At 76.2% G+C, this 55,976-nt stretch carries 51 protein-coding genes (1 of these 51 running past the window's edge); 25 read left to right on the forward strand and 26 right to left on the reverse strand.

Going from position 1 to position 55,976, the window contains the following annotated elements; genetic code table 11:
- Positions 1–138: 138 nt before the first annotated feature.
- The 5 genes from ACF1ED_RS35435 to ACF1ED_RS35455 form a co-directional block, all read right to left on the reverse strand.
- A complete protein-coding gene (locus ACF1ED_RS35435) occupies positions 139–405 on the reverse strand; it encodes a metal-sensitive transcriptional regulator (protein ID WP_391767472.1) in 267 nt (88 codons plus the stop codon).
- A gap of 43 nt (positions 406–448) precedes the next feature.
- Positions 449–1,345, reverse strand: coding sequence for a sulfite exporter TauE/SafE family protein (locus tag ACF1ED_RS35440; protein WP_391767473.1), 897 nt, complete (start codon positions 1,343–1,345; stop codon positions 449–451).
- Positions 1,342–1,917 (reverse strand): rhodanese-like domain-containing protein, encoded by a 576-nt coding sequence (locus tag ACF1ED_RS35445; RefSeq protein ID WP_391767474.1) that lies wholly within the window; start codon positions 1,915–1,917, stop codon positions 1,342–1,344. Before ACF1ED_RS35445 ends, ACF1ED_RS35440 begins: the two co-directional genes overlap by 4 nt.
- An 86-nt stretch (positions 1,918–2,003) precedes the next feature.
- Positions 2,004–3,395 (reverse strand): rhodanese-like domain-containing protein, encoded by a 1,392-nt coding sequence (locus tag ACF1ED_RS35450; RefSeq protein ID WP_391767475.1) that lies wholly within the window; start codon positions 3,393–3,395, stop codon positions 2,004–2,006.
- 257 nt (positions 3,396–3,652) lie between these two features.
- Positions 3,653–4,441: an IclR family transcriptional regulator gene (locus tag ACF1ED_RS35455; RefSeq protein ID WP_391767476.1), complete on the reverse strand. Its 789-nt coding sequence runs from the start codon at positions 4,439–4,441 to the stop codon at positions 3,653–3,655.
- Positions 4,442–4,597: 156 nt separating this feature from the next.
- Between ACF1ED_RS35455 and bla the strand changes: the two genes are divergently transcribed.
- Positions 4,598–5,527: a class A beta-lactamase gene (gene bla / locus ACF1ED_RS35460; RefSeq protein WP_391767477.1), complete on the forward strand. Its 930-nt coding sequence runs from the start codon at positions 4,598–4,600 to the stop codon at positions 5,525–5,527.
- 25 nt (positions 5,528–5,552) lie between these two features.
- Here bla and ACF1ED_RS35465 read toward each other — a convergent pair whose 3' ends face one another.
- On the reverse strand, positions 5,553–6,023 hold the full coding sequence (locus ACF1ED_RS35465; protein ID WP_391767478.1) for a GNAT family N-acetyltransferase: 471 nt from the start codon (positions 6,021–6,023) through the stop codon (positions 5,553–5,555).
- A 437-nt stretch (positions 6,024–6,460) separates the two neighbouring features.
- Between ACF1ED_RS35465 and ACF1ED_RS35470 the strand changes: the two genes are divergently transcribed.
- The 9 genes from ACF1ED_RS35470 to ACF1ED_RS35510 all read left to right on the forward strand — a co-directional run bounded on the left by ACF1ED_RS35470 (position 6,461) and on the right by ACF1ED_RS35510 (position 15,682).
- Positions 6,461–7,921 carry a tetratricopeptide repeat protein gene (locus tag ACF1ED_RS35470; RefSeq protein ID WP_391767479.1) on the forward strand — a complete coding sequence of 487 codons (1,461 nt, stop codon included), beginning with the start codon at positions 6,461–6,463 and terminating at the stop codon, positions 7,919–7,921.
- Positions 7,922–8,043: 122 nt separating this feature from the next.
- Positions 8,044–9,219: an NAD(P)/FAD-dependent oxidoreductase gene (locus tag ACF1ED_RS35475; RefSeq protein ID WP_391767480.1), complete on the forward strand. Its 1,176-nt coding sequence runs from the start codon at positions 8,044–8,046 to the stop codon at positions 9,217–9,219.
- Positions 9,216–9,533 carry a (2Fe-2S)-binding protein gene (locus ACF1ED_RS35480; RefSeq protein ID WP_391767481.1) on the forward strand — a complete coding sequence of 106 codons (318 nt, stop codon included), beginning with the start codon at positions 9,216–9,218 and terminating at the stop codon, positions 9,531–9,533. The genes ACF1ED_RS35475 and ACF1ED_RS35480 overlap by 4 nt, the downstream gene beginning before the upstream one ends.
- On the forward strand, positions 9,514–10,908 hold the full coding sequence (locus ACF1ED_RS35485) for an NAD(P)/FAD-dependent oxidoreductase (protein WP_391767482.1): 1,395 nt from the start codon (positions 9,514–9,516) through the stop codon (positions 10,906–10,908). The genes ACF1ED_RS35480 and ACF1ED_RS35485 overlap by 20 nt, the downstream gene beginning before the upstream one ends.
- A gap of 82 nt (positions 10,909–10,990) precedes the next feature.
- Positions 10,991–11,890 carry a dihydrodipicolinate synthase family protein gene (locus ACF1ED_RS35490; protein ID WP_391767483.1) on the forward strand — a complete coding sequence of 300 codons (900 nt, stop codon included), beginning with the start codon at positions 10,991–10,993 and terminating at the stop codon, positions 11,888–11,890.
- 22 nt (positions 11,891–11,912) lie between these two features.
- Complete coding sequence (locus ACF1ED_RS35495; RefSeq protein WP_391767484.1) at positions 11,913–12,917, forward strand: proline racemase family protein; 1,005 nt, start codon at positions 11,913–11,915, stop codon at positions 12,915–12,917.
- The gene (locus ACF1ED_RS35500) at positions 12,905–13,975 is read left to right on the forward strand and encodes a proline racemase family protein (RefSeq protein ID WP_391767533.1); all 1,071 of its coding nucleotides are present in this window, start codon (positions 12,905–12,907) and stop codon (positions 13,973–13,975) included. Before ACF1ED_RS35495 ends, ACF1ED_RS35500 begins: the two co-directional genes overlap by 13 nt.
- Positions 13,972–14,925, forward strand: coding sequence for an ornithine cyclodeaminase family protein (locus ACF1ED_RS35505; RefSeq protein ID WP_391767485.1), 954 nt, complete (start codon positions 13,972–13,974; stop codon positions 14,923–14,925). Before ACF1ED_RS35500 ends, ACF1ED_RS35505 begins: the two co-directional genes overlap by 4 nt.
- 40 nt (positions 14,926–14,965) lie before the next feature.
- Positions 14,966–15,682, forward strand: coding sequence for a GntR family transcriptional regulator (locus ACF1ED_RS35510; protein ID WP_391767486.1), 717 nt, complete (start codon positions 14,966–14,968; stop codon positions 15,680–15,682).
- An 84-nt stretch (positions 15,683–15,766) separates the two neighbouring features.
- Here ACF1ED_RS35510 and ACF1ED_RS35515 read toward each other — a convergent pair whose 3' ends face one another.
- Positions 15,767–17,212, reverse strand: coding sequence for a glyceraldehyde-3-phosphate dehydrogenase (locus ACF1ED_RS35515; protein WP_391767487.1), 1,446 nt, complete (start codon positions 17,210–17,212; stop codon positions 15,767–15,769).
- Positions 17,213–17,408: 196 nt separating this feature from the next.
- Here ACF1ED_RS35515 and ACF1ED_RS35520 point away from each other — a divergent pair, with 196 nt between their 5' ends.
- Complete coding sequence (locus ACF1ED_RS35520) at positions 17,409–18,644, forward strand: cytochrome P450 (protein ID WP_391767488.1); 1,236 nt, start codon at positions 17,409–17,411, stop codon at positions 18,642–18,644.
- 12 nt (positions 18,645–18,656) lie between these two features.
- Here the strand turns inward: ACF1ED_RS35520 and ACF1ED_RS35525 are convergent, their stop codons facing one another.
- Complete coding sequence (locus tag ACF1ED_RS35525; RefSeq protein ID WP_391767489.1) at positions 18,657–19,694, reverse strand: serine hydrolase domain-containing protein; 1,038 nt, start codon at positions 19,692–19,694, stop codon at positions 18,657–18,659.
- Between the two features lie 108 nt (positions 19,695–19,802).
- Positions 19,803–21,542: a VanW family protein gene (locus tag ACF1ED_RS35530; RefSeq protein WP_391767490.1), complete on the reverse strand. Its 1,740-nt coding sequence runs from the start codon at positions 21,540–21,542 to the stop codon at positions 19,803–19,805.
- Positions 21,543–21,830: 288 nt separating this feature from the next.
- On the opposite strand from ACF1ED_RS35530, the gene ACF1ED_RS35535 reads away from it, so the two are divergent.
- The 7 genes from ACF1ED_RS35535 (at position 21,831) to ACF1ED_RS35565 (ending at position 30,024) form a co-directional block, all read left to right on the forward strand.
- Positions 21,831–22,631 carry an IclR family transcriptional regulator gene (locus ACF1ED_RS35535; RefSeq protein WP_391767491.1) on the forward strand — a complete coding sequence of 267 codons (801 nt, stop codon included), beginning with the start codon at positions 21,831–21,833 and terminating at the stop codon, positions 22,629–22,631.
- A gap of 46 nt (positions 22,632–22,677) precedes the next feature.
- Positions 22,678–23,007, forward strand: a complete 330-nt coding sequence (locus ACF1ED_RS35540) for a putative quinol monooxygenase (protein WP_391767492.1) — start codon at positions 22,678–22,680, stop codon at positions 23,005–23,007.
- A gap of 86 nt (positions 23,008–23,093) precedes the next feature.
- Entirely contained in the window at positions 23,094–24,128 is a 1,035-nt protein-coding gene (locus ACF1ED_RS35545; protein ID WP_391767493.1) for a LacI family DNA-binding transcriptional regulator, read from the forward strand.
- A gap of 210 nt (positions 24,129–24,338) precedes the next feature.
- Positions 24,339–25,409 carry a phosphatase PAP2 family protein gene (locus ACF1ED_RS35550; RefSeq protein ID WP_391767494.1) on the forward strand — a complete coding sequence of 357 codons (1,071 nt, stop codon included), beginning with the start codon at positions 24,339–24,341 and terminating at the stop codon, positions 25,407–25,409.
- 43 nt (positions 25,410–25,452) lie between these two features.
- On the forward strand, positions 25,453–27,672 hold the full coding sequence (locus ACF1ED_RS35555; RefSeq protein ID WP_391767495.1) for an NADP-dependent isocitrate dehydrogenase: 2,220 nt from the start codon (positions 25,453–25,455) through the stop codon (positions 27,670–27,672).
- A 96-nt stretch (positions 27,673–27,768) separates the two neighbouring features.
- Positions 27,769–28,059 carry a hypothetical protein gene (locus tag ACF1ED_RS35560; protein WP_391767496.1) on the forward strand — a complete coding sequence of 97 codons (291 nt, stop codon included), beginning with the start codon at positions 27,769–27,771 and terminating at the stop codon, positions 28,057–28,059.
- Positions 28,060–28,362: 303 nt separating this feature from the next.
- On the forward strand, positions 28,363–30,024 hold the full coding sequence (locus ACF1ED_RS35565) for a sigma-70 family RNA polymerase sigma factor (protein WP_391767497.1): 1,662 nt from the start codon (positions 28,363–28,365) through the stop codon (positions 30,022–30,024).
- 24 nt (positions 30,025–30,048) lie between these two features.
- Here ACF1ED_RS35565 and ACF1ED_RS35570 read toward each other — a convergent pair whose 3' ends face one another.
- Positions 30,049–30,810, reverse strand: a complete 762-nt coding sequence (locus ACF1ED_RS35570; protein ID WP_391767498.1) for a CAP domain-containing protein — start codon at positions 30,808–30,810, stop codon at positions 30,049–30,051.
- A 189-nt stretch (positions 30,811–30,999) separates the two neighbouring features.
- Complete coding sequence (locus tag ACF1ED_RS35575) at positions 31,000–31,899, reverse strand: universal stress protein (protein ID WP_391767499.1); 900 nt, start codon at positions 31,897–31,899, stop codon at positions 31,000–31,002.
- Between the two features lie 176 nt (positions 31,900–32,075).
- Between ACF1ED_RS35575 and ACF1ED_RS35580 the strand changes: the two genes are divergently transcribed.
- Positions 32,076–32,993, forward strand: a complete 918-nt coding sequence (locus tag ACF1ED_RS35580; protein ID WP_391767500.1) for a hypothetical protein — start codon at positions 32,076–32,078, stop codon at positions 32,991–32,993.
- 7 nt (positions 32,994–33,000) lie between these two features.
- On the opposite strand, the gene ACF1ED_RS35585 is transcribed toward ACF1ED_RS35580, so the two are convergent.
- The 3 genes from ACF1ED_RS35585 to ACF1ED_RS35595 form a co-directional block, all read right to left on the reverse strand.
- The gene (locus ACF1ED_RS35585; protein ID WP_391767501.1) at positions 33,001–34,275 is read right to left on the reverse strand and encodes an acyl-CoA dehydrogenase; all 1,275 of its coding nucleotides are present in this window, start codon (positions 34,273–34,275) and stop codon (positions 33,001–33,003) included.
- A 182-nt stretch (positions 34,276–34,457) separates the two neighbouring features.
- Positions 34,458–34,913: an RrF2 family transcriptional regulator gene (locus ACF1ED_RS35590; protein WP_391767502.1), complete on the reverse strand. Its 456-nt coding sequence runs from the start codon at positions 34,911–34,913 to the stop codon at positions 34,458–34,460.
- A 243-nt stretch (positions 34,914–35,156) separates the two neighbouring features.
- Positions 35,157–36,194 carry an NAD-dependent epimerase/dehydratase family protein gene (locus tag ACF1ED_RS35595; RefSeq protein ID WP_391767503.1) on the reverse strand — a complete coding sequence of 346 codons (1,038 nt, stop codon included), beginning with the start codon at positions 36,192–36,194 and terminating at the stop codon, positions 35,157–35,159.
- 142 nt (positions 36,195–36,336) lie between these two features.
- Here ACF1ED_RS35595 and ACF1ED_RS35600 point away from each other — a divergent pair, with 142 nt between their 5' ends.
- Positions 36,337–36,546: a DUF5133 domain-containing protein gene (locus ACF1ED_RS35600; protein WP_391767504.1), complete on the forward strand. Its 210-nt coding sequence runs from the start codon at positions 36,337–36,339 to the stop codon at positions 36,544–36,546.
- A gap of 58 nt (positions 36,547–36,604) precedes the next feature.
- Here ACF1ED_RS35600 and ACF1ED_RS35605 read toward each other — a convergent pair whose 3' ends face one another.
- The gene (locus tag ACF1ED_RS35605; RefSeq protein ID WP_391767505.1) at positions 36,605–37,858 is read right to left on the reverse strand and encodes a D-alanyl-D-alanine carboxypeptidase family protein; all 1,254 of its coding nucleotides are present in this window, start codon (positions 37,856–37,858) and stop codon (positions 36,605–36,607) included.
- Positions 37,859–38,112: 254 nt separating this feature from the next.
- Here ACF1ED_RS35605 and ACF1ED_RS35610 point away from each other — a divergent pair, with 254 nt between their 5' ends.
- Positions 38,113–39,384, forward strand: coding sequence for a cytochrome P450 (locus ACF1ED_RS35610; RefSeq protein WP_391767506.1), 1,272 nt, complete (start codon positions 38,113–38,115; stop codon positions 39,382–39,384).
- 28 nt (positions 39,385–39,412) lie between these two features.
- Here the strand turns inward: ACF1ED_RS35610 and ACF1ED_RS35615 are convergent, their stop codons facing one another.
- The 5 genes from ACF1ED_RS35615 to ACF1ED_RS35635 form a co-directional block, all read right to left on the reverse strand.
- Positions 39,413–39,685, reverse strand: coding sequence for a hypothetical protein (locus tag ACF1ED_RS35615; RefSeq protein WP_391767507.1), 273 nt, complete (start codon positions 39,683–39,685; stop codon positions 39,413–39,415).
- Positions 39,686–39,747: 62 nt separating this feature from the next.
- Positions 39,748–40,224 (reverse strand): NUDIX domain-containing protein, encoded by a 477-nt coding sequence (locus tag ACF1ED_RS35620; RefSeq protein ID WP_391767508.1) that lies wholly within the window; start codon positions 40,222–40,224, stop codon positions 39,748–39,750.
- A gap of 37 nt (positions 40,225–40,261) precedes the next feature.
- Positions 40,262–41,260, reverse strand: coding sequence for an FAD-dependent oxidoreductase (locus ACF1ED_RS35625; RefSeq protein ID WP_391767509.1), 999 nt, complete (start codon positions 41,258–41,260; stop codon positions 40,262–40,264).
- A complete protein-coding gene (locus ACF1ED_RS35630) occupies positions 41,257–42,726 on the reverse strand; it encodes an NAD(P)/FAD-dependent oxidoreductase (RefSeq protein WP_391767510.1) in 1,470 nt (489 codons plus the stop codon). Before ACF1ED_RS35630 ends, ACF1ED_RS35625 begins: the two co-directional genes overlap by 4 nt.
- Positions 42,723–44,192, reverse strand: coding sequence for an FGGY family carbohydrate kinase (locus ACF1ED_RS35635; RefSeq protein WP_391767511.1), 1,470 nt, complete (start codon positions 44,190–44,192; stop codon positions 42,723–42,725). Before ACF1ED_RS35635 ends, ACF1ED_RS35630 begins: the two co-directional genes overlap by 4 nt.
- Positions 44,193–44,556: 364 nt before the next feature.
- On the opposite strand from ACF1ED_RS35635, the gene ACF1ED_RS35640 reads away from it, so the two are divergent.
- Together ACF1ED_RS35640 and ACF1ED_RS35645 are read left to right on the forward strand one after the other, a co-directional pair.
- A complete protein-coding gene (locus ACF1ED_RS35640; RefSeq protein ID WP_391767512.1) occupies positions 44,557–45,618 on the forward strand; it encodes a hypothetical protein in 1,062 nt (353 codons plus the stop codon).
- 77 nt (positions 45,619–45,695) lie between these two features.
- A complete protein-coding gene (locus ACF1ED_RS35645; protein ID WP_391767513.1) occupies positions 45,696–47,237 on the forward strand; it encodes an amino acid permease in 1,542 nt (513 codons plus the stop codon).
- Between the two features lie 45 nt (positions 47,238–47,282).
- On the opposite strand, the gene ACF1ED_RS35650 is transcribed toward ACF1ED_RS35645, so the two are convergent.
- Positions 47,283–48,089 (reverse strand): GntR family transcriptional regulator, encoded by an 807-nt coding sequence (locus ACF1ED_RS35650; RefSeq protein ID WP_391767514.1) that lies wholly within the window; start codon positions 48,087–48,089, stop codon positions 47,283–47,285.
- Positions 48,090–48,271: 182 nt separating this feature from the next.
- Here ACF1ED_RS35650 and ACF1ED_RS35655 point away from each other — a divergent pair, with 182 nt between their 5' ends.
- Complete coding sequence (locus ACF1ED_RS35655; protein WP_391767515.1) at positions 48,272–49,612, forward strand: DUF2252 domain-containing protein; 1,341 nt, start codon at positions 48,272–48,274, stop codon at positions 49,610–49,612.
- A 66-nt stretch (positions 49,613–49,678) separates the two neighbouring features.
- Here the strand turns inward: ACF1ED_RS35655 and ACF1ED_RS35660 are convergent, their stop codons facing one another.
- The 4 genes from ACF1ED_RS35660 to ACF1ED_RS35675 form a co-directional block, all read right to left on the reverse strand.
- Entirely contained in the window at positions 49,679–50,500 is an 822-nt protein-coding gene (locus ACF1ED_RS35660; protein ID WP_391767516.1) for an alpha/beta hydrolase, read from the reverse strand.
- Between the two features lie 83 nt (positions 50,501–50,583).
- Positions 50,584–51,975, reverse strand: coding sequence for an FAD-dependent oxidoreductase (locus tag ACF1ED_RS35665; protein ID WP_391767517.1), 1,392 nt, complete (start codon positions 51,973–51,975; stop codon positions 50,584–50,586).
- 176 nt (positions 51,976–52,151) lie between these two features.
- Positions 52,152–52,691: a PadR family transcriptional regulator gene (locus ACF1ED_RS35670; RefSeq protein ID WP_391767518.1), complete on the reverse strand. Its 540-nt coding sequence runs from the start codon at positions 52,689–52,691 to the stop codon at positions 52,152–52,154.
- 46 nt (positions 52,692–52,737) lie between these two features.
- Complete coding sequence (locus ACF1ED_RS35675; protein WP_391767519.1) at positions 52,738–54,762, reverse strand: FAD-dependent oxidoreductase; 2,025 nt, start codon at positions 54,760–54,762, stop codon at positions 52,738–52,740.
- A gap of 275 nt (positions 54,763–55,037) precedes the next feature.
- On the opposite strand from ACF1ED_RS35675, the gene ACF1ED_RS35680 reads away from it, so the two are divergent.
- Complete coding sequence (locus tag ACF1ED_RS35680) at positions 55,038–55,559, forward strand: hypothetical protein (protein ID WP_391767520.1); 522 nt, start codon at positions 55,038–55,040, stop codon at positions 55,557–55,559.
- A 96-nt stretch (positions 55,560–55,655) separates the two neighbouring features.
- Here the strand turns inward: ACF1ED_RS35680 and ACF1ED_RS35685 are convergent, their stop codons facing one another.
- A protein-coding gene (locus tag ACF1ED_RS35685) for an ATP-binding cassette domain-containing protein (protein WP_391767521.1) crosses the window boundary here: on the reverse strand, positions 55,656–55,976 show its final stretch. It continues 522 nt past the right edge of the window; 321 of the gene's 843 nt are visible here — the last part of the coding sequence; the start codon falls outside the window, past its right edge; it ends in the stop codon at positions 55,656–55,658.

A 55,976-nucleotide genomic window follows, 5' to 3' on the forward strand; every position in this document is an offset into this window, starting at 1 on the left:
CAATGCGGGGGGGGCGCCCTTGGGTGCGGGGGCCACCCGGGGCGTGGTGTTCCCGACCCGTCTCCCAATTGCGGGGGGGGCCGCCCCCGCCCCCCGCCGGGGGGCCCCGGGGCGCCCCGGGGCCCCCCGCGACGGGGCTCAGGCCAGGGCCAGGAACAGCTTCTCCAGCTCCGCCTCGGTCATCGGCGGGGTGTCGGCCGGGGCGTCGGACAGGCACTGCCGCATCCCACTGGCGACGATCTTGAACCCGGCCCGGTCCAGGGCCCGGGAGACGGCGGCCAGCTGGGTCACCACGTCCTTGCAGTCGCGGCCCGCCTCGACCATCGCGATCACCCCGGCCAGCTGGCCCTGGGCGCGCCGCAGCCGGTTGAGCACCGGCGCCACCGCCTCTTCGTCGACCCGCACGGCAGTCCTCCTTCATCTCTCGCCCCCCGCCCCAGGATACCCCCTAGGGTATTAAATCGGACGGCATCGGGAGCGACTGCTCGCGGGCGGCCACGGTACGGCCCCGGGCCCGCCGGGCGACCCCGACGGCCGCCCCCGCCGCTCCCGCCGCGCCCAGGACCGCCCAGGTGGCGGGGTGGGTCCAGAGGCCGGGATCGAGCTGCCGGGTGAGGACGAAGACCCCCATGACGACGACGAACCAGCCGAACGCCCTGCGCAGGACCCGCTGCGGGATCCGGCCGGCCAGGCGGGCGCCGGCCAGGCTGCCGAGGACGGCCGCCGCGGTGACGGTCAGGGCGAGGCCCCGGTCGGGGGAGGCGCCCGAGAGGTGTCCGGCGAGGCCGGCGAAGGAGTTCATGGCGATGACCAGCAGCGAGGTGCCGACGGCGGTGCCCAGGGGCAGGCCGCCCAGCAGGGCGAGCGCCGGGACGACGAGGAAGCCGCCGCCGGAGCCGACCAGGCCGGTCACCGCGCCCACCGCGAGACCTTCGGCCGCGATGCGCTTCACCGTCGGTTCGCCGTGACGGGCCTTCGGTTCGCGGGCGGCCCGGGGCCGGCGCAGCATCGCGAAGGCGGTGGCGAGCATCATCAGCGCGAAGGCGATGAGCAGGGCGGTGCCGGGGACGTGTGCGGCGAGGCGTCCGCCGCCGTAGGCGCCCGCCATGCTGAACGCGCCGAAGAGCAGGCCGGTCCGCCACCGGACCCGGTGGGCGCGGGCGTGCGGGATCAGGGCGGCGAGGCTGGTGACGCCCACGACGAACAGGGAGGTCGCGATCGCCTCCTTGGTGTCCTGCCCGGCGAGGTAGACCAGGATCGGCACGGTGAGGATGGAGCCCCCGCCGCCCAGGACGCCGAGGCTGACGCCGACGAGCAGGGAGGCCGCCACGACCAGGACGGTCACCGGGTGCTCCGCAGCTCCGCGAGGACGGCGCGGATGTCGGTGCGCGGGCCGCGGTTGTAGGGCAGCTTGGACAGCAGCACGCCCAGGGCGCAGGAGTTGCTGAGGGCGGCGTAGGTGAGGCCGGCGCCGACGGCCGTGCCGACGAGGTGGGCGCCGGGGACGGCGATGCCGACGAGCCCGGTGGCGAGGACGACCGAGCCGGCGACGAGGCGGACCTGGCGCTCCATGTCCCACCGCTCGGGACCCCGCTCGACCGGCGCCCCGGCCGTCTCCCAGGCGACCATGCCGCCGTCCAGGACGCGGAGGTTCGGCAGTCCGGCCTGGGCCAGGGCCTGCTCCGCCTCGCGGGCCCGCCGGCCCGAGCGGCAGACGAGCACGACCTCCTCGTCCAGGTGGGAGAGCAGTTCCGCGCGGTGCTCGCGCAGGGTGTTCAGGGGGACGTTGTACGAGCCCCGGATGTGCGCCGCGCGGAACTCGCCGGGCGTGCGCACGTCGAGGAGCCGCGGGGCCTCGCCCTCCTGGACGAGGCGGTGCAGGACGGCGGGGGAGAGGGAGGCGGGGGTGGCGCTCATGGGGGAGTGGCTCCGTTCGTGCGGGGTGCGGGGTGCGGGGTGAGGGATGAGAGGGGAGGGGCGGGGGCGGCGGGCGCGCGGTGCCGTCAGGCGGTGGCGGGTTCCGTCGCGGTCAGGGCCCAGGCCGCGTAGCCGCCGAGGAGGTCGGAGACGTCCTGGAAGCCGCGCCGGCGCAGCAGGCTGGCGGCGACGGAGGAGCGCCCGCCGCCGGCGCAGTGCAGCACGAGCGGCCGGTCGGCGGGGAGCTCGCCGCTGCGGGCGGGGAGTTCGTTGAGCGGGATGTGCAGGGCGGCGTCGATGAAGCCGTTCGCCTCGCGCTCGCCGCAGGTGCGCACGTCCACGACGAGCGGCGGCCGCTCGTCGGCGAGCGCGGCCCGCAGCCGGGCGGCGGTGACCCGGCTTGCCGGGGCGACCTCGTCGGCCAGCGCCTCCATGGCCGCCTCCGGCTCGGGGAGGTAGCCCTCGGCGCGGTCCAGGCCGACGCGGGCGAGACGGGTGACGATCTCCTCCTCGCGCCGCTCCGGCGCGATGACGACGAGCCGGTCGGCCGGGTCGAGGACCGTGCCCGCCTGCTCGGCGAACCGCCCGTCGGCCGGCACGTTCACCGCGCCGCGCAGGTGCCCGGCCGCGAACTCCTGCGGGTCGCGGGCGTCGACCACGACCGCCCCGGCGGCCCGCAGGTCCGCGAACTCGGCGGTCGTCAGGGGCCGGGCGGCGGTGGCGGAGTCGAAGAGCCGCCGGTCCTTGCGGTTGAGGTCGGCGTCGTAGGCGAAGTAACCGGGGGCGGGGGGCTGCCCGGCGGTCACCAGGGCGACGAAGGCGTCCCGGTCCATGGGCGCGCAGGCGTAGTTGGTGGCCCGCTGCTCCCCGATGGTGGAGGACTTCTCGGTGGAGAGGTTCCTGCCGCAGGAGGAGCCGGCGCCGTGGGCGGGGAGGACCCGGACCTCGTCCGGCAGGCCCATCAGCTTGTTCTGGACGCTGTCGTGCAGCATCGCGCCCAGCTCCTCGGCGGTCACGCCGACGGAGGCGAGGAGGTCGGGCCGTCCGACGTCGCCGATGAACAGCGCGTCGCCGGTCAGCACGCCGTACGGGACCTCGTCCCCGGCGTGCTCGTACACCAGCACGCTGACCGACTCCGGGGTGTGCCCCGGCGTCTCCATGACCTCCAGGACGACGTCGCCGAGGGCGATCCGCTCGCCTTCCCGGAGCGCGCGGATCGGGTACTCGGTCTTCGCCCGCCGGCCGTAGCCGATCCAGGCGCCGGTCCGGTCGGCCAGCTCCAGGTGGCCGGCGACGAAGTCGGCGTGGAAGTGGGTGTTGATCACCCCGACGACGGTGAAGCCGTGCGCGGAGGCGTCCGCGAGGTACTCGGAGACGTCCCGGCGCGGGTCGACCACCACGGCCTGCCCGGTGCCCTCGTCGGCGATCAGGTACGAGGCGTGGGACAGGCAGTCGAGGTAGTACTGGGCGAAGAACACGGCGAGCCTCCCATAAGGATTCGGATACCCCCCTAGGTATTCACGGCTCCGACCGTACGAGGTCGTGCCGCGCCTCGTCAAATACCCCCCTGGGTATCCGATGTCATAGGGGTCGAGCTCCGCTCCTTATACGGGTGGGGGTATGCTGACGTGCGGCGGGCACGCGAAAGGGGCCCCGCCGGTCTCTCGGCGACGCCCCTTCTCCCACTCCGCTCCGCTCCCCCTCCGCCGGGCCCCCGTGCCCCGCGGACGCCCGGTCAAGGCTCGTGACCGGCCGCGGCCACCGCGAAGGTCTGGGAGACGAGCACCTGCTCCGCGCGCCGCTGGAGCCGGTCCGCGAGGGTCCGCAGCCGCGCGCCCTCGGCGGCGGGGATCGACAGGGCCACCGCGGCCGTCTCCGTGCCCACGGTGATCGGCACCGCCGCGCAGGCCGTCCCGAGCGCGTACTCCTGGTGCTCCAGGACCGGCAGGCGCCGCGGCAGGACCGCGAGCCGCCGCTCGAAGTCGCGCCGCGTCGCGACCGTGTGCCCGGTGAGACCCGCCACCGGGTGGCGGCCCAGGTGTTCGACGCGCTGCTCCGGCTCCAGCTGGAGCAGCAGGCTCTGACCGGCGGCGTGGGCGTGGGCCGTGGCCCGGAAGTCGGCCCACTCCTGGACCGGCGGCCGTCCCGGGTTGTCCGACACGGCCCCGAGCTCCACCTCGCCGTCCCGGTACTGGACGAAGTAGACGGCCGCGTCCAGCTCCAGGCTCAGGGCGTCCACCCAGGCCTGGACCCCGAGCGCCGGCTCGTGGGCGACGCGGCCCGCGTCCCGGCGCAGCGGCGAGACCAGCCGGTAGACACCGTTGTCGTTGCGGACGAGTCCCTCGTGGACCAGCGTCCGCAGCAGGTGGTAGGCCGTGGGCAGCGGCAGCAGCGCCTCGCGGGCCAGTTGCTTGGCGCTGCCCGTGCCGCCGCGCCGTTCCAGCTCGTCCAGCAGCCGTACGGCCCGGCGCACCGACTGGATCAGGGTCGGGGCCGAGCCGCTTTCCCCCTCACGAAATCGCATCCGTGTCCTTTCGCAACGCGCGGAGCACTGTGCTCCGGGTCCATGATCGGACAGTGAACACCGAATCACGTACCGTCAGGTGGCCGGGGTGTCGGAACCGTCCGCCGGCACCCCGCGTGGTCCCCTGCGGAAACGATCACCTCCGAAAGGACGTTCGTGCACTTCCAGCATCCCGGCGCCTCCCGCCGGACCGCCCTCGCCCTCGGCGCCGGCACGGCGCTCACCACCGCCCTCGGCCTCGCCGCCGCCGGCCCCGCCTCGGCCGCGCCGGCCGGCCGCGCCGAGGACCGCGTCGCCGCCCGCCTCCGCGCCCTGGAGGAGCGGTACGACGCCCGCCTCGGCGTCCACGCCCACGACGTGCGCACCGGCCGCACGATCGCCCACCGGGACCGCGAACGCTTCCCGATGTGCTCGGTCTTCAAGACCCTCGCCGTCGCCGCCGTGCTGCGCGACCTCGACCACGACGGCACCTTCCTGGCCCGCCGCATCCCCTACACGGCCGCCTGCGTCGAGCGCTCCGGCTGGTCCCCGGTGACCGGGGACCCCGAGAACATCGCCCGGGGCATGACCGTCGCCGAACTCTGCGACGCGACCATCCGCTTCAGCGACAACACCGCCGCCAACCTGCTCCTGCGCGAGCTGGGCGGCCCCACCGCGGTCACCCGCTTCGCCCGCTCGACCGGGGACCCGGTCACCCGGCTCGACCGCTGGGAGCCCGAGCTGAACTCCGCCGAACCGTGGCGGACCACCGACACCACCACCCCGCGCGCCATCGCCCGGACCTACGGCCGGCTCGTCCTCGGCCGCGTCCTGGAACCGGCCGACCGCGCCCTCCTCACCGACTGGCTGCTCCGCAACACGACCAGCCCCACCCGCTTCCGCAAGGGCCTGCCGGCGGACTGGACCGTCGCCGACAAGACCGGCGGCGGCGAGTACGGCGGCAACAACGACGTCGGCGTCACCTGGCCGCCGGACGGCGGCCCGATCCTCCTCTCCGTCCTCACCACCCGCTTCGAACCGGACGCCGAGGGAGTGGACGAACTGGTGGCCGCCGCCGCGGCGGTCGTCGCGGAGGAACTCCGCTAGGTCCTGCCCGGCGAGGGGCGGCGGATCAGGCCTCGGGGGCCATGTCGTACGTGATCCACATCGTGCGCGCGGCCACCTGGTCGTACTTGGAGCGGGCGCGGTGGTTGTCGTCGGCCGTGATCCAGCGGACGACGCTCCAGCCGCGCTCCGCGCCGATCCCGCGCAGCGCGGCCAGCAGCAGGTCGGCCGCGCCGGTGCCCCGGCTCGCCGGGTCGACGAAGAGGTCGTCGAGCCAGCCGCCCACGGACGCGGACAGCGGGCGCGCGAAGGGCCGGAAGTGCGCCAGCCCGACGAGCCGCCCGCCGGCGCCCTCCGCCACCAGCCCCTCCACCTCGTGCGCCGGGTCGTGGATCCAGGACCAGACGAGCCGGGCGGCCTCCTCGGTCTGCTCGACCCGGTAGAACTCGGCGTAGCCCCGGTAGAGGGCACGCCACTGGTCGAAGTCCTCCTTCCGGACGGGACGGACCCGGACGGCGGTGGCGTCGGCGACGGACATCGGTGTTCACTCTCCTCCCGCACCGCGCCCTGCGGTGCGGGAGCCAGTGGACCATGCCGCCGGGTCAGCGCTTCAGGGCGGCCGGGAGGGGGGGTGCGGGCGGTGCGATCCGGTACGAGGCCGTCCCCGGGCCCGGGGCGGGCGGGGCGTCCCGGGGGCCCGGGCCGCGCGGGGCCGCGCGCCGGGCGGGCGGTGGGCGGTGAGCGATGCGCGGACCGGCCGGTGGCGGTGAAGAGCGCGGCGGACGGGGGTGCCCGGGGCGCGTGCCGGGGCGCGGGCGGAGTGCGGCGGGGCCGGGTGGGGCACGCTCCCGATGCCGCCGGGAGGAGCACCGCCCCGCCCGGCGCGTCACCGGACGGCCGGGCGGGTGCCACCCGTGCGACCCGGCGGCCCGTCCGGACGCGAGGCAGTACGAGGAACCGAGGTGAGGACCCGCATTGGCGACCGACCGCTACGGCAACACCCTGCACGACTGCACCTCCGAGGGCGCGGCCCATCTGGACCGGGCCGTCGAGGCCCTGCTCTTCTTCCGGCCCGAGGTGGCCACGGCCGTCGAGGACGCCCTCGCGGCGAGCCCCCGGTCGCCCGACGCCCAGGCGTTCGCCGCCTATCTGGGGGTGCTCGGCACCGAGCACACCGCCGCCGCCGCGGCCAGGGCCCGCTTCGAGCGCCAACTGGCCGGCCGGGACACCGCGGCTCTGCCCGCGCGCGAGCGGCTCCACCTGGCGGCGGCCGGGGCGTGCCTCGCCGGGGACCTGCACGGGGCGGGCGACCTCCTGGAGGAGCTGAGCCTCGCCCACCCGAGGGACGCGCTCGCGCTCTTCGCCGGGCACCAGCTGGACTTCCTCACCGGGGACGCGGTGCGGCTGCGGGACCGGATCGGCGGCGCCCTGTCGGCGTGGGGGAGGGCCGACGAGCACCGGGGGCCGCTGCTCGGCATGTACGCCTTCGGCCTGGAGGAGGCCGGGCACTACCGGCGCGCGGAGGAGGCCGGCCTGGCGGCGGTCGAGCGGCACCCGAGGGACGTGTGGGCCGTGCACGCGGTGACCCACACGTACGAGATGCAGGGACGGGTCGCCGAGGGCGTCGCCTTCCTCGACGGGCGCGCGGGGGACTGGGCGCGCGGCAACTACCTGACCGTGCACAACTGGTGGCACTACGCGCTCTACGCCCTGGAGGCGGGCGCCGAGGAGACGGCGCTGCGCGTGTACGACGCGGCCGTCCACCACGAGGAGTCGGCGGGGCTCGCCATGGAACTCCTCGACGCGGCCGCGCTGTTGTGGCGGCTGCGGCTCGCCGGCCGCGAGGAGCCGGACCGCTGGGCGCGGCTCGCCGACGCGTGGGCCGCGCGGGCGGACCCGCCGTTCTACGCCTTCAACGACGCGCACGCGGTGATGGCGTACGTGGGGGCGGGGCGGATCGGGAAGGCCGAGGAGCTGGTGGCCGACCGGCGGCGGTGGCTGGCCGAGGGCGCAGGGGAACGGGGGCGGCGGTCCCCGTCCAACCACGCGATGACGGCGGAGATCGGGCTGCCGGTGTGCGAGGCGCTGGTGGCGCACGGGCGCGGCGACCACGCCGCCGTGGTGGAGCTGCTGTGGCCGGTGCGGCGCAGGCTCCAGGTCTTCGGCGGCAGCCACGCGCAACGGGACGCCGTGCAGCGGACGCTGCTGGAGTCGGCGCTCGCCGCCGGGGAGCACGACCGGGCCCGGCTGCTGCTGAGCGAGCGGGACGGGCTGCGCCCGGACAGTCCGTACAACTGGCTGGGGAGGGCCCGGCTCGCGGACGCGATCGGTGACGCGGCCCTCGCGGCGGTGGCGCGGGAGCGGGCGGCGGACGCGGCGAAGGGGCTCGGGCCGACGGCGCCCGGGCTCGGTCCCGTACCGTCACCGCCGCTCTGAACCGCGGCCGGGGAGCCCGGCGGAGGAGCTTCGCGGAGGCCCGGCGGAGGCCCGGCGGGGGACTTCGCGGGTGCCTGGTGAAGGGGCTGGGCACCGACAGAAGAATGTGACATATTACTGCGGTGCCCAAGAGACACTCACCGGACGTCGTGATCATCGGCGCCGGCGCCGTCGGAGCCGCCTGCGCCTACTACGCGGCCCGCTCCGGACTCACCGTCGCCGTGGTCGACCGCGGTCCCGTCGCGGGCGGCACCACCGGCGCCGGGGAAGGCAACCTGCTCGTCTCCGACAAGGAGGCGGGCCCCGAGCTCGACCTCGCGCTGCTGTCCACGAGACTCTGGCGCGAACTCTCCGGCGCACTCCCGCCGGAGACCGAGTACGAGCCCAAGGGCGGGCTCGTCGTGGCGCCCGACGAGCCCGCCCTCAAGGCCCTCCGCTCCTTCGCGGAGGGCCAGCGGGCGGCCGGCGTCACCGCCGCCGAGGTCCCCGCCGACCGGCTCGCCGACCACGAACCCCATCTCGCCCCCGGCCTGGCCGGCGGCTTCCACTACCCGCAGGACGCCCAGGTCCAGCCCGCGCAGGCCGCCGCCCGGCTGCTCGCCGCCTCCGGCGCCGCGCTCCACCTCGGCGAGGAGGTCACCGCGGTCCTCCGCGACGCGTCCGGAGCCGTCCGGGGCGTGCGCACCGCGCGGCGCGAACTCCTCGCCCCCGCCGTCGTCAACGCCGCCGGCACCTGGGGCGGCGAGGTCGCCCGCCTCGCCGGCGTCCACCTGCCGGTCCTGCCCCGGCGCGGTTTCGTCCTCGTCACCGAACCCCTCCCGCGGATCGTCCGGCACAAGGTCTACGCCGCCGACTACATCGCCGACGTGGCCAGCGGCTCCGCCGCCCTGCAGTCCTCGGCCGTCGTCGAGGGCACTCCCGGCGGCCCCGTCCTCATCGGCGCCACCCGCGAGCGCGTCGGCTTCGACCGCTCGCTCTCCACCGAGGCCCTGCGCCGGCTCGCCGCCCAGGCCGCCCGGCTCTTCCCGGTCCTCGCCGGCGTCCAGGTGCTCCGCGCCTACCACGGCTTCCGCCCCTACCTCCCCGACCACCTGCCGGCGATCGGCCCCGACCCCCGGGTCCCCGGTCTCCACCACGCCTGCGGCCACGAAGGGGCGGGCATCGGCCTCGCCCCCGCCACCGGCGCCCTCGTCGCCGCCGCCCTCACCGGCGCCGAACCCCCGCTCGATCCCACACCGTTCCGCCCCGAGCGCGACCACGGCCCCGCGGACGACCCGACCCAGGAGGAGCAGAGTTGAGCCGCCGCACCCCGCGCGCCCTCGTCGGCGGCGCGCCGCAGGAGACCTTCACCTTCCGCTTCGACGGCCGGGACGTCCCGGCCGCCGCCGGGCAGACCGTCGCCGCCGCCCTCTGGGGCGCGGGCGTCCTCGCCTGGCGCACCACCCGGCACGGCGGCGAACCCCGGGGCGCCTTCTGCGGGATCGGCCAGTGCTTCGACTGCCTGGTCACCGTCGACGGCACCCCCAACCGCCGCGCCTGCCTCGTCCCCGCCCGCCCCGGCGGCCGCGTCACCAGCCAGGAGGGAACCGGCCATGACGACCTCGCCGTCTGACCCGGTCACGGGCGCCGACCTCGCGGTCGTCGGCGCGGGACCCGCCGGACTCGCCGCCGCCGTCACGGCCGCCTCGCTCGGCCTCGCCGTCACCCTCCTCGACGCGGGCGCCCGCCCCGGCGGCCAGTACTACCGCCACCCCGACCCCGCCCTCGGCGCCACCCGCCCGCAGGTCCTGCACCACGACTGGGCCGCCTTCGCCGGCCGCGAGGCCGAGCTGCGCGCGTACGAACGCTCGGGCCGCGTACGGTATCTGGCGGAGCATCAGGTCTGGAGCGTGACCGGCTCCGGCACCGACTGGGCGGTGCACTCACGGACCGAGGACGCCGCCGGGGAGCCCGTCCGGGCCCGCGCGGTGCTGCTCGCCACCGGGGCGTACGAGCGCCAGCTCCCCTTCCCCGGCTGGACCCTGCCCGGCGTCGTCGGCGCCGGGGGAGCGCAGGCCATGCTCAAGAGCGGGCTGGTGCTGCCCGGCCGCCGCGCCGTCGTCGCGGGCAGCGGACCCCTGCTGCTCGCCGTCGCCGCCTCGCTGGCCGCCGCCGGGGCCCGGGTGCCCGCCGTCGTCGAGGCCGCCGGGTACGGGGGGTACGCCCGCCGCACCGGCACTCTGCTGCGCAACCCGGCCAAGCTCGCCGAAGGCGCCCTCTACGGCGGGGCGTTGCTCCGCCACCGGGTCCGGCCGCTGCTCCGGCACGCCGTCGTGGAGGCGCACGGCACCGAACGGGTCGAGGCGGTCACCGTGGCCCGGCTCGACCGCGACTGGCGGCCCGTGCCCGGCACCGGCCGGCGCGTCCCCTGCGACGCGCTCGCCGTCGGCCACGGGCTGGTCCCCGAACTCTCCCTCGCCACCGCCCTCGGCTGCGCCACCCGCACCGCCGCCGACGGGACCGCCGCCCTCGTCCTCACTCCGGGGCTGCGCACCTCGGTGCCCGGAGTCTGGGCGGCGGGCGAGGCCGGAGGCGTCGGAGGGGCCCGACTCGCCCTGGTGGAGGGGGAGATCGCGGCGCACTCGGTCGCCGGACGCCCCGCCCCCGCCGGTCTCGTCCGGCGCCGGGACCGGCTGCGGGCCTTCGCCGGCGCCATGGGCGCCGCCCACCGGCCCGGTGCCGGCTGGACCGGCTGGCTCCGCGAGGAGACGGCGGTCTGCCGCTGCGAGGAGGTGCCCGCCGGGCGCGTCCGCGAGGCGGTCGAGGAGCTGGGCGCCACCGACGCCCGCACGGTCAAGCTGCTGACCCGGGCCGGGATGGGCTGGTGCCAGGGGCGCGTGTGCGGTCCGGCCGTGGCCGCGCTCGCCGGCGGCGGTGCCGTCGCCGACCGGCGCCCGCTGGCCTGCCCCGTACGGCTCGGGCAGCTCGCGGAACTCCCCGCCGACTAGCCGTTCTCCGCGGCGTTCACACTCTTGTGGCCGCCGCACACCTACTAGTAAAATGTCACACACTACAAAGGAGTACGTCACGATGACCGACACCCGCACCCGCCCCTGGCACGGCATCATGGTCGCCACCACCCTGCCGCTGCGCGAGGACCTCTCCGTCGACCTCGACGCCTACGCCGAGCACGTCCGCTGGCTCATCGACAACGGCTGCGACGGCGTCGTGCCCAACGGCTCGCTGGGCGAGTACCAGACCCTCACCGACACCGAGCGCGCCGCGGTCGTCCGCACCGCCGTCGCCGCCGCCGGGGACGGCGCCCGCGTCATGCCCGGCGTCGCCGCCTACGGCTCCGCCGAGTCCCGCCGCTGGGCCGAACAGGCCGCCGAGGCCGGCGCCGGCTCCGTCCTCCTGCTGCCGCCCAACGCCTACCGCGCCGACGAGCAGGCCGTCCGCGCCCACTACGCCGAGGTCGCCGGGGCCGGGCTGCCGGTCGTCGCGTACAACAACCCCATCGACACCAAGGTCGACCTCACCCCCGCCCTCCTGGCCCGCCTCCACGCCGACGGGAACATCGTCGCCGTCAAGGAGTTCAGCGGCGACGTCCGCCGCGCCTACGAGATCGCCGAACTCGCCCCCGGACTCGACCTCCTGATCGGCGCCGACGACGTCCTCCTGGAGCTGGCCATCGCCGGCGCCGTCGGCTGGATCGCCGGCTACCCCAACGCCCTGCCCGAGTCCGCGGCCACCCTCTACCGCGCCGCCGTCGCCGGCGACCTCACCACCGCGCTGCCGCTCTACAAGTCCCTGCACGGCCTCTACCGCTGGGACTCCAGGACCGAGTTCGTCCAGGCCATCAAGCTCTCCATGGACCTCGCCGGCCGCCCCGGCGGCCCCACCCGCGCCCCGCGCCTGCCGCTCACCGGCGCCGCCGAGGCCGCCGTCCGCGCCGCCACCGAGAAGGCCCTGGCCGAGGGCCTCCGCTGACCCCAGGGGAGAAGGACAGCCCATGCGCACCCGACACGTCTACCACGCGGTGGACTCCCACACCGAGGGCATGCCCACCCGGGTGATCACCGGCGGAGCGGGGGTGATCCCCGGCGCCACCATGGCCGAGAAGCGGCTCCACTTCATCGAGCACCGCGACTCCCTGCGCACCCTGCTCATGTACGAGCCGCGCGGCCACGCCGCCATGAGCGGCGCGATCCTCCAGCCCGCCACCCGCCCCGACGCCGACTACGGAGTCCTCTTCGTCGAGGTCTCCGGCCTGCTCCCGATGTGCGGCCACGGCACCATCGGCGTCGCCACCGTCCTCGTCGAGACCGGCATGGTCCCGGTGACCGAACCGGTCACCACCGTCCGCCTCGACACCCCGGCCGGCCTCGTCTCCGCCGACGTCCGCGTCGAGGACGGCGCCGCCCGCTCCGTCACCCTCACCAACGTCCCCGCCTTCACCGTCGGCCTCGACCTCAAGACCGAGGTCCCCGGCTTCGGCACCGTCACCTACGACCTCGCCTACGGCGGCAACTTCTACGCCTTCGTCGAACTCGACGCCCTCGGACTCCCCTTCGACCGCGCCCGCAAGCAGGAACTGCTCACCGCCGGGCTCGCCGTCATGGACGCGATCAACGCCGGCGACGACCGGCCCGTCCACCCCGAGGACCCGGCCGTCGCGGGCGTGAAGCACGTCTACCTCGCCGCCCCCGGCTCCGACGCGGTCCGCTCCCGGCACGCCATGGCCATCCACCCCGGCTGGTTCGACCGCTCCCCGTGCGGCACCGGCACCAGCGCCCGGATGGCCCAGCTGCACTCCCGCGGACAGCTGGCCCTGGACACCGACTTCGTCAACGAGTCCTTCATCGGCACCGAGTTCACCGGGCGGCTCGTCGCCGAGACCACCGTCGGCGGCCGGCCCGCCGTCGTCCCGACCGTCACCGGACGGGCCTGGATCACCGGCACCGCCCAGTACTTCCTCGACCCCACCGACCCCTTCCCCGCCGGATTCCTGCTGTGAGCGCCGAAGCCCGGGAGGTCCCCGGGCCGGACGGGATCCGCGTCACCGACTACCACACCGCCGGCGAACCCTTCCGGATCGTCGCCGACGGCCTGCCGCCCGTCCCCGGCGACACCGTCGCCGAGCGGTACGCCACCGCCGTCGGCGCGGGCGGCTCCGGCACCGCCCCCCGCCCCGGACCCCTGGACGCGCTGCGCCGCCTCCTCGTCCAGGAACCGCGCGGCCACGCCGGCATGTACGGAGGGTTCGTCGTCCCGCCCGACGACGACGGCGCCCACCTCGGCGTCCTCTTCTGGCACAAGGACGGCTTCTCCACCGCCTGCGGGCACGGCACCATCGCGCTCGCCGCCTGGGCCGTCGACAGCGGCCTCGTCCCGGCCGGCGACGGCGACCGGGACGTCCCGGTCCGCGTCGACGTGCCCTCCGGCCGGGTCACCGCCACCGTCCACCGCTCCGGCGGCCGCACCACCGGCGTCACCTTCCGGAACGTGCCCGCCCGGGTCACCGCCCGGAAGGTGCCGGTGGCCACCGGCCTCGGCATCGTGGAGGCCGACCTCGCCCACGCCGGCGCCTGCTACGCCTCCGTCTCCGCCCGCGACCTCGGCCTCTCCGTGGACCGGTCCTCCCTGCCCGAACTCACCCGGGCGGGACGGGAGATCCGCACCGCGCTCGCCGGCCACCCCGCCACCTGGCACCCCGACGGGCCGCTGCTCTCCGGGGTGTACGGCGTGATCTTCCACGAGGACCTGCCCGACACCTCCGAAGGGCCGCGCCAGCGGAACGTCACCGTCTTCGCCGACGGCCAGATCGACCGCTCCCCGTGCGGCTCGGGCACCTCCGCCCGGCTCGCGCTCCTCGTCGGCGAGGGCCGGCTGGAGGAGGGGCGGGTCCTCACCCACGAGTCCGTCGCCGGCACCCTCTTCACCGGCCGCGCCCTCCCCGGCGGCGACCCCGCCGAAGGGCTCGTCACCGAGGTCACCGGCACCGCCCACCGCACCGGCACGGCGCACTTCACGCTCGACCCGGACGACGCGCTCGGAGCGGGGTTCCTCCTGTGAGCGAACCCCCGCTCCCGTACCTCGACGCCGCCGCCGTCACCCGGCTGCTCGCCCCGGCGGCGGCCGTCGAGGCCCTCGCGGACGTCCTGCGCGAAGGGCTCGACCCCGAGGCCTGCCCGCCGCGCTCCGCCGTCCCCGTCCCGGCGGGCGAACTGCTGCTGATGCCCGCCGCCGCCGGCCGCTGGGCCGGGGTGAAGGTCGCCGGGGTGGCGCCCGGCAACGCCGCCCTCGGGCTGCCCCGCGTCACCGGGAGCTACCTCCTCCTGGACGGCGCCACCCTCCGGCCCCGCGCCCTGCTCGACGGCGCCGCGCTCACCGCGCTGCGCACCCCCGCCGTCTCCGCCCTGGCGATCCGTCACCTCGCTTCTGCCGAGAGGCCGTTGAGGACGGTGCTGTTCGGCTCGGGACCGCAGGCGTACGGTCACGTGGACGCGCTCCTCGCGGTGCGGAAGCTCGCCTCCGTCACCGTCGTGGCCCGCGACCCCGCACGGGCCGCCGCCCTGGCCGGGTACGCCCGGGGGGCCGGCGTCCCCGAGGCCCGTACCGGCACCCCGGGGGAGGTGGCGGAGGCGGACCTGGTGGTGTGCTGCACCACCGCCCGCGAACCCCTCTTCGACGGACGGCGGGTGGCGCCCGGCGCGGTGGTCGTCGCCGTCGGCTCGCACGAGCCGGACGCCCGCGAGACCGACACCGCGCTGGTGCGCCGCTCCGAGGTCTGGGCCGAGGCGCGGACGGCGGCCCGCCGGGAGGCCGGTGACCTGCTGATCCCCGAGGCGGAGGGGGCGATCGGCCCCGGTCACCTCACCGGCACGCTCGCCGATCTCGTACGGGGCCCGGCCCTGCCGCCGCCGGGACCCGCTCCGCGCCTCTTCAAGAGCGTGGGGATGGCCTGGCAGGATCTCGCCGTGGCCGTCGCGGTCCACCGGGCGGCCACCAGCGGAGAAACGTGACATTGTACGCTGGGCGCCTGCGGATTCTCGGAGGAACGGCGTGGGTGACCTGAAGCAGCACAGTCTCATCAAGGCCCAGGAGCGGCTTCGCGACCAGGTGGGCCACGCGCTGCGCGCCGCCCTCACGGCCGGGGAGCTGAAGCCGGGAACCGTCTACTCGGCCCCCGGCCTCGCGGCCGAGCTCGGCGTGTCCGCCACCCCGGTGCGCGAGGCCATGCTCGACCTGGCCCGCGAGGGCCTCGTCGAGCCGGTCCGCAACAAGGGCTTCCGGATCACCGAGGTCAGCGAGCGCGAACTCGACCAGTGCACCGAGCTGCGCATGCTCATCGAGGTGCCCACGGTCGGCCGGGTCACCGAGACCGCGACGGCCGAGCAGCTGGAGGCGCTGCGCCCGCTGGCGGAGGAGATCGTCGTCAACGCCCGCGCGCACAACCTGATCGGCTACCTGGAGGCGGACCGGCAGTTCCACCTCACCCTCCTCGGCCTGTGCGGGAACGACCGGCTGGTGGAGACGGTGGGCGACCTGCGCAAGCGGTCCCGGCTCTACGGCCTGACGGGGCTCGACGAGGCGGGCAAGCTGGTCAGCTCCGCCGAGGAGCACGTCGAACTCCTCGACCTCATGATCGCCCGGGACCGGGCGGGCGCCGAGGAGTGCATGATGCGCCACCTCGGCCATGTCCGCTCGCTCTGGGCCGAGGCCCGGGACGAGCCGGTCGAGCCGGCCACCGGCGCGCTGCGCCCGGTGCGCAAGGGCTGACCGCGCGACGCGAGCACGCGAACGGCGCGCCGCCCTCCCCCCGGGGAGCGCGGCGCGCCGTTCTCGTGCGGGCGCGGGCGGGGATCAGACCGCCGGGGCCGGGAAGGTCGGGTACTCGACGCCCGAGACGTGCTGGACGACGCGGATGACCTGGCAGGAGTAGCCGAACTCGTTGTCGTACCACAGGTACAGGATCGCGTTGTCGCCGTCGACCTTGGTCGCGCCGGCGTCCACGATGGAGGCGTGGCGCGAGCCGACGAAGTCCATCGAGACGGCGTCGGGAGCCGTGGTGAAGTCGATCTGGCGCTTCAGCGGCGAGTGCAGCGAGACGTCGCGCAGGTACTCCAGGACCTCGTCGCGGGTGGTCTCGCGGCCCAGGCGCAGGCTGAGGATGGCGATCGAGACGTCCGGGACGGGGACGCGGATCGAGCTGCCCGTGATCGGGGCCTTGAGCTCCGGCAGCGCCTTGGCGACGGCCGAGGCGGCACCGGTCTCGGTGATCACCATGTTGAGCGGCGCGGACCGGCCGCGGCGGTCGGCCTTGTGGTAGTTGTCCAGCAGGTTCTGGTCGTTCGTGAACGAGTGGACGGTCTCCACGTGACCGCGCAGCACGCCGTACTCGTCGTCCATCGCCTTGAGCGGCGGGACGATGGCGTTGGTGGTGCAGGAGGCACAGGAGAGGATCTGCTCGTCCGGCTTGATCGTGTCGTGGTTGACGCCGTGCACGATGTTCGGCACGTCGCCCTTGCCGGGCGCGGTCAGGACGACCTTGTCGATGCCGGGGCGCAGGTGCTTGGAGAGGCCCTCGCGGTCCCGCCACTTGCCGGTGTTGTCGATCAGGATGGCGTTCTCGATGCCGTACGCCGTGTAGTCGACCTCGGAGGGGTCGTTGGCGTAGATGACCTTGATCGTGTTGCCGTTGGCGACGATGCTGCTGTTCGCCTCGTCGACCGTGATCGTGCCCTGGAACTGGCCGTGGATCGAGTCCCGGCGCAGCAGGGAGGCGCGCTTGACGAGGTCGGCCTCGCCGCCGCCGCGCACGACGATGGCGCGCAGGCGCAGGCCGTTGCCCGAACCGGCCTTCTCGATGAGGAGGCGGGCGACCAGGCGGCCGATGCGGCCGAAGCCGTAGAGGACGACGTCCCGGCCGTCACGGCGCTCGATCTTGTTCGCCCCCGTGGCGCCGGCGACGGCGTCCGCGGTGAACTCCTCGACCGTCAGGCCGCGCGAGTCGGCCTTGTACTCGGCGGCGAGCATGCCGATGTCGATCTGCGAGGGGCCGAGGTCGAGCGTGGTGAGCGTCTGCAGGAAAGGCAGCGTCTCGGTGACCGAGAGCTCCTCGCCGGCGATCTGGCGGGCGAAGCGGTGCGTCTTGAGGATGCTGACGACCGACTTGTTCACCAGGGAGCGGCTGTGAACGAGGACGGTGACGTCCTGCTCACGGTGCAGCTTCCCGATGATCGGGATCATCGACTCCGCGATCTCCTCACGGTTCTTCCAGCTGGTGAACGAGTCATCATTGACAGTCACAAGATTTATCTTTCGAGCTAGACGGCGCTCATATGGTAACCCGCGGCTCCTCCGGCCCGACAAGGGGGCCCGAACAGCTGTCCGCGAGCTCACACCCCCGGACCACCGGTTCTCGGCCAACCGGCCGGACACCGCCCTGTCGCCGTCGCACCGCTCCCCCCACGCTGGATCCCGACGCCGACGAAAGGGAACCGCCGTGCCGCACCCCGACGAACCGCTCGTCCTCGACCCCGCCGGGACCGACCCCCACGCCGAACACGCCCTGCTGCGCGCCCGCGGCCCCGCCACCCCCGTCGACGTCCTCGGCGTCCGCGCCTGGTCCGTCTCCGACCCCGCCCTCCTCAAACGGCTCCTCACCAGCGCCGACGTCTCCAAGGACGGCCGCCGCCACTGGCCCGGCTTCGAGGAGGCCGTCGCCCGCTGGCCGCTCGCCCTCTGGGTCGCCGTCCGCAACATGTTCACCGCGTACGGCTCCGACCACGCCCGGCTCCGCCGCATCGTCGCCCCCGCCCTCTCCGCCCGCCGGGTCGCCGCCCTGCGCCCGGACGTGGAGGCGATCGTCGCCGGACTCCTCGACGAGCTCGCCGCCCTCCCCGCCGGAACCGTCGTCGACCTGCGCGAACGCCTCGCCCACCCGCTGCCGATCGCGGTCGTCGGCCGGCTCCTCGGCGTCCCCGAGCAGGACCGCGAGCGCTTCCGCGCCCTCGTCGACGCCGTCTTCGACACCACCCTCGACGCCGAGGCCGCCCGGCTCAACGCGGAACGCCTCTACGCCCTCTTCCACGCCTTCATCGCCGCCAGGCGCGCCGACCCCGGCGACGACATGACCTCCCTGCTCCTCGCCGCCCGCGACGAGGAGGGCGACGGCTCCCGCCTGAGCGAGCAGGAACTCGCCGACACCCTCCTCCTCATGGTCAGCGCCGGCTACGAGACCACCGTCAACGTCATCGACCAGGCCGTCACCGCCCTGCTCACCCACCCCGGCCAGCTCGCCCACGTCCGCTCCGGACGCGCCGGCTGGGACGACGTCGTCGAGGAGACCCTCCGCCTGGAACCCGCCGTCAAACACCTGCCGCTGCGCTACGCCGTCGCCGACGTCCCGCTCCCCGACGGACGGGTCATCGCCCGGGGCGAGGCCATCCTCGCCTCCTACGCCGCCGCCAACCGCCACCCCGACTGGCACGGCCCCACCGCCGACGCCTTCGACCTCACCCGCGCCGCCAAGGACCACCTGGCCTTCGGCCACGGCGTCCACTTCTGCCTCGGCGCGCCCCTCGCCCGTCTGGAGGTCGCCACCGCCCTGAGCGCCCTCTTCACCCGCTTCCCCGGCCTGGAGCTCGCCGTCCCCGCCTCGGAACTGGCCCGCACCCCGTCCCTCATCTCGAACGGCCACCGGACGCTGCCGGTGCTCCTGGGCCCGGCGGCCCGCTGAACCGGACCGCGCTCAGGCGAAGGCGTGCGCCCGGAACGCCTCGCGGACCCGCGCCAGCGGAGCCGGGTCCCGGGTCGTGTACAGCCGGTTGGTGAGGAGGACCGCCCAGCGGGCGCGGGCGGGGGAGACCCACATCGCGGTGCCGGTGAAGCCGAAGTGGGCCCACACGTCGTCGGCGGGGGCGGTGCCGGGGGCGGGGTGCCACAGCAGGCCGCGCGGCGGTTCGAGCGCGCCGGTGGAGACGCGGAGGGAGGCGGCCGCCCAGGCGGGGGAGAAGGTGCCGGGCGGCGGGGACAGGACGCCGCGCAGGAAGCGGCCGGTGTCGCCCGCCGTGGTGAAGACGCCGGCGATCCCGCAGGCCCCGCCGAGGAGCCGGGCCGAGAAGTCGTGCACCGTGCCCTTCAGGTGACGGGCCGTCTCCTCGTCGTACTCGGTGGGCGCGCAGCGGGCCGCGGCCTCCGGCGGCAGCGGGCCCCAGCGGGTCTCGCGCATGCCGAGCGGCGCCCAGACGCGCTCCCGCGCCAGCTCGGCCAGCGGCCGGCCCGTCAGGTGCTCGCAGAGCCAGCCGAGGACCAGCGCCGCCCGGTCGGTGTACGCGACGGCCGCGCCCGGCGGGTGCCGCAGCGGCTCGGCGAGCACCCCGTCCCGCACGTCCTGCGGGTCGGAGCCGTACAGGAAGCGCAGGTTGGCCCGGAGCGGCATCCCGGCGGTGTGGGTGAGCAGGTGGCGCGCGGTGACCCCGCCGGCCGGGCGGCCCGCCGCCGCGGGCCAGAAGGAGCCGAGCGGCGCCGACAGGTCCAGCTTCCCGGCGTCGACCAGGGTCCCGGTCACCGCCCACACCGTGAGGATCTTGGTGAGGCTCGCCACGTCGAAGAGGGTGTCCGGGCGGACCGGCTCCTCGGGCCGGGCCGGGTCGAGCACGCCGACCGCCCCGGCCGAGCGGGTGCCGGACCGGTCGCCGACCGCCCAGACGGCCCCGGGGCACACGCCGTCCCGGACCGCCCCGGCCAGCAGCCGGGCGTGGGGAGGGACCTCGCTGCGCTCCGCCACGGCACGCCTCCGGCAGGGGTCGCTGCGGCCCGGACCGGCCGCACCCAGGCATGCATGCCCGGCCGGATCCCCGAGGACACCCCTCCGGAGGGGGCGCGGGCGGGGAGGTCAGTTGCAGACGACCTCGTCGCGCGGGGTGTAGTGGGTCTTGAAGGTCTGCCGCTTGACCTCCTCGCCGCCGTTCTTGAAGACCCGGTCGACCGCGATGTCGAAGCCCTCCAGGGGCTCCTGCGGCACGCACGTCTCGCCGGTGGCCTCGCGCTTGCCCGGCTCGGTGACGTTCGTCCGCGGACCGGCGACCGCCTCCACGGAGTCGTACTTCTTGGTGCCGTAGAAGGTGATGGTCACCGAGGAGTCCGTGGCGCTGGCCGCGATGTAGATCGGCTTGCCCGAGTCGTTGCGGAACTTCTGGTCCAGGCTGCCCCAGGCGACGGTCGCCTCGCGGCCGGCCGGGTAGCGCTCGATGTAGAAGGAGTGGGCGCCGTACTCGACGGGCTGCACGCCGGCGAAGAAGACCGCGTTGAAGACGGTGGTGGCCACCGCGGACACGCCGCCGCCGGGAGCCTCCTGGTAGCGGCCGTCGAGGATCATCGTGCCGTCGACGAAGCCGTTCTCCTCGGTGCGCTCGCCGACCGTCTCGTTGAAGGACCACACCTCGCCGGGCTGCACGAGCGAGCCGTCGATCAGCTCGGCGGCCCGCCCGATGTTGGTGGTCCGGTAGGGGGCGGTGGGGAAGTTCACGGTGAAGGTCGACATCTGCTCCTCGATGCCGAGCGCGGCGAGGTTCGCGGTGCTCACCTGCGGCTGGGTGACCTTGGTCGCCACGGTCGCGGTGCGGGCCGCCTGCCCGGTGCGGGTGAGCAGCGGGTCCACGGCCGCGCCGAGCGACTTCGCGGTCACCTCGCGCCCCTCGCGGCCCTCCTTCACGACGACGACCTTGCCGTCCCGCACTCCGAGGGTCCCCTCGACCGGGGCGCCCGTCATGGCGGCGAGCGGACGGGCCACGTCCGGGTCGCGCAGCAGGGCGGCGGAGTCGAGGGAGCCGGACAGTCGGCCGTTCTCGTTCCTCACCGTCAGGTGGTCGCCCAGGGTCTCCGGGGAGATGGTCAGCCGCTGGTCGCCCACGGCGAGCGTCACGGGACCGGAGACGGCGGGCTTCGCGTACGCGTCGAGGAAGCGGCTCAGTTCGGAGCCGGCCAGCTTCGGCTGGGTCACCGACACCGGCAGGGCGACGGCGGCGGCGCCGGGGGCGGAGGGGTAGGCGGCCCGCAGGGCCTCGGCGGCCTTCGCGGTGTCCAGCTTCTGCCCGGCGGCGGGCCGGGTGGCGACGGCCTCGCCGTCCCGGAAGGAGACCGAACCCTCCTTGACGGCCCGGTCGTTCTCCTTCGCCAGCGCGGCGACGGCCGCGTCGGTCTTGGCGGCGTCGTGGGCGAGGACCGGCTCGATCTCGCGGTCGCCGGAGGAGAAGAGGCGGCCGATGACGGTGAACGGGTCGCGCGAGGGGTCGGCGGCCCGCTCGGCCGTCGCCTCCGCGTCGACCGTCAGCCCGGCGGTGGCGGGGGACACCCGCTCCGTGCGCTCGCCGACCTTCACCGCGATCGGCGCGGTCCAGGCGGCCGGGGCCTGCGCCCGCAGCCGTTCGGCGGCCTCGGCCTTGCTCAGGCCGCCTATGTCGACGCCGCCGGCCCGGGTGCCGGCGGATATGTCGTCGCCGGTGGCCACCAGGCCGGCCACGTAGAGCCCGCCCGCCGCGACGGCGACGACGCCCGTCGCGATCGCGGCCGTCCGCCACCGTGGGCGGTTCCCGGCAGCGGGCGTCGGGGCATGGTCGGTCCTGGGGCGGGGCACACGCTCTCCCGGGTGCGTCGGTGACAAGGGATCCTCACGACGGTACGTCGAAAGAGTGTCAAATGCACATAAAGCATGTCTGACCTGCGGCAATACCCCATGAAACCGCCCGGCCACACAGGGTGCGGAGCCCGCTCCGGGGCGGCGCGCGGCACCCCGGACTCGCGCCCGCACCCACCGGCCGCGGCGCCCGCGCCGCACCCCGCCGCACCCCGCCGCATCCCCGCAGGCCCGCCGCCGGGACCCGCCGCGCCCTCCGGCCCCGAAGCCCCGCCGTACCCTGGGCGGATGCCCGACGACCGGATCCCGCGCCCCGAACCCCGCCCCGACCCGCACCGGGCGGCGGCCGGCGGGCCGCGCTCGGTGGAGCGGGCGCTCGAACTGCTGGACCTCGTCGCGGACGCCGGGCGGCCGGTGGGGGCCAAGGCGCTCGCCCGGGCGCTCGGGTGCGCGCTGTCGACCGTCTACCACCTGACCGGGCCGCTCCTCGCGCGCGGGCACCTCGTGCGGACCGCCGAGGGGTACGCCCCCGGCCCCCGGGTCCCGGCGCTGCACCGCGCCCACCTCCGCCACCACGGGCTCGGAGCCCCCACCGGCGAGCTGCTCGGGCGGCTGCGCCGGGCGACCGGCGCGGAGGCGTACCACACGGCCTACCGCGACGGCCTGATCACCGTCGTCGACACCACCGCGCCCGTCACCGACACCGCCCACCCCTTCGCCCCCGGCCCGGAGGCCCGCGCGCACGCCACCGCGCACGGCAAGGCGCTGCTCGCCGCGCTGCCGCGCGCCCGCCGCCGCCGCTACCTCGCCGAGCACGGCATGGCCCGCTTCACCGAGCGGACCATCACCGGCGCCGAGCGCTTCGAGGCCGAGATGGCCACCGTCCGGAGCCAGGGGTACGCGGTCTCCGTCGGCGAGGCGGACCTCGCGTACACCTGCCTCGCCGTCGCCGCGCCCGACCGGGGCGACGGCATCGTGCACGCCCTCTCGGTCTCCCTGCCCACCGCCGACCTCGCCCGCCGCCAGGGCGCCGTCCGGGCCGCCCTCGCCCGCGCGGTGCCGGACTTTCCGGCCCTGCCGGAATCCTGAACCGGCCGCCTGGCCCCGGCCCGCCCGTGCGGCGCAGCCTGACGGCATGATCTTCATCGCCGTTCGTTTCCCCGTCCGTCCCGAACTGGCCGACCAGTGGCTCGACCTGGTCGCCGACTTCACCCGCGCCACCCGCGCGGAGCCGGGCAACCTCTTCTTCGACTGGTCCCGCGGCGTCGACGACCCGAACGTCTTCACCCTCCTGGAGGGCTTCGCCGACGACGAGGCCGGCGCCGTCCACGTCGCCTCCGACCACTTCGCCGCCGGACTCGCCGCCATGGCCCCTGCCGTCGCCGCCACCCCCGAGATCATCAACGTCCGGACGGAGCAGCCGGGCTGGGGCCCGATGGCGGAGCTCGCGCCCGCCGGTGCCTGATCGCACCGGACGCCGCCCGCCCGCCTGATAGGTTCGCCGCACAGTACGGGCGGGCGGCGTCCCGGGGCCGAGGGGAGAAGCGGCACATGGCGGTGAGCGGGCGGCAGACCGGCAGGCCCACCCTGGAGGAGGTCGCGGCCCGGGCCGGAGTCGGCCGGGGCACGGTCTCACGGGTCATCAACGGCTCCCCGAAGGTGAGCGAACAGGCCAAGGCGGCCGTCGAGAAGGCCGTCGCCGAACTCGGCTACGTCCCCAACCGGGCCGCCCGCGCGCTCGCCGGCAGCCGTACCGACGCCATCGCCCTCGTCGTCCCCGAGACCGAGGCCCGGCTCTTCGCCGAGCCGTACTTCCTCGACATCATCCGCGGCGTCAGCAGTGAACTCGCCGACGCCGACAAGCAGTTGCTGCTCACCCTGATCCGCAGCGACCAGGAGCGGCAGCGCTTCGAGCAGTACCTCGGCGCCCAGCGCGTCGACGGCGTCCTGCTCGTCTCCGTGCACGCCGACGACCCGCTGCCCGACCAGGTCCGCGCCCTCGGCCTGCCCGCCGTGCTCAACGGCCGCCGCCGCGCGGACGAGCCCGTCGCCTTCGTCGACTCCGACAACACCGGCGCGGGCCGCACCGCCGTCGCCCACCTCGCCGCGGGCGGCCGGCGGCGCATCGCCACCATCACCGGCCCCCTCGACATGTACGGCGCCCGCTGCCGCCTCGACGGCTACCGCGAGGGCCTGGCCGAGGCCGGTCTCACCCCCGACGACGCCCTCGTCGCGGGCGGCGACTTCACCGAGGAGGGCGGCCGCCGCGCCATGCGCGAACTCCTGGGCCGCGCCCCGGACCTGGACGCCGTCTTCGCCGCCTCCGACGTGATGGCGGCCGGCGCCCGGGCCGTGCTGCGCGAGGCGGGCCGCCGCGTCCCCGAGGACGTCGCCCTCGTCGGCGTCGACGACTCCGCCGTCGCCCGCCTCATGGACCCGCCGCTCACCAGCGTCCGCCAGCCCATCGAGGAGATGGGCCGCAGCATGGCCCGGCTGCTCCTGGCCGAGATCGCCTGCCCGAGCGAGCCCGACGACCAGCCCCGCCAGATGCTCCCCACCGAGCTGGTCGTCCGCGCCTCCTCCTGAGGCCCGCCCGGTCCGCCGCCCTCCAGAGCGTCGGCGGCTTCGCCGGCGCGCCGGCCGCGGGCACCGCCCCCCGTCTCCGTCCTCGCCCCGCTCACCGGACCGGTCCTCCTCGCCGCCCGACCCGGCACCGGCCGCGACGGAGACCGGCCCGGCGTGTCGTTCGGGTGAGCCCAGCGGGCGGCCCGGCCGCGCGTGGGTTCGAATCGGGGCATGGCTTCCTACGACAGGCGCATAGGCGGCTCCCCGAGGCCGCCGAAGACCGGTGACACCTGGTGGTACGCCGCCGTGGCCGGCGAGGCCGCGGACTCCTTCAGCGCCCGTGTCCGCACCAGGACCCGGCGCGCCTGCCTCGGGGCCGTCCTGCTGCTGACCCTCGTCTACGCCGGGCTCGTGCTCACCGCGACCGGCCGCCGGTGGGGCGACGCCGCCGTCACCGGCCGGCGCGCCGACACCCGCCTCGCCGCCTTCCTGCGCGACCACCCCTCCCTGGAGGGGGCCGCCACCCTCTCCCTCGTCCTCGCCTGCGTCCTCCTCGTCGGCCTCGGCCTGGTGCGCAAGCGGTACGCCCTCACCGGCGCCGCCGTCGGGGCCGTCGCCGTGGCCCTCGCCGTCGCGGGACTCCTCCAGCGGTACGCCCCCCGCCCCCGGCCCGTCGACGGCGCGGGGGCGCTCGCGCCCAGCGGCTTCCCCAGCGCCACCGCCACCCTCGCCTTCGGCGTCGCCCTCGCCCTCGTCCTGGTCGTGCCCCGGCGCTCCCGGGGGCTCGCCGTCGGCGCCGCCACCCTGTGGGCCGTCGTCCTCGGCGCGTACGCGGTCGCCACCGGCGACCACCGCCCGGGCGACGTGATCGCCGCCGCCCTGCTCGCCCTCGCCGTCCAGTGCGGCCTGATCGCGCTGCTCGCCCGCCGCGGCAGGGTCCGCCCCGGCACCCGGCGCGGCACCGCCCTGCGCGGCCTCCCGGTGACCCTGCCGCTCGCGCTGGTCGCCGCCGGCGGGCTCGCGGCCGGGTTCCTGCTCCTCGGCGACACCCTCGGACTGCCCGCCACCGCCCCGTACGACCCCGACGAGCTGCGCCTCGCCCACCGCTGCGGCCAGGCCCTCGCCGCGGGCACCGGCGCCGCCGCGGGACTCGTCCTGCTCGCCCTGGTGCGCCACGTCGACCTGGACGGCGGCGCCGCCCCGTACCGGCTCGGAGGCCCCTTCGTGGAGGACTCCGGAGCCCCTGACCAAGGTGAGCTCGTGGGCCCCTTTACGGAGAACCACGATCACGAGATATCTTGATGTCGAGCAATCTCGCATACGCAGACGTGGAGCGGAGCACCTGGTGACTGACTCGACCATCATCTACACCCACACCGACGAGGCGCCGGCACTGGCGACGTACTCGTTCCTGCCCGTGATCCAGGCGTATGCCTCCACGGCCGGCGTCACGGTCGAGACGCGTGACATCTCGCTCGCGGGCCGCATCATCGCGAGCTTCCCCGACTTCCTGGAGGAGGGGCAGCGGATCGGCGACGCCCTCGCCGAGCTGGGCGAGCTGGCCAAGACCCCCGAGGCCAACATCATCAAGCTGCCGAACGTCTCGGCCTCGATCCCGCAGCTGAAGGCCGCGGTCGCCGAGCTCCAGGCGCAGGGCTACGCCCTCCCGGACTACCCGGACGACCCGAAGACGGACCAGGACAAGGACGTCCGCGCCCGTTACGACAAGATCAAGGGCTCGGCCGTCAACCCGGTCCTGCGCGAGGGCAACTCGGACCGCCGCGCCCCCGGCTCGGTCAAGAACTACGCCAAGAACCACCCGCACCGCATGGGTGCCTGGACCGCCGAGTCGAAGACGAACGTCGCCACCATGGGCGAGAACGACTTCGCGTCCACGGAGAAGTCCGTCGTCATCGGCCAGGACGACACCCTCCGCTTCGAGTTCACCGCCGCCGACGGCACGACCTCCGAGCTGCGCGAGCCGCTGAAGGTCATCGCCGGCGAGGTCGTCGACGCCGCCGTCATGCGCGCCGCCGCCCTGCGCACCTTCCTCAGCGAGCAGGTCGCCCGGGCCAAGGCCGAGGACGTCCTCTTCTCCGTGCACCTCAAGGCCACGATGATGAAGGTCTCCGACCCGATCGTCTTCGGCCACGTCGTGCGCGCCTTCTTCCCGAAGACCTTCGCTCAGTACGGCGAGGCGCTCGCCGCCGCCGGCCTGTCCGCCAACGACGGCCTCGGCACGGTCCTGAACGGTCTCGCCGCCCTCCCGAACGGCGACGAGATCAAGGCCTCCTTCGACGCCGAGCTCGCCGAGGGCCCGGCCCTCGCCATGGTCGACTCCGACAAGGGCATCACCAACCTGCACGTGCCGTCCGACGTCATCGTCGACGCCTCGATGCCGGCGATGATCCGCACCTCCGGCCACATGTGGGGCCCGGACGGCCAGGAGGCCGACACCCTCGCGGTCCTCCCGGACCACAGCTACTCCGGCGTCTACCAGGCCGTCATCGAGGACTGCCGTGCCCACGGCGCCTTCGACCCGGCCACCATGGGCTCCGTCCCGAACGTCGGCCTCATGGCGCAGAAGGCCGAGGAGTACGGCTCCCACGACAAGACCTTCGAGATGGCCCAGGCCGGCACCGTCCGCCTGGTCGACTCCGAGGGCAACGTCCTCCTGGAGCAGGAGGTCGCCGAGGGCGACATCTTCCGCGCCTGCCAGACCAAGGACCTCCCGATCCAGGACTGGGTCAAGCTCGCCGTCACCCGCGCCCGCGCCACCGGCGCCCCGGCCGTCTTCTGGCTGGACGAGAACCGCGCCCACGACGCGCAGCTCATCGCCAAGGTGAAGCAGTACCTCCCGGAGCACGACACCGAGGGCCTGGAGATCAAGATCCTCTCCCCGGTCGAGGCGACGAAGTTCTCCCTGGAGCGCATCCGCCGCGGCGAGGACACCATCTCCGTCACCGGCAACGTGCTGCGCGACTACCTGACCGACCTCTTCCCGATCCTGGAGCTGGGCACCAGCGCCAAGATGCTGTCGGTCGTCCCGCTGATGGCGGGCGGCGGCCTCTTCGAGACCGGCGCCGGCGGCTCCGCCCCGAAGCACGTCCAGCAGCTCGTCAAGGAGAACTACCTCCGCTGGGACTCGCTCGGCGAGTTCTTCGCGCTGGCCGCCTCCTTCGAGCACCTGGCCACCACCACGGGCAACGCCCGCGCCCAGGTCCTCGCGGACACCCTGGACCGCGCCACCGGCACCTTCCTCAACGAGGACAAGTCGCCGACCCGTCGCCTCGGCGGCATCGACAACCGCGGCAGCCACTTCTTCCTGGCCCTGTACTGGGCCCAGGAGCTGGCCGCGCAGACCGAGGACGCCGAGCTCGCCAAGGCCTTCGCCCCGCTCGCCGAGAACCTCGCGGCGAACGAGCGGAAGATCGTCGACGAGCTGAACGCCGTCCAGGGCTCCCCGGCCGAGATCGGCGGCTACTACCAGCCCGACCCGGCCAAGGCCGCGGCCGTGATGCGCCCGTCCGCCACGTTCAACGAGGCCCTCGCGTCCCTCGTCTGATCCGGCACCCGACGCGTACCGCCCCGGCCGGAACGATTCCGGCCGGGGCGGTCGCGTCGGTGGCGCGTACGCCATCCGGGTGTGACCCTGGAGGGCATGAGCTGGGCATCTTGGACGACCGCCGGTGTCTACACCGGGCGTGGTGGGGTGCTGACCGTCGAGGGCGGGATCGTCACGGGCGATCTGACCGTGCACACGACCTTCGTCGACGGTGAGGCACGCGTGGCCGTGCAGTACAGCGGCGCCTCCGACTGGTTCACCATGTCGGGAAGTCCCGTCCCCTGCGCCTCCGAGGAGGAGAGCCGTGAACTCCACGACGCCGTCGTGGAGGCCGTGAGAGAGGGCGACGGGGCCACGGTCCCGCGCCTGCCCCATCCGACCGGCTAGCCCGCCGGGCGGCCCCGCGGCCGGCCTCGGACCGGCCTCGGACCGGCCTCGGACCGGCCTCGGACCGGCCTCGGACCGGCCGCGGGGCCGGTCCGCCGATCGGTTCGACAGCCGGTCCGGCAATCGGTCCGGCGGTCCGTCCGGCAACCGGTCCGGCGGTCGGTTCGACCGCTGGTCCGACCGGCCGGTTCGGCGGCCGGTCCGCCAGTCGGTTCGAAGGCCGCGAGAAAGTGTTATCCCTGCCCGGCCCCACGGGTCTCCGGAAGCACGGGGACTCGGACCGGGGACAAGGGAGCACCATCCATGCACAGCGACGAGCAGCGCACCACCGCCCTGGTGGAGGCGGCGCGCGCGGGCGACCCGCACGCCAGGGACGAACTGGTGCGCGCCTTCCTGCCGCTCGTCCACAACGTGGTGGGCCGCGCCCTCGACGGGCACGCCGACACCGACGACATCGTGCAGGAGACCCTGGTCCGCGCCCTCGACGGGCTGCCCGGGCTGCGGGACCCCGAGCGCTTCCGGTCCTGGCTCGTCGCCATCGCCATGAACGGGGTGCGCCGCCGCTGGCGCGAACGCCTCCAGGCGCCCGTCCCCGGCCTCGACCGGGCCGTCGACCTCGCCGATCCGGCCGGCGACTTCACCGACCTCACGATCCTCCGCCTCGGCCTGACCGGGCAGCGCCGCGACGTGGCCCGCGCCACCCGCTGGCTCGACGAGGACGACCGAGAACTCCTCTCCCTGTGGTGGCTGGAGGCCGCGGGCGAACTCACCCGCGCCGAACTCGCCGAGGCCCTCGGCCTGCCCCAGGCCCACACCGCCGTCCGCGTCCAGCGGATGAAGGAACGCCTGGAGACCGGCCGCGCCGTCGTCGGCGCCCTCGACGCCGAGCCCCGCTGCCCCGGCCTCGCGGCCGTCCTCGCCCCCTGGGACGGCCACCCCTCCCCGCTGTGGCGCAAACGCGTCGCCCGCCACCTGCGCGACTGCCGCACCTGCGCGACCGGCCGCGCCCGCCGGGGCCTCGCCCCCGTCGAGGGCCTGCTCGTCGGCATCGGCCTGGTCCCGCCCGTCACCGCCGCCCTCCTCGAAGCCGGTGCGCCCCCGGCGCTCGCGGCCGAACCGGTGGGCCTGACGGCACCGCCCGCCCCGGATCCGCCCGCCCCGGATCCGGCCGCCCCGGATCCGGCGGCCACGACGGGCCTCCCCGGCCCGGTGGCCCCCACGGCCCCGGTCGACCACGCCCCGGTCACCCCCGTCCCCACCGTGCCCGTGTCCCCGCCCGGTCCCACCCCGCCCGGCGCCCACGCGGCCCCGTACTGGTCGCCCGGGCGCCGCGCCGGGGCCGCCGGGGTCGCGGCCGTCGCCGTCCTCGGGGCACTCGTGCTCACGCTTCCCGAGCAGCGCGCGGCCCCGGCCGAGCCCCGAAGGCCCACCGCCGCGCCGCCCGTCACCACCCCCGCCCCGACGCCCACCCCCGCCCCCGGGCCGGGCACCGTCACCGCGGCGGCCACCCGCCCCGCGCCCACCCGCACGCCGGCCACCACCGCGCCCGCCCCGGCCCGGACCACCCCGCCGCCGCCGGCCGACCCGGGGGAGCGGGTGACGGAACTGGTCAACCGGCTCCGGGCGGACGCCGGTTGCGCCCCGCTGCGCACCGATCCCCGGCTGACCGCCGCCGCCCGCGCCTACGCCCGGGACATGACGGACCGCGGCTACTACGGCCACGCCGACCCCGAGGGCGAGTTCGCGGACACCCGGATGACCAGAGCCGGCTACCGCTGGTCGGCCTGGGCGGAGAACCTGGCCCGGGGGCAGCGGGACCCGGCCTCCGTCGTCGACGGCTGGCGCTCGGACGCGGGCCACCGGCGCAACCTGCTCGACTGCGCCTACCGCGACACCGGCGTCGCGGCCGTCCCCGGCCCGCGCGGCACCGTCTGGGTGCAGAAGCTGGCGGCGCCCGCGAACTGACCGCGAGCCGGGCGGCCGGCCGGGTCAGTCCTTGGTGCCGAAGTCCTGTACCCACCACGGCCCGTCGGCGGTGAGGGCCACGCCGACGCCGATGTCGCGGAACGAGCAGTTGAGGATGTTCGCCCGGTGGGCCGGGCTCTCCATCCAGTCGTCCATCGCCCGCTCCGGGGTCTTGGGGCCCTTGTGGATGTTCTCGCCCCACGCCGACCAGCCGTAGCCGGCGGCGCTGATCCGGTCGCCGCCGTCCCGTCCCTCGGGGCTGGCGTGGGCGTAGTAGTCGCGGGCCGCCATGTCGTCGGCGTGCCCCTGGGCGGCCCTGGCGAGACGCTTCTCGGTGCGCAGCGGGCCGCATCCCGCCCGGTCCCGTTCTGCGTTGACGAGGGCGATGACGTCCCGGACGTAGCGGGAGGCGCGGGCCGGGGCCGTCACCGGGGCGGCGCGGACGGCCCCCGTCTGCGGCGCGAGCCCGTCGGCCGCCGGGGCGGCGCCGTCTGCCGGCCGGGTCGCCCGCCCCTCCCGGTCCGGGGGCGGGGCCTGGGGGGCGGGGGGCCTGGCCGCGCGGGGGCCGGGAGCGGTGGGCGACCCGGCCGCGTACAGGCCGAGGAGGACGGTGGCGACGGCGGCGGCCGTGCCCGCGGCGAGGACCGCCGCGGGGAAGCCCGGCCGGGGGAGCGCGCGGCGGCGGACCGGGCCGCCGCGGCGGTGGCGGCCGGACGGGGGGCTCTCGGGGCGGGGGCGTCCGCGGGGGTCGGAAGGGCCGGGACCGGTGGGACCGTCGTACCGCATGGAGCTCCGCTCTCTCGCCTGCGCCGCCGTCCGGACCGGGGCTCGGGCGAGCCGCGGGGGCGACGGGATCAAGGCTTTCCGCGCGCCGCCGCCCCGACACCCGCTGTCAACCCGGAGGGTCAACTCCGCGTGTCAACCCGCCGCGCCGGCTTGACGCGGCGGCCTGGCGGGCGCATGCGGTCCTCCGGGTCAGCCCTGCGGGATCACCGCCACCGGGCACGGCGCCAGGTGGAGCGCCGCGTGCGCCACCGACCCGATCCGCCGCCCCAGGGCGCCGCGCCTGGCCCGGCGGCCCACCACGAGGAGCTGCGCGGCACCGGAGGTGGTGAGCAGGACCTGTCCGGCGCTGCCCAGTTCGACGTGCTCGGTCACCGGCACGTGCGGGTACCGCTCGCGCCAGGGCGCGAGGGCGTCGCGGAGCGCCTTCTCCTCGAAGGGCACGAGTCCGCCGGCGTCGTCGGCGAGCCGCATCGAGGCGGGGCTGAAGGCGTAGAGCGACGGCAGGCTCCAGGCGCGCACCGCGCGGATGGCGGCGCCCCGGGCGTGGGCGGTCTCGAAGGCGAACCGCAGCATGGCCTCGCTGTCCTCCGGGGTGCCCTGCTGGCCCACCAGGATCTCGCCGGTGGGCGGTTCGGCGGTCCGGTCGTCGTGGGCGCGGACCGCGACGACCGGCCGGCTCGCGGCGGCGATGAGCTGCGTGCCGTACGAGCCGAGCAGGAAGCCGGCCACCGCCCCGTGTCCGCGCGAGCCGATGACCAGCATCCCGGCGCCGTGCTGCGCGTGGAGCAGTGCCGGTACCGGTGTGTCCGTCAGGACCTCGGCGGTGACGGACACTTCCGGGTGCCGTGCCGCGATCTCCCTCTCCGCCGTCCGCACCACCTCCTCGGCGGCCCGCTCCTGCACGTCCTTGTCCTGTACGAGCGGCAGGTCGAGCGGCTCCCACCGCCACGCGTGCACGAGCCGCAGCGGCACCCTCCGGTGCTCCGCCTCCCGCGCCGCCCACTCCGCGGCGGCCAGGCTCTCCGGCGACCCGTCCACCCCGGCCACGATCTCGGTACCGACCTGGAACTCCTCGGTCTCGCGACTCATCCGACGTCCTCCCGGACACCACCCGACGGGACCGGCCCGGACGCCGGCCCCTCCTCACCCTCCAGCTTGGGCCCTTGGGCCGCTCCAGGAGGGGGACGGAGGTCCCGACATGCCGGACCGTCGGTCCCGGCCCGGGGGCGGGACCGCAATTTGAACGCGTTCAGGAGTGTGGCAGGATGCTCGCCGAGGGGGTGATCGCCATGGTGGCGACGCGGGAGGGGCAGCGCATGGGCGCCGCCGAGAGACTGGTGCCGGCGACGGTGGTGCTCCTCGTGGAGGGGACCCTCGCGGCCGTCCTGCTGATGTTGTACGGGTTCACCCGGCCGTCTCCCGCCGTGGGGGGTTCCGCCCTGGGCGTCCTCGCCCTGCCGGTGCTGCTGCCCTTCGCCGCCGCCTTCGCCGCCGGCCTCGCGATCGCCTTCGTGCTGCCCACGGTGTGGGTCGGGGAGCGGTTCGCGGGCCTGCTCGGGGAGCGGTGGGAGCGTCTCGGCGGCGGGGCGGCCGGGCTGCTGCCGGGCGGACTGCTGGTCGCCGCCGTCCCGCTGGGCGCGGCCGTCGCGACCGGCTTCTGCGGGGTGGCGGCCGGTGCCGTCCTGTGGCTGCCGGCCGGCGCCGCGCTCGCCGTGGCGGCCGCGGTCTCCGGCTCGCGCCGGCCGAGGCTGCTGCGGGCCGTCCTGGGCTGGGGCGCGCTGGCCGTGACCGGCGCCCTCGTGCTCGGGGCCGTCGCCTTCGCCAGTGGCCTGGTCGAGGAGTACCGGCCGCCGCGCCTGGAGCGGGCCGCCTTCGTCGGCACCTGGACGGACGGGCGCGGCGGGTCGATGGAGCTGGCCGCGGACGGCACCGCCACCGCCGCCGGCCTCGACGACGCCTGGGACTCGGACGGCGAGGAGCGGGAGTGCGCCGGCCGCGGCACCTGGACGTACGAACCGGGGCCGGGCTCCTGGGGTCAGGAGCTCGTGCTCGGGGTGGCCTCCTGCGCGGACGGCTCGTGGTACGTGGGCGGCACTGCGGAGCGGGTCGTCCTCTACCAGTTCGTCGGCGACCCGGATTCCGGTGACCTGTACGAGCTGACGCGCGCCGGCGACGGCTCGTGACGCGCGGTCAGGCGCTGCGGGCCAGGCGGGTGTGGGTGTTGTTGAGGTAGTGGTCGCCGATGTCGCGGAGGCGGTGGGCGGGGCGGGTGCGGGCGGTGAGGGCGCGGGCGTCGCGCCAGAAGCGGTCGAAGCCGGGGCCGCCGCCCCCGGCGCCCGGGGCGGCGGGCGGGGCGCCCTCGACGAGTTCCAGGATCCGAGTGGTCAGCCGGACCGCCGCCGGGCCGGTGACGGTCTCGGCGGCGGCGACCAGGACGGCGAGGTCGGCGCGGTCCTCGAAGCCGAGGGACCAGCCGGCGCGCAGGCCGCGGGCGAGGGCGTCGGTGGCGCGTTCGGCGACGGCGGCGGCGGTGTGCGCGGCGGTCGCCAGTTCGCCGTAGGAGAGCAGCAGGTACGGATCGTCCGCCCGGTCCGGCAGGCCGTGGGAGGGCGCGGGCGGCGGTCCCGGGGCGACGGCGCGGTTCACGTCCCTGGCCTCGGCGAGCGCGCCCTCCGCGATGCCGAGGGCCACGTGCACCAGCAGCAGGCGGAGCACCAGCGGGGCGAGCGTGGTGAAGGGGGCCGCCGCGTGCTCGTCGGCGGGCAGGGTGCCGAGGACCCGCGCCCGGGGGACGGGCACGTGGCCGAAGGCGACCGTGCCCGCTCCGGTCAGCCGCTGCCCGACCCGGTCCGTCGCCGCCTCGGTGAAGACCCCCGGGTGGGCCGGGTCCACCAGCACCACGAGCGGGTCGCCGGTGCCCGCCGGCCGGGCGGCGACCACGAGGCGGTCGGCGACGGTCACGGCGGAGTCGAAGGCGCGCCGGCCGTCGAGGAGCCAGCCGTCCCGGCCGTCGCGGGTGAGGGTGGGACCGGGGGCCCCGCCGGTGCCGGGCGGCGGCGGATCGGCCGCCCCGGCGAGCAGCCAGCCTTCGGCCGCCGTGCGTGCGTCGAGGCGAGGGAAGGTTTCGGCGGACCGGCCGTCCGGCGGACCGGAGAGGAAGCGGCCGGTCCACGACAGGGCGTAGTGGTGGGCGAGGAGTTCGCCGACCGAGCCGTCGGCGGCGGACAGCTCCCGGACGGCGGAACACGCGGTGCGCAGGTCGGCGCCGCGTCCGCCGCCGAGCACGGGGTCGGCGGCGGTGAGGAAGGCGGGGAGCCCCGCCTCCCGGAGCCGTCCGACCTCGTCACGGGGGCTCTTGCCGGCCCGGTCGCGGGCGTGCGCGTCGACGGCCAGGTCGTCGGCGAGTTCCCGGACGATCCGCCGCCAGAGCGTGTCGTCCCTGGGCGTCGTCTGCTGCGTGCTCATCCCACCCCGCCTGCCCTCCCGTAATCCCACTGGATCACTAGGGATAGTGGCAGAGGGGGGCCGGAGGCCCCAAGGGGCGTCCGGCATGTGGATGAGGACGTTTCGGCCGGTGAGACCGTGTCACATCGCCGCAGGTGGCTGCGGGATGGCATCCGATGGTGGGAGGGGGCGGAGTCCCGCCGTCAGGGGTTGGTCCACGCCTCGGGGTCGTCCGCCCGGGCGGTGATCCCCGCCGGCAGCTCCGCCGACGCCACCTCCGCGAGCGAGACGCCCAGCACCTCGCGGACGCTGGCCCGCAACGCGATCCACAGCGGCAGCAGCGACTCGGCGGGACCGGTGTACGCCAGGTCCGGCGGGCGCTCGCCGCGCACCGAGACCAGCGGGCCGTCCACGCAGCGGATGACGTCCGCGACCGAGATCGTCTCGGCGGGCCGCGCGAGCCAGTAGCCGCCGCGCCCGCCGCGCTGGCTCTCGACCAGCCCGCCCTTGCGCATGTCGCCCAGGATCCCCTCCAGGAACTTGTGCGAGATGCCCTGCCCCTCGGCGATCGCCTCCGCCTTCAACGGCCCGCCGTCCCCGGCGGCCGCGAGCTGGAGGGCGGCCCGCACGGCGTAGTCGGCCCTGGCTGAAATGCGCATGCGGCGCATTATTCCGTACGGCTCCGAGGGCCACCGGACGGCGGTGCCCGGGTCGCCCCGGCGCGGGCGCGGGGCGCGGCGGGACGCCGTGCCGGGGCCGGGAGGCGGCTCCGCGGCCCGGCGCGAAACGGCCGCCGGCTGTCCTGTCCGCGCCCTTCCGCCGGGGCCGGGAGGCGGCGGGCGCGGCGGTCCGGACCGCCGACCGGGACGCGGCCGGCGCCGCCGGCCGCCGGCGGGGCGGACTCAGGCGACGCGGCGCCCGGCCAGGGGCGCCGTGTCGTCGCCGGCGCCGGAGCGCACCCCGCGCAGGAACGCCTCCAGGGCCTCCACCGAGGTGGCCTCCGGCCGCCAGTCCAGCTCCGCGCGGGCCCGCTCGGTGGACATCACCGGCAGGTGGCGCAGGAGGTCGAAGAGGCCGGGGGAGGCGGGCGCGAGGCGCAGGTGCCAGGCCGCCGCGAGGGCGCCCCGGACGGCGCCCGCCGGGACCTTCACCGGCCGCGCCCCGAACATCTCGCCGAGCAGCGCCGCGTCCACCACCGGTTCCGCCGCCAGGTTGAAGGCGCCCCGCACGTCCCGCAGCACCGCCCGGACGTAGGCGTCGGCGGCGTCGTCGGTGTGCAGGACCTGGAAGCGCAGGCCCTCGGGCTCCGGCAGCACGGGCAGCAGGTCGGGCCGGACGAGCTGGCCGGGCAGGAACCGGCCGGCGAAGATCCGGCGCTGCTCGCTCGCCGCCTCCTCCTTGAACAGGAAGGCCGGCCGCATCCGCACCACCCGGGTCTGGGGGTGGTCGCGCTCGAAGGTGTCCAGGGCGCGCTCCAGGTACGCCTTCTCCCGGCTGTAGGCCGCGCCCGGCCAGCCGTGCGTCGGCCACGCCTCGGAGACGGGCGCGCCGCCCCGGGGGCCGGGGGAGTAGGCCCCGACGGAGGAGGCGAAGACGAGCGCGGGCACGTGCGCCGCCGCGACCGCGTCGCAGACCCGCAGGGCGCCCAGCACATTGGTCCGCCAGGTGGTCACGGGGTCGTGCGTCGGGTTGAAGCGCCAGGCGAGGTGCACGACCGCGTCGGCCTCGGAGACGTACTGGGCGAGCCGGGGTTCGTCGCGGTCCAGGGACAGGTCCACCTCGGCCCAGTCGATGCCCGGCAGGTCGAGTCCGGGCCTGCGGCGGGCCAGGCCGAGCACCGACTCCACCCCCGGGTCACGGGCCAGGGCCCGCACCACGCTGGTGCCCACGTTCCCGGTGGCGCCGGTGACGACCACCCTCTGTCGTGTACGCGCGTTCATGTCTTCGACCCTCCGCCCTCCGGACGGCCCGCGCACCTCGGCACGGGTCGGCGTCACGGAGCGTGAGCGCGCGGGTCGCGCGGGTGGCCGGTCGCGAGCACCATGGAGCGACGCACGAGACGGGGCCGTTACGGAGGAACCCATGCTGCTGCCCGACCGGAACACCGTCGAACGGCTCCTCCGGCACTACCGGACCCAGGAACAGGGCGTCCTCGCCGGCTCCTGCGACCTCTCCGCCCGCCGCCGCTTCGAGGACACCGCGTACACGCTGTGCGTGCTCATGGGCGTCCGCTCGACCGCCGAGGCCCTCCGCGCCGCCGAACGGTACGTCGCGTCCCGGGCCTCCCTGTGACCGGGGGCGGCCCCCGGCCCGGACCGCGCGTCCGGCCGGGGGCCGCCCCCGGTGCGGGTCAGACGCGCGGTGCGCGGCGGCGCCAGGCCCACAGCGCGAGGGCCGCGGCGCAGGCCGAGCCCACGAGGGACAGCGGGAGCGCCACCGAGGGGCCCGGGCCCTCGGCCTCGGCGGCGGCGGACCGGCCCGCCGGGGAGCCCAGGGCGGCGGCCGGAGCGCCGGCCCCGCCGCGCACGGACACGGCGCGTCCCTCCGTCCGCCCGTCCTCGGGGGAGTCCGGGGACTTCGGGGGCAGCAGCGAGCCGACCGGCCGGACCTTGCCCGCCGCCTCGAAGCCCCAGTCGAGCAGCGAGCGGGCCTCCTCGTACACGGCGAGCCCGCCGCCCGACTGCGGGTTCATCACCGACACGACCAGCGTGCGCTCGCCCCGCCGGGCGGCGGCGACCAGGGTGTTGCCCGCGTTGCTGGTGTAGCCGTTCTTGATGCCGATGAGGCCGGGGTAGCGGCCCACGCCGTCGGCGCCGGTGAGGAGCCGGTTGGTGTTGGCGATGCCGTACGACCACGAGCCCGCCGGGAAGTCCGCGTAGGCGGTCGAGCAGTAGCGGGTGAACTCCGGGTCCTGGACGCCGGCCCGGCCGAAGACCGCCAGGTCGTACGCGGACGACACCTGGCCGGGCGCGTCGTAGCCGTCCGGGGAGACGACGTGGGTGTCCCGGGCCCCCAGCGACCGCGCCTTGCGCTGCATCTGACGGGCCATCGACTCCCAGCCGCCGCTCATCGACGCGAGGACGTGCACCGCGTCGTTGCCCGAGCTGAGGAAGACGCCGTTCCACAGGTCGGAGACGCGGTACGTGTACCCCTCCTTCACCCCGACGAGACTGCTGCCCTCGCCGATCCCCGTCAGCTCCTCGTCGGCCACCGTGTGCTGCTCGGACGCCTCGTGGTGCGGGAGCGCCGTCAGCGCGAAGAGGGTCTTGAGCGTGCTGGCCGGCGGCAGCTTCCGGTGCGCGTCGCGGGCGGCCAGCACCTCGCCCGTCCCGGCGTCGGCCACCACCCAGGACAGCGCCGAGGGCGTCGGCACGGCCGGCGCGCCGGCCAGCGGCTGCACCTGCGTCCCCGTCCGGTCGAGCCGCGCCGGGTCCACGAACCGCCGCGCGGGAGGGGTCGGTTCGGTGGCGGAGCCCGGCCCGAGGGCGGGAGCGGCCGTCCGGGCGAGCGGCGGGGCGGCGGCGTCGGCCACGGGGGCGGAGAGCACGAGCAGCATCGCGGCGGAGCCCGCGGCGGCATGGCGAAGAGCTGACGTGACGATCATTCAGCCACCGTAGGAAGGGGGTGCGGAGCGCGCAGGACGGAGTGCGCCACCCGGCCTAGAGAACGCGACACCGGGCGGCGCGTCGTGCCGCCGGGCGGGTGGTCGTGGGGCGCCGCCGCTCCGCCGGGCGGGTGAGGACCCCGGTGCCGGGAACCGCCGACGGCAACTGGGCGCGAACGCGTGTGCGTTGACCCTAGGATGCGGGCGGCCGTCCGTCGCCCGGCCGGCGGCCTCACCCGTCGTCAGGAGTGGACATGGACGCACGCCCCGGAGCTGCCGAGGACCGCGCCGCGGCCCCGGAGCCGTACCGGCTCGACCCGGCCGGCGGCTGCCCGCACGCCGTCAACGCGCGGCTGCGCGCCCACGGGGCCGTCGCCCCCGTGACGCTGCCCGGCGACATCGAGGGCATGGTCGTCCTCGGCCACGACGCCCTCCGGGACTTCCTCTCCGACCCCGACGTCGCCAAGGGGCCCCAGCACTTCACCGCCCTCGCCGAGGGCCGCGTACCCGAGGGGTGGCCGCTGCGCACCTTCGCCGTCGTGCCCGGCATGACCACCGCCGACGGCTCCGACCACCGGCGGCTGCGGACCCTCGTCAGCGGCGCCTTCACCGCCCGCCGCGTCGAGGCGCTGCGCCCCCGCGTGGAGGCGGTGGCGCGGGGACTGCTCGACGGACTCGCCGAGGCCGCCGCGGCCGGCGACGGCGTGGCCGACCTGCGCCGTCACTACGCCCTCCCGCTGCCGCTCGGCGTCATCTGCGAGCTCTTCGGCGTCGACCCCGTCCACCACGACCGGCTGCACCGCCTGTCCAGCCTCATCGTGGCCACCGACACCGAGCCCGCGGACGCCGCCGCCGCCAACCGCGAACTCGTCGGGCTCCTCACGGCCATCACCGAGGCCAAGGCGGAGACCCCCGGCGACGACCTCACCAGCGCCCTGATCGCCGCCCGCGACGAGGGCGGCGACCGGCTCTCCCAGCCCGAGCTCATCGGCACCCTGCTGCTCATGATCGTCGCGGGCCACGAGACCACCCTCAACCTCGTCACCAACGCCGTCCGGGCCCTGTGCGCCCACCGCGAGCAGCTGGCCCTCGTCACCGGCGGCGGGGCGACCTGGGCCGACGTCGTCGAGGAGACCCTGCGCTGGGACAGCCCCGTCAGCTACTTCCCGTTCCGCTACCCCACCCGCGACCTGACGGTCGGCGGCACCCTGATCCCCCGGGGCACCCCCGTCCTCGCCGGGTACTCGGCGGCGGGCCGCGACGCCGGCGCGCACGGCCCCGACGCCGACCGCTTCGACCTCACCAGGACCGGCCCGGCCAAGCACCTGTCCCTCGGCCACGGCCCCCACTACTGCCTGGGGGCCCCGCTCGCCCGCATGGAGGCGGCCGTCGCCCTCGAAGCGCTCTTCACCCGCTTCCCCGAGCTCGACCAGGCCGTCCCCGAGGCCGGGCTGGCCCGCCACGCCGGCTTCGTCGGCAACAGCGTGCGCGCCCTGCCCGTCCGGCTCGGCCGCCCCTCCCGCTAGCCCGCCCGGCCGCCCCTCCGCGGACCGCTCAGGCGCGCCGGCCCTGGTCCGCGGAGGGGGCCGGCGCGCCGGGAGGGGGCGCGGGGCAGGCCCGGAGCGTGGAGACGAGCCGCAGCAGCCGGTCCTCGTTCCCCGCGAGGCCCGCCGCGCGCAGCGCCTCGTCGGCCTCCGCCATGGGGTTCGTCAGCATCACCCCCGCGTACGGGGCGAGGCCCGGATCCGTCAGCACGGCCTGGGTGGATTCGAGGAGGCGCAGGTACGCCTGGGCCGCGGCGCGCTCGGTGGCGGTGATGGTGGTCATGGCGGGCTCCCTCTCGACGGCTTGACGCACCCCACCTTCTCGCACGGGTCTGACAACGGGCCTCAGGCCCGCCCGCGCACCCGCGTGACAAGGCGCTCCAGGAAGACCCGCTGCCCCGCGACGAGCAGCGGGGCGGCCGCCTCCGCGCTGAACCAGCCCACCCGGTCCAGCTCCGGGAACTCCGCCAGGACCCCCGAGCGGGGCGGCCACTCCATCGTGAAGGTGCCGGGCACGACCGCCGCCGGGTCGAGGTCGCCCTCCACCGCCCAGACGGTGACGGTCTTCCCGCCCGCCTGCCGGACCTCCCCGAGGCCGAGCCACCGGCCCTCGGGCACCGGCACCCCCAGCTCCTCCAGGAACTCGCGCCGGGCCGCGTCCCCGGGCGCCTCCTCGGGCCCGTACTCGCCCTTGGGCACCGTCCACGCGGCCTGCTCGCGGCGCGCCCAGAACGGTCCTCCCATGTGCCCGATGAGCACCTCGACGCCGCCGTCGTCCGTACGCCGGAAGACGAGCAGCCCCGCGCTCCGTGCGACCGCCATGCCGCCAGTGTGGCCGAGTCCCCCGGGGCCCGCAGGGTCAGCGGGGCCGCGCGTCCCCGCCCGCCGCCGGCGCCTCCCGGCCGTCGAGGTGCGCCAGGACGGCCCGGGCGGCCCGCCGGCCCTCGGCGGCGGCCCGGAGCGCGGGGACGCCGCCGTGCAGCAGGCCGCCCGCCGCGAAGACCCCGGGGACGCCGGTCCGCAGGGCGGCGTCCACCAGGGGGCTGCGGGTGCCGGGCGCGAGGGGCAGGCCGCCCGCGCGGGCCAGCGCGTGTTCCGGGACCCAGTCGCCGGTGAGGACGAGCGTGTCGCACCCGAGGACCCGCGCCCGCCCGTCCCGGGACCGCACGGTCACCCCGGTCAGCCGTCCCCGGCCGGCCAGCTCCGTGACCACGGTCTCCGTCAGCACCGGGACGCCCGCGGTGCCGGCCGCCGCGCGCGGGCCCTCGCAGAGCACCGCCGCGACCGCGACGCCCGCGCGGCGCAGCAGCCCGACGGCGAGCCGGGCCGTCCGGTCGCCGCCGACGACCACGGCGCGCCGGCCGATCCGGCCGGGGCGCGGGCCGAAGAGGGCCACGGTCCGGTACAGCTCGCCGGCCGTGAGGATCCCCTCGGGGCGGGAGCCGGGGAGCAGACGGGCCGGGCGGGCCCGTTCGCGCGCCCCGGTCGCCAGGACCACCGCCCGCGCCCCGATGGTCTCCAGCCCGGTCGGCGCGGTCGTCTCCACCGCCAGCGGGCCCGCCCAGCCGGTGGCCGACACGCCGGTGCGCAGCACGGCACCGGCCCGGAGCGCCGCGCGCACGGCGCGCCGCGCGTGCCCGGGGCCGTCCAGGGCGCGGCCCCGCGCGTCCGCGCCGAAGCCCGGGTGGGCGCAGAGCCTGGGCTCGCCGCCTGGTTCGGGTTCCCGCTCCAGGACCTCGACGCGTCCGGCGCCCGCCGCCGCGAGCCGGGCCGCCGCGGCGAGCCCCGCCGGGCCCGCGCCGACGACCAGCACGTCGACGGCGCGGACCGCCCGCTCCCCGTCCGGCCGCCGGCTCACCGGGCCCCGGCCTCCTTCCCGTACTCCTCGAACAGGGCGCGCAGCGCGGGCCGGCAGTGGCTGCCCTGGCAGCGGCCGGACCCGGCCCGGGTGCGGCGGCGCAGGCCGTCGAGGGCCGCCGGCGGGACCGTCGAGCGGAGCGCGGCGCGCACCTCGCCGAGGGTGACGTGCGCGCAGTGGCAGACGATGGTGCCGAGGGCGGGATCGCGGGCGACGGCCGCCGCGTCCCGGTAGGGGCGGGGGAAGGCCTCGCCCAGGTTCGGCATCCGGACCGGCGGGAGGGGCCGTTCGGGACCGGTCCGCAGGCCGCACTCGGCGAGCAGGCCGAGGACGTGTCCGGCCAGGGCGAGGGAGGCGGACAGGCCGGTGGAGCGGATCCCGCCGACGGTGACGTACCGCAGCTCCGGGCGGGCCGCGCACCGGTAGTCCTCCCGGCCGGTGGCGGCGCGCAGCCCGGCGTAGGCGGCGGTCACCTCCTCCTCCACGAGGGCGGGCACGATCCGGGCTCCCCGCTCCCGCAGTCCGGCGAGTCCTGTGGCGGTGGTGCCGGTGGCGGTCCGGTCGTCGAGGTCCTCGGCGGTGGGGCCGAGCAGCACGTTGCCGTACACGGTGGGCGCGACGAGGACGCCCTTGCCGAGCGGGCCGGGGACGGGCAGCAGGATGTGCCGCACCAGCGGGCGGGCGAAGGCGTCGTAGACGAGCAGCTGGCCCCGTCGGGGGGTGACCGTGAAGTCCCGGACGCCGAGCAGCGCGTCGAAGCGGTCGGCGTACAGACCGCAGGCGTTGACCAGGAACCGCGTGGTCAGCGGGCCGCGCGTGGTGCTCAGCCGGTGCGGCGCGCCGGAGCGGCCGCCCGTCGCGGAGCCCGCCCCCGGGGCCGTGCCCGTGGCGGGCGCGACTGCCGTCACCCGGCAGCCGAGCAGCAGGTCCACCCCGGAGAGCACCGCCTGGGTGGCGTAGGCGAGGGTGGTGCTCCAGGGGCAGATGACCGACTCGCCCGGCACGGCCAGCGCGCCGAGCGCGCCGGGGCCGAGGTGGGGCTCGCGGCGGCGGAGTTCGGCCGCGTCGAGGAGCCGGGTGGTGTGGTGGCCGTTGCGGGCCGCCTTCGCGGCGAGGCCGGGCAGCGCGGCCCGCTGCTCCTCGTCCCAGGCGACGAGGAGCGCGCCGACCGGCTCGACGGGGATGCCGGTCTCGGCGGCGTAGGCGCTGAGGAGCCGGTGGCCCGCCCGGACGAGCCCGGCCTCCAGGGTGCCGGGCACGGCGTCGAAACCGGTGTGGAGGATCGCGGTGTTGGCCTTGGAGCTGCCCTCGCCGACGTCGTCCGCCGCCTCGACGAGCGCGACCCGCAGCCGGTGGCGGGCCAGGGCGCGGGCGATGGCGCACCCCACCACTCCGGCGCCGACCACGACGACGTCGTACGCGGCGTCCCGCCCGCCCGGCAGCGGCCCGCGCCGGCTGACGCTCACCCCGCCGCCCCGGTGCCCGCGCCGCCGTCCGGACCCCGCTCCAGGAGCACCGCCACCTCGGCCCGGAACCGCCCGAGCCGGTCGGCCGCCTCGTCCGCCGAGATCGCGGGCTCGTAGACGGCGGACGGCTTCCACGGCGGTACGGCCTCCGGCACGGCGAGGCCCGGTTCGTGGCCGAGGCGGGCCGTCGCGGCGGCGCCGAGGGCCGTCGCGTCGGGCAGCGCGGACACCTCCACCGGCAGCTGGAGCAGATCGGCCTGGGTCTGCATGAGCAGCGCCGAGCGGGTCAGGCCGCCGTCGGCGCGCAGGGCGTCGAGGGGCGCGCCCCGGTCGGTGGCCGCCGCCCCGGCGAGTTCGGTGACCTGCGCGGCGATGCCCTCGACGAGGGCCCGCACCAGGTGGCCGCGGCCGGTGTCGAGGCCCAGGCCGGTGAGGGTGCCGCGGGCCTCGCCGCGCCACCAGGGCGCGGCGAGCCCGGCGAGCGCGGGCACGAAGGCGACGCCGCCGCTGTCGGGCACCGAGCCGCCGACGGCGTCCAGGTCCCGCGCGCCGGCGATGACCCCGAGGTCGGTGAGCCAGCGGACGGCGGACGCCACGGTGTACACCTGCCCGTCGAGGCAGTGTTCGGTGCGCCCCCGCAGCCGCCAGGCCACGCAGCCGACGAGGCCGGTCGTGGTGCGGCGGGGGAGCGGGCCGGTGCGGGCGAGGAGGAACGCCCCGGTGCCGTAGGTGCACTTGGCGGCGGCCGGAGCGGTCGCGCTCTGCGCGAGGAGGGCGGCCTGCTGGTCCACGAGGAGGCCGGTCAGCGGGAGCGGCGGGCCGAACGCGGTGGTGGTGCCGACGGGCCGGTCGCAGTCGACGATCCGGGGCAGCCGCTCGCCGCCGAGCCCGTAGAGGTCGAGGGCGGGCGCGGACCAGGCGACGGCGGCCGGGTCGAGCAGGCCGGTGCGGCCCGCGGTCGCCGCGTCGGTGACGTACGCGCCGGTCAGCCGGTGCACCAGCCAGGCGTCGCTCGTCGTCACCACCCCGGCGCCGGTCGCGTGCCGACGGATCCAGGCCATCTTGGGCGCGGCGAAGTAGGGGTCGACGGGGAGGCCCGTCAGTTCCGTCAGCTCGTCGTGGTGGGGGCCGAGTTCCTCGCAGATCCCGGCCGCCCGGCGGTCCTGCCAGACGAGCGCGTCGGTGAGCGGGGCGCCGGTGGCGGGGTCCCAGGCGAGGACCGTCTCGCCCTGGTTGGCGAGGCCCACGGCGACCACCGGCACGCCCGCCTCGGCGAGGGCGGCGCGACCCGCCGCGACCACGGAGCCGTACAGCTCGGCGGGGTCCGTCTCGACCCGCCCGCCCGGCAGGTGGCGGGGCCGGACGGGCGCCGTGCCCGTGCCCAGGACGCCTCGGTCCGGGCACAGGACGAGCGCCTTGGTGCCGGACGTGCCTTGGTCGACGGCGAGTACCGGGCCGCCCGTCATGTGCCTGCTCCCGTCGTGGTGCGCGCCGGCGGAAAGGGGTCAGGCTGGCGGGCGGGCGGCGGGCCGTCAACCCTGTCCGGAGGAGCCTGTCAGGTCGTCGGCGGTTACCTGACAGTAGCTCAAATTATGACACTGGCTTGATAGTTACGGTCACCGAAGTGATCCGGACGATCACCTTCGGTCGCGCCTATAGTGAGCGCCGCTCGCCGACCGACCGAAGGCGCGCCCTTCGCCGACCGACCGCGCCCGACCGAGGACCGATGACCACGCCCACCACCAGGACCGCCCCCCGGGCCACGCCCCGGCCGGCCGCCGGGACCGCACCCGGGCCCGCCGCCCGGTCCGCGTCCCGCCCCGCCCGCTGATGTCCGGACACGGCTTCCGGCCCGTCTTCCACCCGGCGGGCCACGACCACGCCCTGCGCCACGCGCTCCAGGACCTGCGCACCGGCCGCTGGGGCGAGATGGCGCGGCTCCTCCAGGAGACGGCCGGCACCGGCCGCTGGGACGGCTGGACCCGCCGCACCCAGATCCTCGCCACCGTCGCCGCCGGTACCGACGTCGTCCACGCCTGGCGCGCCGAACGGCCCGGGAGCGCCGCCGCCGCCGTGATGCACGGCCGGGTCTCCGTCGAGCGCGCCCTCCGCGCCCACCGCGCCGGCCACGCCCACGCCCCGGCCCTCCGGCGGGAGGCGCGGACCGCCTGCCGGGAAGCCGCCGAACGCGCCCCCGCCGACCCGGTGCCCTGGATCGGCCTGCTCGCCCTCGCCGCGCTCGAAGCCCGCCACCACCCCGCCGGACACGCCGCCGGACACGCCTCCGGGGACCCCGCCGGGCACCACTCCGCCGAGTACCGTTCGGCCGGCCACGCCTCCGAGGACCAGGTCCCGCCGCCCGCGCCGATGCTGCCGCCCGGTCCCTGGGGGCTGCTCGCCGAGGCCGACAAGCGCGACCGGTACAACCGCGAGGCGTACCACCGCATGCTCCAGTTCCTGTACGCGCGCGGCGAGGGCCCGCTCTCCGAGGCCGTCACCTACGCCCATTGGGCGGCCTCCACCGCCCCGCGGGGCTCCGCCCTGCACGTCCTGCCGCTCTACGTCCGGGTCGAGCGCTACCGGCGCGACCGCGGACACGAGCAGGCCCTGGACCTGCACTGGGTCGCCCAGGACGCGGTGCGCGAGGCCCGGCGGGCGATGGACGCCTGGTTCCTCTTCTGCGCGGTGCCCGAGGCGTCCCAGCTGGACCTCAACCACCTGGCGCACGCCCTCTCCGGCGCCCTGCTCTTCGCCGACGCGGCGCGCGTCTTCGAGGCCCTCGGCCCGTACTACACCGCCGTGCCCTGGTCCCACCGCACCCCGCGCCCGGCCGACCGGGCCCTCGCGGAGGAGGTCTTCCTGCGCGCCCGGGCCCGCTGCCTCACCGGCTGAACGGACGCGTCCCCACGCCTTCCCGCTCCCCGTCCCCCGTCCCCACCCGTCCCACCGTCCCCGCCCGGAGGTTCCCCATGTCCCGCACCGTTCCCGCGGACGCGTCGCGCAAGCGGCCCGCGGAGCCCGTCGCCTTACCGGACGAGGAGGCCCGGCTGCGCGAGCTGGGCTACCAGCCGGTGCTCGCCCGGCGGATGGGCGGCTTCGGCAACTTCGCCATCAGCTTCTCGGTCATCTCCGTCCTCTCCGGCTGCATGACCCTGTACGGCTTCGGGCTCGGCACCGGCGGTCCCGCCGTCATGCTGTGGGGCTGGGCCGGGGTCGGGCTCTTCGTGCTCTGCGTCGGCCTCGCCCTCGCCGAGGTCACCAGCGCCTACCCGACCTCCGGGGCCCTCTACTACATGGCCGACCGGCTCGGCGGCCGCCGCTGGGGCTGGTACACCGGCTGGCTGAACCTGCTCGGCCTGCTCGGCGCCATCGCCGGCATCGACTACGGCGCGGCCCTCTTCACCGGCGCCTTCCTCAACCTCCAGTGGGGCTTCGTCCCCACCCCCGGCTCCACCTTCCTGATCTTCCTGGCGATCCTGCTGCTCCACGCGTGCCTCAACCTCTTCGGCGTCCGCCTCGTCAGCGTGCTCAACTCGATCAGCGTCTGGTGGCACCTGGCGGGCGTCGCCGTGATCGTCGGCGCGCTCGCGATCGTCCCCGACCGCCACCAGTCGGCCGGCTTCGTCTTCACCGAGTTCGTCAACGACACGGGCTGGGCCAACCCGTTCTACGTCGCCGCGATCGGGCTGCTCCTCGCCCAGTACACCTTCTCCGGCTACGACGCCTCCGCCCACCTCTCCGAGGAGACCGCCAACGCCTCCGTCGCGGCGGCCAGGGGCATCGTCCGCGCCATCTGGGTCTCCTGGATCGCCGGCTTCGTCCTCCTCGCCGGACTCACCTTCGCCATCCAGGACTACGCGGGCACGGTGGGCAGCGAGACCGGTGTGCCGCCCGCCCAGATCTTCCTCGACGCGCTCGGCACCGGCGGCGCCACCGCCCTGCTCCTCGTCGTCATCGTCGCCCAGCTCTTCTGCGGCAACGCCGAGGTGGCCGCCGCCAGCCGCATGGTCTTCGCCTTCAGCCGCGACAACGCCCTGCCCGGATCGGCGACCTGGCGGAAGGTCAGCCGGCGCACCCAGACCCCGGTGCCGGCCGTCTGGCTCTCCGTCGGCGCCGCCGCCGTGCTGGCGCTGCCCTCGCTGTACTCGCCGACGGCCTACGGCGCGGTCACCGCCATCAACGTCATCGGCATCACGCCCGCCTACGCCATCCCGATCCTGCTGCGGCTGCGGGCCGGGCGCGACTTCACGCCCGGCCCGTGGAGCCTCGGCCGCTGGAGCCGGCCGGTCGGCTGGACCGCCGTCGGCTGGGTCGCGGTGGTGACCGTCCTCTTCTGCCTGCCCCAGAAGAGCCCGGTGACCGTCGACACCATGAACTACGCGGTGATCGCCCTCGCCGTCGTCCTGCTCCTGGCGACCGTCTGGTGGTACGCCGCCCGCCGCTCCTACGGCACGCCGACCGCGTACGGCAGCGCCCGCGAGGAGGCGGAGATCGCGGAGGGCCTCGTCTGACCCCCGGCGAGGGGCGGCGCCGTCGCGCCCCGGCGGGGGAGGGCGTCAGAGGCTGTACTCGTACGTCCAGGCCGCCTCCCGGGCCGAGAAGTCGATGTCCGTGACCTCCAGGACGTGTCCGTGCTGGTCGCTCACCACCCGGTGGACGCTCAGCCGGGCCGCGCCGCCGGCCGCCGTCCCCGGGGCGCGCGGCGGGACCCGCACCGACTCCCGGTGGGTGGCCCGCAGGCCCGCCTGGTGCATCCAGTGGTACAGCAGCCGCAGGTCCGGCCGGTGCACGCAGGAGAGGTCCCGCCGGTAGCGGGCCAGCTGCGGGATCTCGTCCAGCGCGGCCCGGGAGAACCAGGAGACCGCCCGCTGGAGCTCCGGGCCCTGCGGGGCCAGCACCCGGTGACGGTGCACCAGCGTCGGCTCGCCCGGCGCCAGGTGCAGCCGGGGGGCCAGCGCCGTCGGCGGCGGCTCCCAGCCGAGCGAGGCCCGCACCAGGGCCTCCGCCGCGCGCGGCCCGCCCGGGAAGACCGGCCGCGCGGCGGACGGCGCCGCCCGCGGCGGCGGGGGCGGGCCCCCGCCGGCCTCCGGGCACTCGGCGGCGAAGGTGCCGCGCCGGTCGGTCACCACCAGCCGCTCCTCGCGCAGCAGCTGGAGCGCGCTGCGCACGGTCTGCCGGTTGACGTGGTACCGCTGCGCCAGGGAGCGCTCCGAGGGGAGCCGGCCGCCGGGGGCCAGGGAGCGGCGGGCGAGGTCGTCCCGCAGCGCGGCGGCGACCCGCAGATAGCGGGGGACCCCTTCCCCCGGGGGCCACCCGGACCTCGGGAGTCCGTTGCCGGGGGGTTCGGAATCGAGCACGGCCATGATCAACCCCTTCTTCGCTCAGCGTCACCGCGTGGGCCGTATGGGTGATCAATTCCTATCATTGGTCTAAACCATTTCGCTAGGGCGACCGTGCAGAGTGGCCGAAACCCGCGCCGCATCCTGTAATGGGGACCAGGCGACAGGGCCGGCCCGGGCCGGCGGTGGAAGAGGGGTGAGGCCGGATGACGACGCCCTCGGAGCGCTCCGCGCGGGGACGTGCCGCCCGCAAGCGGGTCCCGCGTTCCTCGCACGGACGCTGGATACCCAGCTCCCAGCGCCCGGACCCGCTGACGGTCCTGGAACGCCAGGCCGCCGACCGGCTCCCCGACCTCGTCCCCGTGCGGTACGGGCGGATGGCCGCCTCGCCCTTCGCGTTCCTGCGCGGCGCCGCCGCCGTCATGGCCGCCGACCTCGGCGCCACCCGCAACACCGGCCTCACCGTCCAGCTCTGCGGCGACGCCCACCTGCTGAACTTCGGCGTCTACGCCTCACCCGAACGGACGCTCCTCTTCGACGTCAACGACTTCGACGAGACCCTCCCCGGCCCCTTCGAGTGGGACGTCAAGCGGCTCGCCGCCAGCATCACCGTCGCGGCCCTCCAGAACGGCAGCCCGCGCGCCAAGGCCCACCGCGCCGCGCTCGTCGCCACCGAGGCGTACCGCACGGCCATGCGCCGCCTCGCCGGCCTCGGGGAACTCGCCGTCTGGTACGAGCGGATCGACGCCGACGCGCTCTCCGCCCTCGCCCGCCCCCGCGAACGCGACCGGCTCTCCCGCAACCTCGCCAAGGCCCGCCGCCGCACCAGCCTCCAGGCCCTCGACAAGCTCACCGGCCGGGACGGCGACGGCGGCCGGCACATCGTGGAGGACCCGCCGCTCCTGGAGCGCGTCCCCGACCTCGACCGGGTCGGCCTCGGCAAGATCTTCAGCGACTACCGCAGCTCGCTCTCCGAGGAGCGCCGCCTCCTCCTCGACCGCTACACCTTCCGCGACGCCGCCCGGAAGGTCGTCGGCGTCGGCAGCGTCGGCACCCGCTGCTTCGTCGTCCTCCTCGAAGGCCGCGACGACGGCGACCCGCTCATCCTCCAGGTCAAGGAGGCCGGCCGCTCGGTCCTGGAGGCGTACCTCCCGCCGACCGCCTACCCCCACCAGGGCCGGCGCGTCGTCTGCGGCCAGCGACTCACCCAGGCGGCCAGCGACATCTTCCTCGGCTGGATGACCGGCCCGGAGCAACGCCACTTCTACTGGCGCCAGTTGCGCGACATGAAGGGGTCGGCCGAGGTCGAGACGATGACCCCGGCCCTGCTGCGGGACTACGCCCGCCTGTGCGGCCGCGCCCTGGCCCGCGCCCACGCCCGCTCCGGCGACCGCATCGCCATCGCCGCCTACCTCGGCTCCTCCGACGTCTTCGACCGCGCCGTGGCCGACTTCTCCCTCGCCTACGCGAGCCAGAACGCCGACGACTACGCGAGCCTCGGCGCGGGCATCGCCGCGGGCATGATCACCGCGGCCCCGGGGGTCTGACCCGCGCCGGAGGCCGGGGGCGAGGCGGTGCCGGGGACCGGGGGGACGCTGCGGTGCCGGGTTCGGTCAGGGGCGGGCCCCGAGCGCGGCACCGACGAACCGGATCGCCTCCCCGGTCCGCACCTCGGCCTCGGGCCCCAGGTGTCCCGCGCCGTCGACCAGGCGGAAGGTGTGGGCGATGCCGAGTTCCACGAGGACGCCGTGCAGATGGGCCGCGCCCTCGTGCAGCAGGAACTCGTCGGCGGCGCCGCAGTCCACCAGGATCGGCAGGGCGGCGTCGCGGATCGCCCCGGCGTGGCGGCGCGCCCGGCCCTGGACGGAGTTCCCGGCGTACGCGACGGCGTCGTCCGAGCCGTGCGCCATCGCCCGGTGGAGCTCGCCCAGGACGGAGGGGAGGTTCGCCGCGGGCACCTCCCCGGGCGTCTCGCCGGGGAAGACGGCCGGCGAGAGCGCCGCGACGGCCGCGAAGCGCTTCGGGTCGCGGAAGGCCGCCTTGAGGACGCCGTAGCCGCCCATCGACGCCCCGAGGAGGGCGGTCTCGCCGAACGGCCCGTGGGCCGGCGCGAGGTGCGAGGGGAACTCCTCGGCGACCAGCGTCTCCCACCCGGCCCCGCCGGGCCGGTCGAGGTAGAACCCGTCGAGGGTGGGGGTGCTCACGCACGCGACCACGGCGCGGGGGAACTCCCCCCGCCGGTAGAGGTCTTCGTACAGCGGCCGCGCGCGTTCCAGCGACTCCGCCGACGACATCGCGCCGTGGAGGTGGAGGACGAGCGGAAGCCGCTCGCCCTCCGCGCGGTCGGCCGGCAGGAGCACCCGGTAGTCGACGTCGCGGCCGGCCGAAGCCGACGCGAAGCGGTCCTTGACGAGGCGCAGGGTGTGGTCGTTCATGGGCCCTTCCCGGGTGGTCGCGCGTCCGTGGTCCTCTCTGATGATCGTCTTTCCGTCCGGGAGGGCAAGGGGTTTTCGGAGGGTCAGGCGTCCTTGCGCAGCGGTGGCGCCGCCGGGGTCTCGGGGACCGGGGAGAAGAGCGCGGCCCGTACCACCGAGGGGGCGAAGAGGCTGGTGAGCGGGGCCGTCAGGGTGAGGACGGCGCGGAAGGGCACCCCGACCGCCGGATCGCCCGCCGCGCGCGCCTGGACGCGGGCCAGGTACCAGCCGGTCACCTTGTCGAGCGGCTGGGGCCGGGCCGCGTCGCCCGTGGCGCCCGGCATCTTCTTGTCCGCGCCCGCCGAGATGTCCCACGCCTGCCGGGTCGCGTCGAGCAGCGCCCGCTGCACCCGGCGGGTGGTCGGCACCCGCCGGGTGTCCGCGAGCGCCCGGCGCAGGGCGACGGCGGCGAGCGCCGCGGTCGCCATGCCCTGGCCGTAGATCGGGTTGAAGGCGCACAGGGCGTCGCCGGTGGCGAGGAACCCGGCCGGGCGGCGGCCCGGACGGTCGTACCGGCGGCGGACGTTGGCGGTCCGCCGGAAGCCGTGCACGGGCGTGACCGGCTCCGCCGCGGCCACCCACTCGCTCAGCACCGGATGCGGCAGCCGCTTCGCGTACTCCTCGAACGCCGCCTCCTCCGTGGGCGGTTCGTCGCCGCGCAGGCCGGAGAGGGTGACGATGTGGTGGCCGTCGCCGAGCGGCACGATCACTCCGCCGTACGTCTGCCGGGGGCCCGGCACGATGTAGTAGCCCTGCGCGTCGGTGTCGGGGACCGCGTCCGTCGCCTTGTACACCCGCGAGGCGTAGGCGAGGCCCGTGTCGAGGGTCTCCTCGTGCGGCGCCTCGGCGCCGATCGCGGCCAGCCAGTCGGCCGCCTTCGTCGATCGCCCGGAGGCGTCCACCACCAGGTCGGCGGCGAGGGTACGGGGCTCCCGCCCGGCGCCCGCCCCGCGCTCCCGCAGCCGCACGCCCGTCACCCGCGCGGCGGTGCCGGTCAGGCCCACCGTGTCGGTGCCCTCGACGAGTTCGATCCGCGGGTCGGCGAGCACCCGCTGCCGCACCAGCCACTCCAGCTGGGGCCGCGGGCCGCTGTAGAAGTGCGCGGAGGCGGGCAGCCGGGCGAACCACTGGCCGGACTGCCACTGGACCATGTCCGTCGGCATGGCCACCTTCGGCGAGCCCAGCTCCCGCAGCTCGTCCATGAAGCCGGGCAGCAGCGCGTCGAGCGCCTGCTGGCCGCCCTCGATGAGCACGTGGAGGTGCCGGCCCTGCGGCACCCCGGGCCGGGCGTCCGGCCCTTCCGGCAGCCGGTCGCGCTCGACGACCGTGACCCGCTCCGCGTGTTCCGCGAGCACCCGCGCCGCCAGCAGTCCGGCGAGACTTCCCCCGATGACCACCGCGTGACGTGTCCCGCGGCGCCCCAAGTCGTCGGCCATACCCGCCCTTTCCTGTCGTGGACCATGACCCGATGCCGATCAGTATCCACCGAGCGGGGGCGGCGGACCCGCGCGCGCCGGGGGCGGAAGGGCGCGAGGCGGGCGCGCGGCGCGGCGGGAGGCGCAGTGCGGCGGGAGGCGTAGCGCGGCGGGACGCGTGCGGCGGGCCCGGAAGCTCAGTCCCCGGGGCCCAGTTCCTCCAGGGCGGCGCTCAGCCACTCCACCCAGAAGCGCTCCAGGTCGATGCCGCCGCGCAGCACGAGGTGGCGCAGCCGGTCGGGCTCGGTGCCGCGCCGTTCGGCGGGGAAGTCGCGCTCCTCGATGACGAGGTACTCGTCGAGCTGGGCCCGGTGGAGGGCGAGGTGCCGCTCCAGCTCGGCCCGCAGCCCGGCCGAGCCGACCACGGCGGCGGCCCGCATCCGCAGCAGCAGCGCGGACCGCAGCGGCTTCGGGTCCTCGGCGGCGCCGACCCACTCCCGCAGGAACTCCCGCCCCGCGGGCAGCACTTCGTACTCCTTGCGCTGCCCGCGGACCGGCACCGGGGAGGGCAGGGCGCGGATCTGCCCCGCCTCTTCGAGCCGTCCCAGCTCGCGGTAGATCTGCTGGTGCGTGGCCGACCAGAAGTACCCGATCGACTTGTCGAAGCGGCGCGTCAGTTCGAGGCCGGAGGACGGCTTCTCGAGCAGCGCGGTGAGGATCGCGTGCGGGAGGGACATGCTCGCATCCTAGGTTCGGCCGGCCACGGTGATCACGGTGCGGACCTCACAGGGTGGCGGCGAGCCGCGTGCCCTGGTCGATCGCCCGCTTGGCGTCCAGCTCGGCGGCGACGTCGGCCCCGCCGATGAGGTGGGCCGTGCGGCCGGCGGCGACCAGCTCCTCGTACAGGCCCCGGCGCGGCTCCTGGCCGGAGCAGAGGACGATCGTGTCGACCGGGAGGACCTGCGGCTCGCCGTCGACGGTGAGGTGCAGGCCCTCGTCGTCGATCCGGTCGTAGGTGACGCCCGCGACCATGGCGACGCCGCGGTGCTTGAGCTCGGTGCGGTGGATCCAGCCGGTGGTCTTGCCGAGCCCGGCGCCGACCTTGGTGGTCTTGCGCTGGAGCAGGTGGACCCGGCGCGGCGGCGCGTTCCGTTCCGGCTTGCGCAGGCCGCCCCGGTTCTCGTACGAGGTGTCGACGCCCCACTGGCGGAAGTACGTCTCGGGGTCCTGGCTCGCGCCCTCGCCGCCGTCGGTGAGGAACTCGGCGACGTCGAAGCCGATGCCGCCGGCGCCGATGACGGCGACCCGCTCGCCGACCGGCGCGCCGTCGCGGAGCACGTCGAGGTAGCTGAGGACGCTGGGGTGGTCCTGGCCCTCGATGCCGGGATCGCGGGGGGTGACGCCGGTGGCGACGACGACCTCGTCGTAGCCGTCCAGGTCGGCGGCGGACACGTGGGTGTCCAGGCGGACCTCGATGCCGTGCTCGGCGAGCTGGACGCGGAAGTAGCGCAGCGTCTCGTCGAACTCCTCCTTGCCCGGCACCTTCTTGGCGACGTTCAGCTGGCCGCCGATCTCGGAGGCGGCGTCGAAGAGGGTGACGGCGTGGCCGCGTTCGGCGGCCGAGACGGCGCAGGAGAGGCCGGCGGGACCGGCGCCGACGACGGCGATCCGCTTGGCGAGGCGGGTGGGGGAGAGGACCAGCTCGGTCTCGTGGCAGGCCCGGGGGTTGACCAGGCAGGAGGTGATCTTGAGGTTGAAGGTGTGGTCCAGACAGGCCTGGTTGCAGCCGATGCAGGTGTTGATGGTCTCGGCGCGGCCGGCGGCGGCCTTGTTCACGAAGGCGGGGTCGGCGAGGAAGGGCCGGGCGAGCGAGACGAGGTCGGCGCGGCCGTCGGCGAGGATCTCCTCGGCGACCTCGGGGGTGTTGATGCGGTTGGAGGTGACGAGCGGCACGGACACCGCGCCCATCAGCTTCTTCGTCACCCAGGTGTAGGCGCCGCGCGGCACGGAGGTGGCGATGGTGGGGATGCGGGCCTCGTGCCAGCCGATGCCGGTGTTGATGATCGTGGCGCCGGCCGCCTCGATCTCCTTGGCGAGCCGGACGACCTCCTCCAGCGTGGAGCCGCCGGGGACGAGGTCCAGCATGGAGAGCCGGTAGACGATGATGAAGTCGGTGCCGACCCGCTCGCGGATCCGGCGGACGATCTCCAGCGGGAAGCGGACCCGGTTCTCGTAGGAGCCGCCCCAGCGGTCGGTGCGGTGGTTGGTGGCGGCGGCGATGAACTCGTTGATGAGGTAGCCCTCGGAGCCCATGACCTCGACGCCGTCGTAGCCGGCCTCCTTCGCCAGTTCGGCGCAGCGGGCGTAGTCCTCGACGGTCCGCTCGACCTCGGCATCGGTCAGCTCGTTCGGCACGAAGGGGCTGATGGGCGCCTGGATCGCGCTCGGCGCGACGAGGGCGGGGTGGTAGGCGTACCGGCCGAAGTGCAGGATCTGCATCGCGATCCTGCCTCCCTCGCCGTGCACGGCGTCGGTGATCAGCCGGTGCTCGGCGACCTCCTCGGCGGTGGTGAGCTTGGCGCCGCCGTCCCAGGGCCGGCCGGCCTCGTTGGGCGCGATGCCGCCGGTGACGATGAGGCCCGCGCCGCCGCGCGCCCGCTCGGCGTAGAAGGCGGCCATCCGCTCGAAGCCGTGCTCGGTCTCCTCCAGGCCGACGTGCATCGAGCCCATGATCACCCGGTTGGGCAGGGTGGTGAAGCCCAGGTCGAGCGGGCTGAGCAGATGCGGGTACGGGGTCGTGGCGGTCACGGGGCGCCTCCTCGCGCAGGGATCGTCGGATCCTGTTGTAGGCGACCCGACCATGCTTATGCAACTAGTTGCAGAAGGATCGGGGTGTGATGGTTACTACTCGGTAGAAGCCCGTCCGGGCCTTGACGCCGGCACCCCCGGCGAGCAGGTCGCTCCGCGCGCCGGACCGACCGGCGAGAACGGCGGCTCCGTCCGCCGGACGGCCACCCGCGCCTACGGCGCGCGCCGGGCCCCGGGACCCCCGCCGGGGCCACCGGATGCCTAGGGTGTGCCCCATGGGCACGACACTCGTCCACGAGGGCACCGCCTTCGTGAACTTCCGGGACCACGCCTTCGCCGACCGGCACGCGCACGCGTACCGGTGGGTCGACGTGAAGCGCTTCCGGCTCCCCTCCGGGGACGCGGCCGACCGGGACCTCCTCGCCGCCCTCATCGCCCACGAGCAGTTCCGCGACGACTACGCCGGCGGCGGAGTGGACCCCGGGGGCACCCGGCACGGCGAGTACTGGCTCCACCTCGTCACGCCCGACGCGTACCGGCGGATCGACCGCGAACGGGCCGCGGGCCTCCTGAGGACCTGGACCGAGCGGTACGGACCCGTTCCCGGCACGCTCGCCGAGGCCCTGCGCCGCGAGGTGCTCGACGCCCTGGCGGACGCGGACGCGGTCCACCACCTGGACGGGCCGGGAGAGGACGAGTACCACGACTGGGCGAGCGTCCACGGCGAGTTCCACGAACTCGTCCTCGTCGACCGCCGGGCCGGACGGCTCACCCTCCTCGTCGCGGCCGACGACTGAGCCGCCGGACCCCACGCCCCCGCCGGACCGCATGCCCCCGCCGCCCCGCGCCGCCCGTGGCCGCCGACGACCGCACGCCGCCGACGGCCCCGCCGCTCACCCCACCCGGTCCAGCAGCGCGTCCAGCTCCTCCGCCGTCCGGGGGCCCGGTGCGCCCTCCGGCAGCAGCCCCCGCGCGCGCAGCAGCCGCCCGACCGGCACCGCCCACGGCCTGCGCAGCCGCGCCGCGTCGAGCAGCGCGTCGTCCGCCAGCAGCTCCGCCGCCGGGCCGGTGCGCAGCCCGGCGGGGGAGAGGACGGCCGCCTCGTCGGCCCAGCGCAGCGCCAGGTCCACGTCGTGCGTGGCCATGACCACCGTCGTGCCCGCCGCCCGCAGCCCCTCCAGGGTCTCCAGGAGCCGCTCCTGCCCGTGCGGGTC

This window comes from Streptomyces sp. NPDC014656 (genome assembly GCF_043084305.1).
In the GTDB taxonomy this organism is placed as follows: domain Bacteria; phylum Actinomycetota; class Actinomycetes; order Streptomycetales; family Streptomycetaceae; genus Streptomyces.

What these genes read in the sequence shown, in the direction of transcription:
- ACF1ED_RS35445 (WP_391767474.1), bottom strand. Translation starts at nt 1,917, where the DNA reads ATGAGCGCCACCCCCGCCTCCCTCTCCCCCGCCGTCCTGCACCGCCTC.
- ACF1ED_RS35455 (WP_391767476.1), bottom strand. Translation starts at nt 4,441, where the DNA reads ATGCGATTTCGTGAGGGGGAAAGCGGCTCGGCCCCGACCCTGATCCAG.
- ACF1ED_RS35465 (WP_391767478.1), bottom strand. Translation starts at nt 6,023, where the DNA reads ATGTCCGTCGCCGACGCCACCGCCGTCCGGGTCCGTCCCGTCCGGAAG.
- ACF1ED_RS35485 (WP_391767482.1), top strand. Translation starts at nt 9,514, where the DNA reads ATGACGACCTCGCCGTCTGACCCGGTCACGGGCGCCGACCTCGCGGTC.
- ACF1ED_RS35490 (WP_391767483.1), top strand. Translation starts at nt 10,991, where the DNA reads ATGACCGACACCCGCACCCGCCCCTGGCACGGCATCATGGTCGCCACC.
- ACF1ED_RS35495 (WP_391767484.1), top strand. Translation starts at nt 11,913, where the DNA reads ATGCGCACCCGACACGTCTACCACGCGGTGGACTCCCACACCGAGGGC.
- ACF1ED_RS35535 (WP_391767491.1), top strand. Translation starts at nt 21,831, where the DNA reads ATGCCCGACGACCGGATCCCGCGCCCCGAACCCCGCCCCGACCCGCAC.
- ACF1ED_RS35540 (WP_391767492.1), top strand. Translation starts at nt 22,678, where the DNA reads ATGATCTTCATCGCCGTTCGTTTCCCCGTCCGTCCCGAACTGGCCGAC.
- ACF1ED_RS35545 (WP_391767493.1), top strand. Translation starts at nt 23,094, where the DNA reads ATGGCGGTGAGCGGGCGGCAGACCGGCAGGCCCACCCTGGAGGAGGTC.
- ACF1ED_RS35550 (WP_391767494.1), top strand. Translation starts at nt 24,339, where the DNA reads ATGGCTTCCTACGACAGGCGCATAGGCGGCTCCCCGAGGCCGCCGAAG.
- ACF1ED_RS35560 (WP_391767496.1), top strand. Translation starts at nt 27,769, where the DNA reads ATGAGCTGGGCATCTTGGACGACCGCCGGTGTCTACACCGGGCGTGGT.
- ACF1ED_RS35565 (WP_391767497.1), top strand. Translation starts at nt 28,363, where the DNA reads ATGCACAGCGACGAGCAGCGCACCACCGCCCTGGTGGAGGCGGCGCGC.
- ACF1ED_RS35570 (WP_391767498.1), bottom strand. Translation starts at nt 30,810, where the DNA reads ATGCGGTACGACGGTCCCACCGGTCCCGGCCCTTCCGACCCCCGCGGA.
- ACF1ED_RS35575 (WP_391767499.1), bottom strand. Translation starts at nt 31,899, where the DNA reads ATGAGTCGCGAGACCGAGGAGTTCCAGGTCGGTACCGAGATCGTGGCC.
- ACF1ED_RS35580 (WP_391767500.1), top strand. Translation starts at nt 32,076, where the DNA reads ATGCTCGCCGAGGGGGTGATCGCCATGGTGGCGACGCGGGAGGGGCAG.
- ACF1ED_RS35585 (WP_391767501.1), bottom strand. Translation starts at nt 34,275, where the DNA reads ATGAGCACGCAGCAGACGACGCCCAGGGACGACACGCTCTGGCGGCGG.
- ACF1ED_RS35590 (WP_391767502.1), bottom strand. Translation starts at nt 34,913, where the DNA reads ATGCGCATTTCAGCCAGGGCCGACTACGCCGTGCGGGCCGCCCTCCAG.
- ACF1ED_RS35595 (WP_391767503.1), bottom strand. Translation starts at nt 36,194, where the DNA reads ATGAACGCGCGTACACGACAGAGGGTGGTCGTCACCGGCGCCACCGGG.
- ACF1ED_RS35600 (WP_391767504.1), top strand. Translation starts at nt 36,337, where the DNA reads ATGCTGCTGCCCGACCGGAACACCGTCGAACGGCTCCTCCGGCACTAC.
- ACF1ED_RS35605 (WP_391767505.1), bottom strand. Translation starts at nt 37,858, where the DNA reads ATGATCGTCACGTCAGCTCTTCGCCATGCCGCCGCGGGCTCCGCCGCG.
- ACF1ED_RS35610 (WP_391767506.1), top strand. Translation starts at nt 38,113, where the DNA reads ATGGACGCACGCCCCGGAGCTGCCGAGGACCGCGCCGCGGCCCCGGAG.
- ACF1ED_RS35615 (WP_391767507.1), bottom strand. Translation starts at nt 39,685, where the DNA reads ATGACCACCATCACCGCCACCGAGCGCGCCGCGGCCCAGGCGTACCTG.
- ACF1ED_RS35620 (WP_391767508.1), bottom strand. Translation starts at nt 40,224, where the DNA reads ATGGCGGTCGCACGGAGCGCGGGGCTGCTCGTCTTCCGGCGTACGGAC.
- ACF1ED_RS35635 (WP_391767511.1), bottom strand. Translation starts at nt 44,192, where the DNA reads ATGACGGGCGGCCCGGTACTCGCCGTCGACCAAGGCACGTCCGGCACC.
- ACF1ED_RS35640 (WP_391767512.1), top strand. Translation starts at nt 44,557, where the DNA reads ATGTCCGGACACGGCTTCCGGCCCGTCTTCCACCCGGCGGGCCACGAC.
- ACF1ED_RS35645 (WP_391767513.1), top strand. Translation starts at nt 45,696, where the DNA reads ATGTCCCGCACCGTTCCCGCGGACGCGTCGCGCAAGCGGCCCGCGGAG.
- ACF1ED_RS35650 (WP_391767514.1), bottom strand. Translation starts at nt 48,089, where the DNA reads ATGGCCGTGCTCGATTCCGAACCCCCCGGCAACGGACTCCCGAGGTCC.
- ACF1ED_RS35655 (WP_391767515.1), top strand. Translation starts at nt 48,272, where the DNA reads ATGACGACGCCCTCGGAGCGCTCCGCGCGGGGACGTGCCGCCCGCAAG.
- ACF1ED_RS35660 (WP_391767516.1), bottom strand. Translation starts at nt 50,500, where the DNA reads ATGAACGACCACACCCTGCGCCTCGTCAAGGACCGCTTCGCGTCGGCT.
- ACF1ED_RS35665 (WP_391767517.1), bottom strand. Translation starts at nt 51,975, where the DNA reads ATGGCCGACGACTTGGGGCGCCGCGGGACACGTCACGCGGTGGTCATC.
- ACF1ED_RS35670 (WP_391767518.1), bottom strand. Translation starts at nt 52,691, where the DNA reads ATGTCCCTCCCGCACGCGATCCTCACCGCGCTGCTCGAGAAGCCGTCC.
- ACF1ED_RS35680 (WP_391767520.1), top strand. Translation starts at nt 55,038, where the DNA reads ATGGGCACGACACTCGTCCACGAGGGCACCGCCTTCGTGAACTTCCGG.